We start from the raw sequence: 49,614 nt of genomic DNA on the forward strand, positions 1-49,614 counted from the left end.
GTCCCTGGTCTGTATGAAAAACAAACAAAACCTGTATTGCATCGACGGGATTGTAGATCTGCGTTGTACAAAAAATAGCATTAAAAAGGTTACATACATTCATTTTAATTATGTGGTTTAATTTATTAAAACTGCCAAATATATATTAAAAATAATGTACAGAATCTTTCCTGGTTATTGATAGTTAAATTGCAATAAATCATATTCTTTACCTTTTATTTCAGGCAGTGTTGTATTGCTCTTATTTAATCAAAAATACGTTATATATTTATTTATACAGCAAGTGGATGTTGGACTTTAATTCGAGGGATATATGCGAAGGAAAAAACGCATTGGTTTAATTATGCTGGTAGTTGGTGTGCTCGTTGGTGTCGGTGGTTTGTTGTTGTCACAACACGTTTTGCATAAAACATCAGAAACTGCTTTTTGCCTGTCGTGCCACTCGATGAGTAAACCGTTTGAGGAGTATCAGGGAACTGTCCACTTTTCTAATCAGAAAGGGATTCGCGCCGAGTGCGCCGATTGCCATATTCCAAAGTCAGGTGTGGATTATTTATTTGCTAAATTAAAAGCATCTAAAGATATTTATCATGAATTTGTTAGCGGAAAAATAGACAGCGACGATAAATTCGAAGCCCATCGCCAGGAAATGGCGGAAACGGTCTGGAAACAATTAAGAGAAACAGATTCAGCGACCTGCCGCAGTTGTCATACGTTCAATGCTATGGATATTGCATCACAAAGTGAATCGGCCCAAAAAATGCATACCAAAGCACAAAAAGATGGCGAAACATGTATTGATTGCCATAAAGGAATTGCCCATTTTCCGCCGGAAATAAAAATGGATGACAACGCGGTGCATGAACTGGAAGTTCAGGCTGCTACATCTGTCACCAATGGCGCACATATTTATCCTTTCAAACCCTCTCGTATAGGCGAGCTGGCTACCGCGAATCCTGGTACGGATCTCACGGTTGTTGATGCCAGCGGCAAACAGCCAATTGTCCAGTTGCAGGGTTATCAAATGCAGGGCAGCGAAAACACGCTCTATGTTGCACGTGGTCAGCGGCTGGCAATAGCTACGTTAAGTGATGCAGGTATCAAGGCTCTTACTGTCATCAGCGAATGGCAGGCTGATGAATACGGTAATCAATGGCGTGCGGCGTCATTGCAGGGTGAGCTTCTTGATCCCGCGTTAGCGGACCGTAAACCGTTGTGGCAATACGCAGGAAAACTTGATGATACCTACTGCGCCGGGTGCCATGCACCTATTGCCGCAGATCATTACACCGTTAATGCCTGGCCCTCCATCGCCAAAGGAATGGGGGCTCGTACCAGCATGAGCGACAACGAACTGGACATTTTGACGCGGTACTTCCAGTACAACGCCAAAGATATAACTGAGAAAAAGTGATCCTGGTTGATCAGGGAGGAATTTATGACATTAACACGACGCGAATTTATTAAGCATAGCGGTATTGCTGCGGGGGCGCTGGTAGTGACCTCTGCTACGCCGCTACCCGCATGGGCAGATGAAAACGGCGGTAAAATTCTGACAGCGGGGCGCTGGGGGGCGATGAACGTAGAGATGAAGGACGGAAAAATTGTGTCTTCCACCGGTGCGCTGGCAAAAACCATACCGAACTCTTTGCAGTCTACCGCGGCGGATCAGGTGCACACCACGGCGCGTATCCAGCATCCGATGGTCAGAAAAAGCTACCTTGAAAACCCGCTGAAACCGGTCAAAGGGCGTGGCGAAGATAGCTATGTTCAGGTGACCTGGGAACAAGCGTTAAAGCTGATTCATGAGCAGCACGATCGTATTCGTAAAGCCAACGGTCCATCGGCTATTTTTGCCGGTTCCTACGGCTGGCGTTCTTCAGGTGTACTGCATAAAGCACAAACGCTGATGCAGCGTTATATGAATCTGGCAGGTGGTTATTCCGGGCATAGTGGTGATTACTCTACCGGGGCCGCTCAGGTCATCATGCCGCACGTGGTGGGTTCCGTGGAGGTTTACGAACAGCAAACGTCCTGGCCATTAATTCTGGAAAATAGTCAGGTGGTGGTGTTGTGGGGAATGAACCCGCTTAATACCTTAAAAATTGCCTGGAGCAGTACCGATGAACAAGGGCTGGAATACTTCCATCAGCTGAAGAAATCGGGCAAACCGGTGATTGCCATCGACCCTATCCGTTCCGAAACAATAGAGTTCTTCGGCGATAACGCGACCTGGATCGCGCCGAATATGGGGACCGACGTAGCGCTGATGTTAGGCATCGCGCATACCCTGGTGACACAAAGCAAGCACGATAAAGCCTTCCTTGAAAAATACACCACCGGCTACCCGCAATTTGAAGAATATCTGACAGGCAAGAATGATAATACGCCGAAGAGTGCGGCCTGGGCGGCAGAAATTACGGGTGTCCCGGAAGCGCAGATTGTCAAACTGGCTGAACTGATGGCGGCGAATCGCACGATGCTGATGGCAGGCTGGGGGATCCAACGCCAGCAATACGGAGAACAGAAACACTGGATGCTGGTGACGCTGGCGGCAATGCTTGGGCAGATTGGTACGCCGGGCGGCGGTTTTGGTTTCTCATATCATTATTCCAACGGTGGTAACCCGACGCGTGTTGGCGGCGTGCTGCCGGAAATGTCTGCGGCAATTGCCGGACAGGCGAGTGAAGAAGCCGATGATGGCGGCATGATGGCAATTCCTGTTGCCCGTATTGTCGCTGCACTGGAAAATCCTGGCGGCAAATACCAACACAACGGTAAAGAGCAAACCTACCCGGATATTAAAATGATTTGGTGGGCCGGCGGCGGTAATTTCACCCATCACCAGGATACTAATCGCCTGATTAAAGCCTGGCAGAAACCGGAAATGATCGTCGTTTCTGAGTGTTACTGGACGGCAGCCGCCAAACATGCGGATATCGTATTACCGATCACCACATCGTTTGAGCGCAATGACCTGACGATGACCGGCGATTACAGTAACCAGCATATTGTGCCGATGAAGCAGGCAGTGCCTCCACAATTTGAAGCTCGCAATGATTTTGATGTGTTTGCCGACCTTGCGGAATTGCTGAAACCCGGTGGTAAAGAGATTTATACCGAAGGTAAAGATGAAATGGCGTGGCTGAAATTCTTTTATGATGCTGCCCAGAAAGGCGCCCGTGCGCAGCGTGTCAGTATGCCGGTGTTTGGGACCTTCTGGCAGCAAAATAAACTGCTTGAAATGCGCCGCAGCGAGAAGAACGATCAATATGTTCGCTACGGTGATTTCCGTGCCGATCCAGTGAAAAATGCGCTGGGTACGCCAAGCGGCAAAATTGAAATCTATTCAAAAACGCTGGAAAAATTTGGCTATAAGGATTGCCCGGCACACCCAACCTGGCTGGCTCCAGATGAATGGAAAGGCACCGCTGACGAGAAGCAATTGCAGCTTCTGACTGCTCATCCGGCTCACCGTTTACATAGCCAGCTTAACTATGCTGAGTTGCGTAAAAAATATGCCGTTGCCGATCGTGAACCCGTCACTATTCACACTGAAGATGCCGCGCGATTCGGTATTGCAAGTGGCGATCTGGTGCGTGTCTGGAACAAACGCGGGCAGATTTTGGCAGGGGCCGTGGTGACAGACGGTATCAAAAAAGGCGTGGTGTGCGTACATGAAGGCGCATGGCCTGATCTGGAAAATGGTTTGTGCAAAAATGGTTGTGCGAACGTATTAACGGCGGATATTCCCAGCTCACAACTGGCGAACGCGTGTGCCGGCAATACCTCGCTGGTGTATATCGAAAAATATACGGGCAGTGTGCCGAAGTTAACGGCATTTGATCAGCCTGCCATCCAGGCATAAGAAGCGAATAGCGCCCGGAAAGGGCGCTGAGGTTATGCAAACACAAAACTGCCAGATGCGCTATGCTTATCAGGCCTACATAGTTTCTGCAATATATTGAATTTGCGGGAATTCGTAGGCCGGATAAGGCATTCATGTCGCATTTGGCAGTAATACCTGACCTTTACGGCTTACGCGCAATTAACACCGCGCGTTTAGGCGCAGGATAACCTTCCACCGTTTTGCCCGGATCATGCGGATCGAGAAAATCGGCCAGTGATTCTGTTACCATCCATTCGGTGCGTCGCTGCTCTTCCGTAGTGGTAACGCTCACATCCGCAATGCGGATATCAACAAAACCGCACTTCTTCAGCCAGTTCTTTAGCGCCAGCGCCGACGGAATAAAATAGACATTACGCATCTGTGCATAACGATCGCCTGGCACCAGTACGGTGTTCTCATCGCCATCAATAACCAGCGTTTCCAGTACCAGTTCACCTTCATTCACCAGTTGATCTTTCAACTGCCAAAGGTGTTCCAGCGGTGAACGACGATGATAAAGCACGCCCATCGAAAATACGGTATCAAAGGCTTTCAGCGCTGGAAGCTGCTCAATCCCCAACGGTAATAAATGCGCGCGTTGATCATTACCCAGCAGTTTGCGTACCGCTTCGAACTGGCAGAGGAACAGTTGCGTAGGATCAATACCTACCGCCAGATGCGCTCCGGCGCCAATCATACGCCACATGTGATAACCGCTGCCGCAGCCAACATCCAGAATGGTGCGCCCGGTTAAATCAGAAAGGTGCGGCAGAACACGATCCCATTTCCAGTCAGAACGCCATTCGGTGTCAATGTTGACGCCATACAGCGAGAACGGCCCTTTACGCCACGGCATCAGGTTACGCATCAGGGTTTCAATGCGTTTAATCTGCCCGGCGCTCAGCGGCTCTTCGCTTTCAGCCGTCACGCTATGCAGTAAATCGAGACGATACGGTTTGATTTCAGGCAGAAATTCCACCGCATTGGACCACTGTTTAAACAGGCCGTGCTGCTGTTCACGCTGCCAGCTGGCAATCTGCGCGGGCAGGGTTTCCAGCCAGTGTGAAAGATGATTTTTGGCAATCAGAGAATAAAAGTTACCAAAGTCGATCATGCAGCGTCCTCTGCTTTTAATGCCACCAGCGAACCAAAGTTAAAGCACTGGAACCATAGCTCGCTATGTTCAAATCCGGCTTTATGTAAACGCGCTTTATGCGTTTCAACGGAATCGGTCAGCATCACGTTTTCTAACATACTGCGTTTCTGACTGATTTCCAGTTCGCTATAACCATTGGCACGTTTAAAGTCGTGATGCATGTTGAACAATAACTCACCGACTTTGGCATCTTCAAAACTGAATTTTTCTGAAAGCACCAGGGCTCCGCCAGGATTCAGCCCTTGATAAATTTTATCCAGTAATGCCTGGCGCTCGGAAGGTGCCAGGAATTGCAGGGTAAAATTCAGTACCACCATCGACGCGTTTTCAATGGCGATATTGCGAATATCACCTTCAATCACGTCAACTGGCGTTGGCGCTTTGTAAGCGTCAATATGACGACGGCAACGTTCAATCATCGCCGGGGAATTGTCGATGGCGATAATCTTGCAATTATCATGGTGAATGTTGCGACGCACCGAGAGCGTCGCCGCGCCCAAAGAACACCCTAAATCGTAAACCTGCGTACCAGGTTGAACGAAACGTTCAGCCAGCATGCCAATCATTGAAATAATATTGGAGTAGCCGGGGACGGAGCGCTGAATCATATCCGGGAAGACTTCGGCTACCCGTTCATCAAAGGTCCAGTCGCCCAGGCTGGCGATAGGGACAGAAAATAGCGTGTCGCGGTGAGACATAACGTAAAAATCCGGGAAAAAGAAAGTGGCGTATTGTGCGCTAACGCAGGGAGAAAACCAACTCCCAGGGCATGTACCAAAGATTTGCCAGCACCATCAGCAACAGCGCACACCAGGTGGCGCTCATGCCGGAACGCCGCCAGCGAAACAGACGATGATGAAAACCGTAATAGTGCATCAGACGACCAGCAAGCAAAATAATGCCGCAAATATGCACCATCCAGGTTTCGGCGCCATTCATTTCCATAAACAGCATCAACACAATCGCGATAGGAATATATTCTACCGCGTTGCCGTGAATGCGAATGGCGCTTTGCAGTTCGCTAAAACCGCCGTCGCCATAGGCAACGCGATATTGCATTCGCAGGCGAACAACATCAAAAGAGAACTTCATTAATAACAACGCACCTAAAACGGCATACAGCGCGCTTACCATACAAACTCCCTTTAAAACGGCCAATGGCACCTGTCTATGATAGGTGGCAAATTCAGAAAAGAGAAGATTGCTGTGGGATTGCCGGGACTGCTCCGATCACTGGAAGTATGGCGCGCAAGTCTTCCCACAGGGTATGTACCAGCTCTGGCGCCTGGGCGATATCCGGCGTATGCAGAAAAAGATACGGTGTTGTGCTCTGATGCCACTGGGCTAATTTCTGTAACCAGACCTGAAATAACTCCCGGCTTTGTGTCATATCATCGCTGCCAATAAAACGGATCAGCGGGTTTGTTGCCGTCAGGACCGCGTGCACCGGAACCTTTGGTTTTTTACGTTGGGCGTCGCGAATGGCTTCATTATGTGGACGTGCGGCATGAACCGGGCGGCTGTCCAGTATTACCCTATTAACGCCACGTTGATGCAAGCCGCGATTAAGCGTTTGTTCTTCTTCCCCTTTGGCAAAAAATAGCGGATGGCGAACTTCCACACCGTAGGTAAACTCGCCAGGCAGAGTATCGAGAAAATGCCAAAGCGCAGGCAGATCCCGTGGACCGAAGGTAGCGGGTAATTGCAGCCAGAATTGCCCAATGCGTGGTGCCAGCGGCGACATACGGGTGAAAAACTCTGTCACTAAATCGTCGCAATGACGTAATGCAGCCTGATGCGAAATAGTTGCCGGGAACTTAAAACAAAAACGGAAATCGTCGCTGGTTTGCTCACGCCAGCGCAGCACAACTTCCGCTTTCGGCAGTGCATACAGAGTAGTGTTGCCCTCTACGCAGTTAAAGTGGCGGGCGTACTCTTCCAGACTGGTGATCCCCAGACGTCCCCATTTAGGATGCGACCATTGCGGCAGACCGATGTAAATCATAACGCGTTGAGGATCTCTTCCACACTACGCACACGGGCAATGCGCGGATAGATATGCTTAATGCTGTTATTGTGCTGTTCGGCGCTGGCGGCGCTACAGGCATCTTCGGCTATCACCAGATTAAAACCTAACTCCCAGGCGTTGCGGGCAGTGGACTCGACGCCGATATTGGTGGATATGCCGCATAAGACGAGGGTGTCAATACCGCGGCGGCGTAATTGCAACTCCAGATCCGTACCGTAAAACGCTCCCCATTGGCGTTTTATTATTTCGATATCGCTGTCAGTCGCGCCCAATGCCGCGGGATGCCGCCACCAGTTTTCCGGCAACGCTCTGGCAGGCGAGGGCGCATCGACGGGTTGTTTTAATGCTTCGGCGTAATCGCCAGACCAGCCGACGCGCACCAGAAACACGGGTTGCCCGTTAGCCCGAAATTTAGCCGCCAGTTTTCCAGCTCGACTCACCACTTCCTCGGCAGTATGCGGACCACCAGCAAAAGGCAGGATGCCTTCCTGTAAATCGATTACCACTAACGCGGTGGTTTTGGCATTAAGTTCCAGCATGATGTCTCCAGATAAAACAAAATCGAGCCTCTCGCCTTAATGCGATTAGCCGGTGGCTGAGTGACAAATTTTGTTAATTTTTATGAGTTCGGGCAACACCTTTATAGCAAACAGGGGTAGAGTCTGATTCCGACCCTGATATAAAGTGGTAACGAGTCGTTCCAGAGAGGGTCAGACTCTTACGGTGCGGCAGAATTTCCAGTATAATAGCCGCCTTTTTTCATTCAGTTGTGACATACAGCTAACGCTGCGACTTAGGTCACCTGCGCAGCAGGGGACATCCGCCGGCAGCTAAGTTAAGGGATATCTCATGCGTACAGAATATTGTGGACAGCTTCGTTTGTCCCACGTGGGGCAGCAGGTGACTCTGTGTGGTTGGGTCAACCGTCGTCGTGATCTCGGTAGCCTGATCTTCATCGACATGCGCGACCGCGAAGGTATCGTGCAGGTATTTTTCGATCCGGATCGTGCGGACGCGTTAAAGCTGGCCTCTGAACTGCGTAATGAGTTCTGCATCCAGGTGATGGGCACCGTACGTGCGCGTGACGAAAAAAATATCAACCGCGATATGGCGACCGGCGAAATCGAAGTGCTGGCCTCCTCGTTGACCATCATCAACCGCGCAGACGTTCTGCCGCTTGACTCTAACCACGTCAACACCGAAGAAGCGCGTCTGAAATACCGCTATCTCGACCTGCGTCGCCCGGAAATGGCTCAGCGTCTGAAAACCCGCGCTAAAATCACCAGCCTGGTGCGCCGTTTTATGGACGACCACGGCTTCCTCGACATCGAAACTCCGATGCTGACCAAAGCTACGCCGGAAGGCGCGCGTGACTACCTGGTGCCTTCTCGTGTGCACAAAGGTAAATTCTACGCGCTGCCGCAATCCCCGCAGCTGTTCAAACAGCTGCTGATGATGTCTGGTTTTGACCGTTACTATCAGATCGTTAAATGCTTCCGCGACGAAGACCTGCGTGCCGACCGTCAGCCTGAATTTACTCAGATCGATGTGGAAACCTCTTTCATGACCGCGCCGCAGGTGCGTGAAGTGATGGAGGCACTGGTGCGTCATCTGTGGCTGGAAGTGAAGGGCGTGGATCTGGGTGATTTCCCGGTAATGACCTTTGCGGAAGCTGAACGTCGCTACGGCTCCGATAAACCGGACCTGCGCAACCCGATGGAACTGACTGACGTTGCCGATCTGCTGAAATCTGTTGAGTTTGCAGTATTTGCAGGTCCAGCGAACGATCCGAAAGGCCGCGTCGCGGCTCTGCGTGTTCCGGGCGGCGCGTCGCTGACCCGTAAGCAGATCGACGAATACGGTAACTTCGTTAAGATCTATGGTGCGAAAGGTTTGGCTTACATCAAAGTCAACGAACGTGCGAAAGGTCTGGAAGGTATCAACAGTCCGGTGGCTAAATTCCTTAATGCAGAAATCATCGACGCCATTCTGGATCGCACCGCCGCACAAGATGGCGATATGATTTTCTTCGGCGCAGACAACAAGAAAATTGTTGCCGATGCAATGGGTGCGCTGCGTCTGAAAGTGGGTAAAGACCTTGGTCTGATTGACGAAAGCAAGTGGGCGCCGCTGTGGGTTATCGACTTCCCAATGTTTGAAGACGACGGCGAAGGCGGTCTGACGGCAATGCACCATCCGTTCACTTCACCGAAAGACATGACGGCGGCAGAACTGAAAGCTGCACCGGAAAATGCGGTGGCTAACGCTTACGATATGGTCATCAATGGTTACGAAGTGGGCGGTGGTTCTGTGCGTATCCATAATGGTGATATGCAGCAGACGGTGTTTGGTATTCTGGGTATCAACGAAGAGGAACAGCGCGAGAAATTCGGCTTCCTGCTCGACGCCCTGAAATACGGTACTCCGCCGCACGCAGGTCTGGCATTCGGTCTTGACCGTCTGACTATGCTGCTGACCGGCACCGACAACATCCGTGATGTTATCGCCTTCCCGAAAACTACGGCAGCAGCGTGTCTGATGACTGAAGCACCGAGCTTTGCTAACCCGACTGCACTGGCTGAACTGGGCATTCAGGTTGTGAAGAAGGCTGAGAATAACTGATATGGCTAAAGTACACGAAATCATTCGCGTTGTATCAAGGCGGCAACTGAGTGAATTCCTATGAGCATAGACAACTATGTGAATGGGATGAGCGAAGATTGCCAGCGAAGAGGCGACGTGGAGGATAAAGTGTATAAGCGCCCCGTTTCGGTCTTAGTGGTTATCTATGCCCAGGATACGAAACGAGTGCTGATGCTACAGCGGCGTGATGATCCCAGCTTCTGGCAGTCGGTAACCGGCAGCGTGGAAGAGGGAGAGACCGCGCCGCAGGCTGCCATGCGCGAAGTAAAGGAAGAGGTCACCATTGATGTTGTCGCTGAACAACTGACCTTAATTGACTGCCAGCGCACGGTAGAGTTTGAGATCTTTTCACATTTACGTCATCGCTATGCGCCGGGCGTGACGCGTAATACGGAATCATGGTTCTGTATTGCGCTACCGCACGAGCGTCAGGTCGTATTTACCGAGCATCTGGCATACCAATGGCTTGATGCTCCCTCTGCGGCGGCACTCACCAAGTCCTGGAGCAACCGGCAGGCGATCGAACAGTTTGTAATTAACGCTGCCTGAACAGGCAGAGCTATTTTGGAGATATTTTTATGGCAGGTCATAGTAAATGGGCCAACACCAGACATCGTAAAGCTGCGCAGGATGCTAAGCGCGGTAAAATCTTCACTAAAATCATTCGTGAACTGGTGACGGCCGCTAAGCTGGGCGGTGGCGATCCAGATGCTAACCCGCGTCTGCGTGCAGCAATTGATAAAGCGTTGTCTAACAACATGACCCGTGACACCCTGAACCGCGCTATCGCACGTGGTGTAGGTGGTGATGATGGTGCGGACATGGAAACCATCATCTACGAAGGTTACGGTCCTGGCGGCACGGCAATCATGGTTGAATGTCTGTCTGATAACCGTAATCGTACTGTTGCTGAAGTGCGTCACGCATTCAGCAAATGTGGCGGCAACCTCGGTACTGACGGTTCCGTAGCCTATCTGTTCAGCAAAAAAGGTGTGATCTCCTTCGAGAAAGGCGATGAAGATACCATCATGGAAGCAGCGCTGGAAGCTGGGGCGGAAGACGTTGTGACCTATGATGACGGCGCAATCGACGTCTACACTGCATGGGAAGAGATGGGTAAAGTCCGCGATGCTCTGGAAGCTGCAGGCCTGAAAGCAGACAGTGCAGAAGTTTCCATGATCCCGTCGACCAAAGCGGATATGGATGCAGAAACCGCACCGAAACTGATGCGTCTGATCGACATGCTGGAAGATTGCGACGATGTTCAGGAAGTTTACCATAACGGTGAAATCTCTGATGAGGTTGCAGCGACCCTCTAATGAGGCCAGCTAAACAGCACAACGGAGACGCGTGATGGCTATAATTCTCGGCATTGACCCGGGTTCGCGCGTTACCGGCTATGGCGTGATCCGCCAGGTAGGCAGGCAACTGTCCTACCTGGGTAGCGGATGCATACGCACTAAAGTGGATGATTTACCGTCTCGTCTGAAACTTATTTATGCGGGCGTGACGGAAATCATCACCCAGTTTCAGCCCGATTATTTCGCAATCGAACAAGTCTTTATGGCGAAGAACGCTGACTCTGCCCTGAAATTAGGGCAGGCGCGCGGCGTGGCGATTGTTGCGGCGGTGAATCAGGAATTGCCGGTATTTGAATATGCTGCTCGCCAGGTGAAGCAAACGGTGGTGGGTATTGGTAGTGCTGAAAAAAGTCAGGTGCAACATATGGTGCGCACCTTGCTGAAACTTCCTGCTAACCCGCAGGCGGACGCCGCCGATGCGCTGGCGATTGCTATCACCCACTGCCATGTCAGCCAGAATGCGATGCAGATGAGCGAATCGCGGCTGAATCTGGCCAGAGGGCGACTGCGTTAAATTATACCGCCTCGGTCAGCTTTGGCTGAGGCGTTTCTACCCCTTCCATATAAATCAACGTCAGAGCGGGATGATGCCACAAGCTCGCGGGCGTAACCGTTTTACGTTCCCACGGAATTGAGCCTAAAAACCAGAACTTCCAGAAGGTGAGTTTTGCATTCGGATTGCTGTTTAACAGTTCTCCAAACGTCTCTATTTCGCCCACCGGAATACACAACGCTTCTTTATAAATATCAAACACAAATTTAGAGCAGAACTGGCGTGATGATTCGTACTTAAATCCAGTATGGTACAGTTTTCGCAGCCGGGAGGGGACCTGTTCAACAAGACGTTGTTTTTGCTGTTCTGTTAGCCCAACGCCTAATCGCTTTACAGCATAACGTTGATTAGAGGAACGTTTAATAAAACGGGACAGAGTGGTAATAGTGGAGAGCGGTACGCGACTTTCGGCAACGAGAAAATCTTCTCCATTATGACCGATAATGATACCAACGTGATTGCTCCAGCAATTTGATGCAGCAGAAATTTGGCCAAATAATGCAGCACCTATACATGTAAAGACAATATCGCCAATTTCATATTCAGCAGGATAATTGATATTCACTGTGTCAATCCATTATTAATGGGTGGTTTAGGGGGGATTTATCCCGGGGGAAAGTAACATCAGGGATAAAGATTAACAAGGCGTATTTTATATTTGCTGAATTAATATATTTTATATTTTTATTTTTCATGTGAATGAAATGGCCAATTCTGTTGACCATAATGTTAAGTGAGAACAGAATGAAAATAGAATTGTGAAATGTGCTGAAGGGATTCTTATGGTTGGCTGTCGGCGATTTATCAACAAGATAATGAGTATTATCTTAAAGCTGTCTGGTATTACTGAATGATATTACGGACGATACGGCGATGAAATGGCTTTGGCAAATTTATATTATTCTGTTTTTTCTTTTTATCCAGTTTATTATCGCTGGTTTCTCCTCCTGTTTTATCGATCTCACAGAGGCGAATACCGCCGCCTTGTTACTGGCTCCTGGAACCATTTCATTACTCTTTTTTTTGTTGCCATTTGAAAATCTACGTGGGCTATATCGGATATGTGCAGCGATTGCATCAGTGGCACTTACCGTTACGTTTAATTACTGGCATCTGGTAGAAGGTAATAAAGAACTGGTTCTTGTCGCGCAATTAGCCTTATTCATCGGATGTATGGCTTATGCCAGTGAAAGATATAAAAAAGGGCTGGTGCTGTCATCTTTGTTGTTGGCTGCGCTCTGTATAGCAGGTGTACTACGGCAAGTCTGGCTCGAAAGGCAGTTTTATCAGGTCAATATTTGTATTGTTAATAAAGCTGGAGGGTGTGGCGCCAGTAACCATTGTTTTCGTGATATTGAGCAAAGGCGTTGTGATACCAGCGAATACAGCAATGATTTATTTACTGGCGAAGAATATGTCAATGTCTGGTTTGACTATGTCAATGGTACTCCTCTGGTGAATGTTGCAGGACAGAATGATAAATTAGCCCAGTACATGCTATGTGGAAACACGTTACTTCCCGTTGGCCGGACTGGTGAAATAATATGCGAATCGCGGTGAATAATTTGGGTTTATCATCAATATCTCGCTGGATATCTATCCAGCATTTTTTTATCATACAACACTATCTTTAATTCGTTATCCTGGAGCGTCATGTGATAGGCAGACTCAGAGGCATTATTCTGGAAAAACAACCCCCGCTGGTGTTACTTGAAGTGGGCGGCGTAGGCTATGAAGTTCATATGCCGATGACCTGTTTTTACGAACTCCCGGAAGCGGGGCAAGAAGCGATTGTTTTCACTCACTTTGTGGTACGTGAAGACGCGCAACTGCTGTACGGTTTTAACAATAAACAAGAGCGCACGCTGTTTAAAGAGTTGATCAAAACTAACGGCGTTGGCCCAAAACTTGCTCTGGCGATTCTGTCTGGCATGTCAGCACAGCAATTTGTAAATGCCGTTGAGCGTGAAGAACCTGCGGCGCTGGTGAAGTTGCCTGGTATAGGTAAGAAAACCGCCGAACGCCTGATTGTTGAAATGAAAGATCGCTTTAAAGGCTTGCATGGCGATCTGTTTACACCTGCGACAGATCTGGTACTGACATCCCCGGCAAGTCCGGCAACTGAAGATGCCGAACAGGAAGCGGTTGCTGCGCTGGTGGCGCTGGGCTATAAACCACAAGAAGCCAGCCGCATGGTGAGCAAAATCGCTCGGCCTGATGCCAGCAGTGAAACATTAATTCGCGAAGCCCTGCGCGCCGCGTTATGAGGTAAAGGATGATTGAAGCAGACCGTCTGATTTCTGCCGGTACGACTTTGCCGGAAGATGTGGCAGATCGCGCCATTCGCCCCAAATTACTTGAAGAGTATGTTGGTCAGCCGCAGGTCCGCTCGCAGATGGAGATTTTCATCAAAGCGGCTAAACTGCGCGGGGATGCCCTCGATCATCTGTTGATATTTGGTCCGCCAGGGTTGGGGAAAACCACGCTTGCCAACATTGTCGCTAATGAAATGGGGGTTAATTTGCGCACAACGTCTGGCCCGGTTTTAGAAAAAGCGGGTGATCTGGCGGCAATGCTCACTAATCTTGAACCGCACGATGTGCTGTTTATCGATGAAATTCACCGTCTTTCGCCGGTCGTGGAAGAGGTGTTGTATCCGGCAATGGAAGACTACCAACTGGATATCATGATCGGTGAAGGGCCCGCGGCGCGTTCGATTAAAATCGATCTTCCACCGTTTACCCTTATTGGCGCGACCACTCGTGCTGGTTCGTTGACGTCGCCATTGCGCGATCGTTTCGGTATTGTGCAGCGTCTTGAGTTTTACCAGGTTCCCGATTTGCAATATATCGTTAGTCGTAGCGCGCGTTTTATGGGGCTTGAGATGAGTGACGATGGCGCGCTGGAAGTGGCGCGTCGGGCGCGTGGTACGCCACGTATCGCCAACCGCCTGTTGCGTCGCGTGCGCGATTTTGCCGAAGTGAAACACGATGGCACCATTTCAGCAGACGTCGCTGCCCAGGCGCTGGACATGCTGAATGTCGATGCCGAAGGTTTCGATTATATGGATCGTAAATTATTGCTGGCGGTGATCGATAAGTTTTTCGGCGGTCCGGTAGGACTGGATAACCTGGCGGCAGCCATTGGCGAAGAACGCGAAACCATTGAGGATGTGCTGGAACCTTATTTAATTCAGCAGGGCTTTTTGCAACGTACGCCGCGTGGGCGTATGGCAACAGCGCGAGCGTGGAACCATTTCGGCATCACGCCGCCAGAAATGCCGTAGGTCGGATAAGGCGCTTGCGCCGCATCCGACATTGGCAATGAGCCTGATGCGACGCTGTTCGCGTCCTGTCAGGCTTGCCAGAAGTAGCAAACCCGTAGGTCGGATAAGGCGTTTACGCCGCATCCGACAATTGTATTCAGGTACAAATTAACTGGCCTGTTTTTTCATCATACTGATGATAAACAGCAGCGCAGCGCACAGCACCACTGACGGACCTGCTGGCGTATCATAAAACGCGGAAAAAGTTAAACCGCCTGTTACGGCTACCATTCCCACTATAACGGCGGCGCCAGCCATCTGTTCTGGCGTGCGGGCGAAGCGACGTGCTGTGGCGGCTGGAATAATCAGCAGTGAAGTAATAATCAACGCGCCGACAAACTTCATCGCTACACCAATTGTCAACGCCGTTACCAGCATCAACAATAACTTAACACGCTGTAATTTCACGTCATCGACAAACGCCAGGTCAGGACTAATGGTCATCGACAGTAAATTACGCCATTGCCAGAACAGAATTGCCACGACAATAACAACGCCAATTGCGATGGATATAAGATCTTCCGGTGTTACAGCTAACAAATCACCAAACAGATATGCCATCAAATCAACGCGGATGTTAGACATCAGACTGACGACCACCAGACCCAGCGACAATGCGCTGTGCGCCATAATGCCCAGTAGGGTATCAATCGCAAGTTGTGGACGCTTTTCCAGCCACACCAGGCCGCCCGCCAGCAGTAGCGTAACAGCAATCACCGCATAGAATGGATTAATATTCAGCAATAAACCAAACGCGACGCCAAGTAACGACGCGTGAGCCAGCGTATCGCCAAAATATGACATACGACGCCAGACAACAAATGAACCCAGTGGACCTGCGGCACAGGCCAGCATGATCCCGGCTAACCAACCGGGAAATAATAATTCAATCATGAGCGATCATTTCCCCGACGTAGAATAATCCGACCCTGTAAATCGTGGCGGTGATTATGATGATGGCGGTAAATTCCCAGTTGCTCCGCACCGCGAGGGCCAAACATTGAAATAAATTCTGGATGCAGAGAAACCACTTCCGGGGTGCCAGAACAGCAGATGTGATGATTCAGGCAAAGTACTTCATCGGTTTTTGCCATCACCAGATGCAGATCGTGGGAAACCATTAAAACGCCACAATTCAGCTCACGGCGCAACTGGTCTATAAGATCATATAACGCGACCTGACCGTTTACGTCCACGCCCTGCGTGGGTTCATCCAGCACCAATAACTGCGGTTTATTTAACAATGCGCGAGCCAGCAGTACGCGCTGTGTTTCACCGCCTGAGAGTTTTTGCATTGGCGCATCAATCAGATGCCCGGCCTGTACCCGTTTCAGTGCAGGAAGGATATCTTCTTTATGCGTATCAGGGCGTAAGCGTAAAAAACGGTTTACAGTCAGTGGCAACGTGGTGTCGAGATACAATTTTTGCGGCACATAGCCGATGCGTAGTTTTCCGTAGCGCTTGATAACACCTTCATCAGGTGTCACCAGTCCGAGTACGACCCGCACCAGCGTAGACTTACCTGCGCCGTTCGGCCCAAGTAAGGTCAAAATTTTTCCAGGTTTTAATTCCAGCGACACATCAGAGAGGACGCGGCGTTGGCCAAATGAGACCGAGACGTTTTCCAGGGAAACCAGACTTGTCATGTTAATTTTAGTCTTGCAGTAGTCATGAAATGTTATAATATCACATTTCTCATATTCATTACGATGATTGGTCGCATTATGTTACATAAAAAAACGCTTCTTTTCGCTGCATTATCCGTCGCTCTCTGGGGCGGCGCAACACAGGCCGCAGATGCCGCCGTTGTCGCTTCGCTTAAGCCCATTGGTTTCATCGCTTCTGCTATTGCCAATGGGGTTACAGAAACCGAAGTATTGCTCCCCGATGGCGCTTCCGAACATGACTATTCACTACGTCCATCAGATGTAAAACGCTTACAGAACGCGGACTTAGTAGTCTGGGTTGGCCCAGAGATGGAGGCGTTCATGCAAAAACCAGTGAGTAAATTACCCGAGGTGAAACAGGTAACGATTGCGCAGCTGGAGAATGTAAAACCGCTACTGATGAAAAGTATTCACGACGATGATGATGATCACGATCATGGAGAAAAAAGTGACGAAGATCACCATCACGGCGATTTCAATATGCATCTCTGGCTTTCCCCAGAGATAGCGCGGGCTACAGCGGTTGCAATCCATGGAAAATTAGTAGAACTTATGCCGCAAAGTCGAGCCAAACTTGACGCCAACCTGAAGGATTTTGAGGCACAATTAACCTCAACCGAAAAACAGGTTGGTAACGAGCTCGCGCCGCTTAAGGGAAAGGGGTATTTCGTTTTTCACGATGCTTACGGCTACTTCGAAAAACAGTTCGGACTGACACCACTTGGTCATTTTACCGTTAACCCTGAGATTCAACCGGGCGCGCAGCGTTTACATGAAATAAGAACACAGTTGGTTGAGCAAAAAGCAACCTGCGTTTTTGCTGAGCCACAGTTCAGGCCCGCTGTCGTTGAAAGCGTCGCACGAGGGACATCCGTTCGTATGGGAACGTTGGATCCCCTTGGGACGAATATCAAACTGGGAAAAACGAGCTATTCAGAATTCCTGAACCAATTAGCCAACCAGTATGCGAGCTGCCTGAAAGGAGATTAATGAGGAAGTGATTACGTGCAACAGATAGCCCGCTCTGTCGCCCTGGCGTTTAATAATTTACCGCGACCACACCGCGTGATGTTGGGGTCGCTTACCGTTCTTACTTTGGCCGTCGCTGTCTGGCGGCCTTACGTTTATCACCGCGATGTCTCACCAATTGTCAAAACGATTGAGCTGGAACAGAACGAAATCCGTTCACTTTTACCTGAGGCCAGTGAGCCGATTGATCAGGCCGCACAAGAAGATGAAGCCATTCCTCAGGACGAACTGGACGATAAAATCGCCGGTGAAGCGGGTGTTCATGAATATGTCGTTTCCACAGGCGATACACTAAGCAGCATTCTCAATCAATATGGTATTGATATGGGGGATATCACCCAGTTAGCTGCTGCTGATAAAGATTTGCGTAACTTGAAAATTGGTCAACAACTTTCCTGGACATTAACCGCTGAGGGCGATTTACAACGTCTGACGTGGGAAGTCTCTCGCCGCGAAACTCGCACCTATGAGCGTACTGCCGCTAACGGTTTTAAGATGACCAGCGAAATGCAGCAAGGGGAGTGGGTTAACAATCTACTGAAAGGCACCGTTGGGGCGAGTTTTGTCGCCAGTGCCAAAAACGCCGGGCTAACCAGCGCTGAAGTGAGCGCGGTGATTAAAGCGATGCAGTGGCAGATGGACTTCCGCAAACTTAAAAAAGGCGATGAATTTGCGGTATTAATGTCACGCGAAATGCTGGATGGCAAACGCGAACAAAGTCAGTTGCTGGGCGTGCGTTTGCGCTCCGAAGGTAAAGATTACTACGCTATTCGCGCCGAAGATGGCAAATTCTATGATCGTAACGGTACTGGTCTGGCGAAGGGATTCTTGCGATTCCCGACGGCGAAACAGTTCCGCATCTCGTCTAATTTTAACCCTCGCCGCCAGAACCCGGTAACGGGGCGCGTCGCGCCGCACAGAGGTGTCGATTTTGCCATGCCGCAAGGGACGCCAGTGCTGTCGGTTGGTGACGGTGAAGTCGTTGTCGCTAAGCGCAGTGGAGCTGCGGGTTATTATGTTGCTATTCGTCATGGTCGCAGCTATACCACGCGTTATATGCACCTGCGTAAAATTTTAGTGAAACAGGGGCAGAAGGTGAAACGTGGCGATCGTATTGCGCTTTCGGGCAATACCGGGCGTTCAACCGGGCCGCATTTACATTATGAAGTATGGATTAACCAGCAGGCTGTGAACCCACTGACGGCGAAACTGCCGCGTACTGAAGGTCTGACCGGCTCCGATCGCCGCGAATTCCTTGCACAGGCCAAAGAGATTGTGCCACAGCTACGGTTTGATTAATTAACATCCATTCGCAGCCGGTACGCAGTCAGTACCGGCTTTTTTATTTGGTGCGGGGCAAGCTGCGCCGCTACACTATCAGCAGATTGATTTTGCCTTATCCGAAACTGGAAAAGCATGGAAACGAAAAAAAATAATAGCGAATACATTCCTGAGTTTGATAAATCCTTTCGCCATCCGCGTTACTGGGGCGCCTGGCTGGGCGTGGCGGCGATGGCTGGTATTGCCTTAACACCGCCGAAATTCCGCGATCCCATTCTGGCGCGACTGGGCCGTTTTGCTGGACGATTAGGTAAAAGCTCGCGCCGTCGTGCGTTGATTAATTTGTCGCTTTGTTTTCCAGAACGTAGCGAAGCTGAACGCGAAGCTATTGTTGATGAGATGTTTGCCACCGCGCCGCAGGCAATGGTGATGATGGCGGAGTTGGCGCTACGCGGGCCAGGGAAAATTCAGCCACGGGTAGACTGGCAGGGGCTGGAGATCATTGAAGAGATGCGACGCAACGACGAGAAAGTGATCTTTCTTGTTCCGCACGGTTGGGCAGTTGATATCCCCGCCATGCTGATGGCTTCGCAAGGGCAGAAAATGGCGGCGATGTTCCACAACCAGGGTAACCCGGTTTTTGATTATGTCTGGAACACGGTACGACGTCGTTTTGGTGGTCGTTTGCACGCGCGAAATGATGGTATTAAACCGTTCATCCAGTCGGTTCGTCAGGGATACTGGGGCTATTATTTACCGGATCAGGATCATGGCCCGGAACATAGTGAGTTTGTTGATTTCTTCGCTACTTACAAAGCAACGCTGCCTGCGATTGGTCGTTTGATGAAAGTGTGTCGTGCGCGTGTTGTCCCCTTATTTCCAATCTATGATGGGAAAACGCATCGCCTGACGATTCAGGTTCGCCCACCGATGGATGATCTGTTAGACGCGGATGATCATACAATTGCGCGGCGAATGAATGAAGAAGTCGAGATTTTTGTGGGACCACATCCAGAGCAATACACCTGGATTTTAAAATTGCTCAAGACTCGCAAGCCGGGCGAAATCCAGCCATATAAACGCAAAGATCTCTATCCCATCAAAAAATAGAAAGCCTCTCACGAGGAGAGGCTTTAATCTGATGACGGGCCCGATGCGCATGCTTATCTGGTCTACAAGTTAATTGTAATTTTTTGAATTATCACAATATTGTAGGCCAGACAAGGCGTTCATGCCACATCCGGCAACATACTTACTCTACCGTTAAAATACGCGTAGTGTTGGTAGAGCCCACCGTGCTCATTACGTCGCCCTGGGTGACAATGACCAGGTCACCCGACATCAGGTAACCTTTATCGCGCAGCACATTAACTGCCTCGTTGGCAGCCGCGACGCCTTCATTGGCGCTATCAAAGTAAACCGGGGTAACGCCACGATACAGCGCGGTCAGGTTCAGGGTACGCTCATGACGAGACATTGCGAAAATAGGTAGGCCAGAGCTAATACGAGAGGTCATCAGCGCGGTACGGCCGGATTCGGTCATGGTAATGATTGCGGTAACGCCTTTCAGATGGTTAGCCGCGTACATTGCCGACATCGCGATAGCTTCTTCCACATTGTCGAACTGAACGTCCAGACGGTGTTTTGAAACGTTGATGCTCGGGATCTTTTCGGCCCCCAGACAAACACGCGCCATTGCGGCAACCGTTTCTGACGGATACTGACCGGCAGCGGTTTCTGCAGACAACATCACAGCATCGGTACCATCCAGTACGGCGTTTGCCACGTCCATGACTTCTGCACGAGTCGGCATCGGGTTGGTGATCATCGACTCCATCATCTGAGTTGCCGTAATTACCGCACGGTTCAGCTGACGAGCGCGACGGATCAACGCTTTCTGAATGCCCACCAGTTCCGGGTCGCCAATTTCAACACCGAGGTCGCCACGCGCTACCATCACCACGTCAGAGGCGAGGATAATATCGTCCATCGCATCCTGACTGCAAACGGCTTCCGCACGTTCAACTTTGGCGACAATTTTCGCGTCGCAACCCGCCTCGCGAGCCAGACGGCGGGCATAGTTCAGATCTTCGCCGCAGCGCGGGAAGGAGACGGCCAGATAATCTACGCCAATCAGAGCGGCAGTCTTAATGTCTGCTTTGTCTTTTTCGGTCAGGGCTTCAGCCGACAGGCCGCCGCCAAGTTTGTTGATCCCTTTATTGTTGGAGAGCGGGCCGCCGACAGTAACTTCAGTGAACACTTGCATGCCCTTAACTTCCAGCACTTTCAACTGCACGCGACCATCGTCCAGCAGCAGAATATCGCCAGGTACAACGTCAGCAGGGAGACCTTTATAGTCGATACCGACTTTTTCTTTATCGCCTTCACCTTTACCCAGGTTGGCGTCCAACAGGAATTTATCCCCAATATTGAGGAAAACTTTACCTTCTTTAAAGGTTGATACACGAATCTTGGGCCCCTGAAGGTCACCGAGAATAGCCACATGACGCCCCAGTTTTGCGGCAATTTCACGAACTTTATCCGCGCGCATTTTGTGGTCTTCAGGCGAGCCATGAGAAAAATTCATTCGTACGACGTTTGCACCCGCGGCGATAACCTTCTCAAGGTTGTTATCGCGATCGGTAGCCGGGCCTAACGTGGTAACGATTTTGGTTCTGCGAAGCCTTCTGGACATGTAATACTCCGTTGACTGAAACACCCAGGTGTTGCTTGAACATGAAATTCGCATAAATTAAAACCATAATGGTTGTGAATTAGACACATGCGAATGTCGTATAAGAATAGAGCAGTGATAATCGATTTAGCGATCGTCACCGAGATTAAGTAACTGCTTATCAAAACGCGATTCTTTAAGAGCTTCCTTGACCCGCTTCAAGTTATCTCTGAATTTTGCACCGCGTCGCAAAGTAAATCCTGTTGCCAGCACATCTATCACGGTCAACTGCGCAAGTCGAGAGACCATGGGCATATAAATGTCAGTATCTTCCGGTACGTCGAGTGTAATTGCCAGTGTCGCTTCCTGGGCGAGAGGTGTTCCCGTGGAGGTGAGGGCGATTACCATAGCATCGTTTTCTCGCGCCAGCTGCGCCAGTTCGACAAGATTTTTAGTTCTTCCGGTGTGAGAAATCAGCACAACGACGTCTCCGTCGCTACAATTCATACAACTCATTCGTTGCAGCACGATATCGTCAGAGTAGATTACTGGAACATTGAAGCGAAAAAACTTATTCATCGCATCGTGGGCGACGGCGGCAGAAGAACCCAACCCGAAAAAGGCTATTTTCTTTGCCTGAGTGAGGAGATCGACAGCACGGTTGACGGCGGATTTGTCCAGCGAGTGGCGAACGTGATCGAGTGTCGCCATTGCCGACTCAAATATTTTCCCCGTGTATGATTCAACGCTGTCATCTTCATTGACGTTGCGATTAACATAGGGAGTGCCATTAGCCAGACTTTGTGCCAGATGCAATTTAAAATCAGGAAAACCGCGGGTGTCCATGCTGCGACAGAATCGGTTCACCGTCGGTTCGCTGACGTTGGCTTCCAGCGCCAGAGCAGCAATACTCGAATGGATCGCATTGTCTGGCGAAGCAAGAATGACCTCAGCAACTTTGCGTTCTGATTTGCTCAAATGTTCCAGTTGAGACTGGATTTTTTCCAGCATATTCATGATGTAAAGAGACTCACGGGTAATGATGATTTCCGCACTGAAAGAAATCGAAATGCAATTTTGTCTGATATTACGCCTGTGTGTTGCTTTAATGGCAAAAGCGGATAAAAAAGTTGTTATTTTTTTTTCATTACATGATCGATGTCAGATTTTTATCGAATGAGAAAATGACAAAAACGATGATTTTTTTATCAGTTTTATCGCGCTTCAGGGGCTTTTACGGTAATCGCACGGGTGGATAAGCGTTTACAGTTTTCGCAAGCTCGTAAAAGCAGTACAGTGCATTGTAAGAAAATTACAAGTATACCCAGGCTTAAGTACCGGGTTAGTTAATTTAAGGAGAATGACATGGCGGTAACGCAAACAGCCCAGGCCTGTGACCTGGTCATTTTCGGCGCGAAAGGCGACCTTGCGCGTCGTAAATTGCTGCCTTCCCTGTATCAACTGGAAAAAGCCGGTCAGCTCAATCCGGAAACCCGGATTATCGGCGTGGGTCGTGCTGACTGGGACAAAGCGGCATACACAAAAGTTGTCCGCGAGGCGCTCGAAACTTTCATGAAAGAAACCATTGATGAAGGTTTATGGGACACCCTGAGTGCGCGTCTGGATTTTTGTAATCTTGATGTCAACGATACTGCCGCATTCAGCCGCCTTGGCGCGCTGCTGGATCAAAAAAATCGTATTACGATTAACTATTTTGCCATGCCGCCGAGTACTTTTGGCGCGATCTGCAAAGGATTGGGCGAGGCAAAACTTAACGCCAAACCGGCGCGTGTGGTGATGGAAAAACCGCTGGGGACATCGCTGGCAACTTCCCGTGAAATCAACGATCAGGTGGGTGAATACTTCGAAGAGTGTCAGGTTTATCGTATCGACCACTATCTGGGGAAAGAGACGGTACTTAACCTGTTGGCACTGCGTTTTGCTAACTCCCTGTTTGTGAACAACTGGGACAATCGCACCATTGATCATGTTGAGATCACGGTAGCAGAAGAAGTCGGGATTGAAGGGCGCTGGGGCTATTTTGATAAAGCGGGACAAATGCGCGATATGGTCCAGAACCATCTGCTGCAAATTCTCTGCATGATTGCAATGTCTCCGCCGTCTGATCTGAGCGCCGATAATATCCGCGATGAAAAAGTGAAAGTGCTGAAGTCTCTGCGCCGAATTGACCGTTCCAATGTGCGCGAAAAAACGGTTCGCGGACAATACACCGCAGGTTTCGCTCAGGGCAAGAAAGTTCCGGGTTATCTGGAAGAAGAGGGCGCGAACAAAAGCAGTTGCACCGAAACTTTCGTGGCAATCCGCGTTGACATCGATAACTGGCGTTGGGCTGGCGTACCATTCTACCTGCGTACCGGTAAACGTCTGCCGACCAAATGCTCCGAGGTGGTGGTCTATTTCAAATCACCTGAGCTGAATCTGTTTAAAGAGTCCTGGCAGGATCTGCCGCAGAATAAACTGACTATCCGCCTGCAACCTGATGAAGGTGTGGATATCCAGGTACTGAATAAGGTTCCTGGCCTCGACCATAAGCACAATCTACAAACGACCAAGCTGGATCTGAGCTATTCGGAGACCTTCAATCAGACACATCTCGCCGATGCTTATGAACGGTTGCTGCTGGAAACGATGCGCGGCATTCAGGCGCTGTTTGTACGTCGCGACGAAGTGGAAGAAGCGTGGAAATGGGTGGACTCCATTACTGAAGCGTGGGCGATGGACAACGATGCGCCGAAACCATACCAGGCCGGGACCTGGGGACCGGTTGCTTCGGTGGCGATGATTACCCGTGATGGCCGTTCCTGGAATGAGTTTGAGTAATATCTCGACTCATCCTTAATGGTTATTTTACCGGTAACATGATCTTGCACAGATTGTAGAGCAATTTTTACACTTTTAAGCCTCGTGTGGATTCACCCGCGAGGCTTTTTTTATTACACTGACTGAAACGTTTCTGCCCTATGAGCTCCGGTTACAGGCGTTTCTTTCATAAATTCACTGACTGAAACGCGTTGTGAATCATCCTGCTCTGACAACTCAATTTCAGGAGCCTTTATGAATCCACAATTGTTACGCGTAACAAATCGAATTATTGAACGTTCGCGCGAGACTCGCTCTGCTTACCTCGCCCGGATAGAACAAGCGAAAACCTCGACCGTTCATCGTTCGCAGTTGGCATGCGGTAACCTGGCCCACGGTTTCGCCGCTTGCCAGCCAGAAGACAAAGCCTCCCTGAAAAGCATGTTGCGTAACAATATCGCCATCATCACCTCCTATAACGACATGCTCTCTGCTCATCAGCCTTATGAACATTATCCTGAGATCATTCGTAAAGCACTGCATGAAGCTAACGCAGTCGGTCAGGTCGCTGGTGGCGTACCAGCGATGTGCGATGGTGTAACTCAGGGGCAGGACGGAATGGAACTATCCCTGTTAAGCCGCGAAGTGATTGCGATGTCTGCGGCTGTGGGGCTGTCTCATAATATGTTTGATGGCGCGCTGTTCCTCGGCGTATGCGATAAGATAGTTCCCGGGTTGACGATGGCGGCACTGTCGTTCGGTCATTTACCTGCGGTATTTGTGCCATCAGGGCCAATGGCAAGCGGTCTGCCAAATAAAGAAAAAGTTCGTATTCGTCAGCTTTATGCAGAAGGGAAAGTGGATCGTATGGCGCTGCTGGAGTCAGAAGCGGCGTCTTACCATGCTCCGGGAACCTGTACTTTCTACGGCACCGCCAATACCAACCAAATGGTGGTTGAATTTATGGGGATGCAGTTGCCTGGCTCTTCATTTGTTCATCCTGACTCTCCATTGCGTGATGCATTAACTGCCGCTGCCGCGCGCCAGGTAACGCGTATGACCGGTAATGGCAACGAATGGATGCCAATCGGTAAGATGATCGATGAGAAAGTGGTGGTGAACGGTATTGTTGCGCTGCTGGCAACAGGTGGCTCCACTAACCACACGATGCATCTGGTGGCGATGGCGCGTGCTGCGGGTATCCAGATTAACTGGGATGATTTCTCCGATCTTTCTGATGTCGTTCCGCTGATGGCGCGTCTGTATCCAAACGGTCCAGCCGATATAAACCACTTCCAGGCTGCGGGTGGTGTGCCGGTGCTGGTGCGTGAACTGCTCAAGGCGGGTCTGTTGCATGAAGATGTCAACACGGTTGCGGGCTTTGGTCTCTCGCGTTACACCCTCGAACCGTGGCTGAATAATGGCAAACTGGACTGGCGCGAAGGCGCAGAAAAATCGCTTGATAGCAATGTGATTGCCTCTTTCGAACAGCCGTTTTCGCATCATGGCGGGACAAAAGTTTTAAGCGGCAACTTGGGTCGTGCTGTTATGAAAACCTCTGCTGTGCCGTTAGAAAATCAGATTATTGAGGCGCCTGCTGTCGTTTTTGAAAGCCAGCATGATGTTATGCCTGCTTTTGAAGCGGGGATGCTGGACCGTGATTGTGTCGTTGTTGTCCGTCATCAGGGACCAAAAGCGAACGGAATGCCAGAATTACATAAACTCATGCCGCCACTTGGTGTATTATTGGACCGGTGTTTCAAAATTGCGTTAGTTACCGATGGACGTCTCTCCGGGGCATCAGGTAAAGTGCCGTCAGCTATCCATGTAACACCAGAAGCCTACGATGGCGGACTGCTGGCGAAAGTACGCGATGGGGACATCATTCGTGTGAATGGACAGACAGGCGAACTGACGCTGTTGGTAGACGAAGCGGAACTGGCCGCTCGTGAACCGCACATCCCTGACCTGAGCGCGTCACGCGTGGGAACAGGACGTGAGTTATTCAGTGCCTTGCGCGAAAAACTGTCCGGTGCCGAACAGGGCGCAACCTGTATCACTTTTTAAGACGACAAAATTTGTAATCAGGCGAGAGAAAAACTCTGATGAAAAACTGGAAAACAAGTGCAGAATCAATCCTGACCACCGGCCCGGTTGTACCGGTTATCGTGGTAAAAAAACTGGAACACGCGGTGCCAATGGCAAAAGCGTTGGTTGCTGGTGGGGTGCGCGTTCTGGAAGTGACCCTGCGTACCGAGTGTGCCGTTGACGCTATCCGTGCTATCGCCAAAGAAGTGCCTGAAGCGATTGTTGGTGCCGGTACGGTGCTGAATCCGCAGCAACTGGCGGAAGTGACCGAAGCGGGTGCGCAGTTCGCCATTAGCCCGGGTCTGACCGAGCCACTGCTGAAAGCGGCGACCGAAGGCACTATTCCTCTGATTCCGGGCATCAGCACGGTGTCTGAATTGATGCTGGGTATGGACTACGGCCTGAAAGAGTTTAAATTCTTCCCGGCTGAAGCTAACGGCGGCGTGAAAGCCCTGCAGGCGATTGCAGGTCCGTTCTCCCAGGTTCGTTTCTGCCCGACGGGTGGTATTTCCCCGGCTAACTACCGTGATTACCTGGCGCTGAAAAGCGTACTGTGCATCGGTGGTTCCTGGCTGGTTCCGGCAGATGCGCTGGAAGCGGGCGATTACGACCGTATTACTAAGCTGGCGCGCGAAGCTGTAGAAGGCGCGAAGCTGTAAGAATCAAAATGCCCGATTGTTAATCGGGCATTTTTGTCGCGTTTTTTGCCGGGTTTAACCTTGTACTTTCACCTGTCCGGCGGCGAGCTTCGCACGTTCAATGGCCTCATCAACACTCTCTGCGGTCGCCAGCGCTACCCCCAGACGACGGCTGCCATCAATTTCCGGCTTACCAAATAAACGAATCTGCAAACCTGCGCCAACGGCATTCTGCACATTATCAAACGTGATGTTCTGGCTGGTCAGTTGCGGCAGGATAACGGCTGAAGCGGCCGGACCATACTGGCGAATAGCGCCAACCGGAAGACCGAGAAAAGCGCGTACGTGCAGGGCAAACTCCGAAAGATCCTGGGAAATTAACGTCACCATCCCGGTATCATGCGGGCGAGGGGAGACTTCGCTGAAAATCACCTCATCACCACAAACAAACAACTCGACGCCAAACAGACCATAACCGCCCAGCGCCAGTACCACTTTGCGGGCAATTTCCTGCGCGCGTTCCAGGGCCAGCGGACTCATTTGCTGTGGTTGCCATGATTCCCGGTAGTCGCCATCTTCCTGGCGATGGCCTACGGGGGCACAGAAATGGACTCCATCCGCGGCACTGACGGTCAGTAATGTAATTTCGAAGTCAAACTTAACCACGCCTTCAACAATCACGCGACCCGCTCCGGCGCGACCGCCTTGCTGGGCGTATTCCCATGCCTGGCTAAGCTGTTCGGCAGAGCGAATAAATGTCTGCCCCTTGCCAGAGGAACTCATCACCGGTTTAACAATGCAGGGATAGCCGATGTCGGCAACCGCCTCGCGGAAAAGGCTTTCGCTATCGGCAAAACGATAAGTTGAAGTGGGCAGTTGCAGCTCTTCTGCCGCCAGGCGACGGATCCCCTCGCGATTCATCGTTAATTTCGTTGCGCGAGCGCAGGGGACAATATTCAGTCCTTCCTCTTCAAGCTGGAGCAGCATATCGGTGGCAATAGCTTCGATCTCCGGCACGATATAATGCGGCTTTTCCTGTTCAACCACACGGCGCAATGCATCACCATCCAACATATTAATGACATGAGAACGATGTGCGACATGCATGGCTGGTGCGTCAGCATAGCGATCGACAGCAATTACCTCTATGCCAAGGCGCTGACACTCGATTGCCACTTCTTTACCCAATTCACCGGAGCCTAATAACATCACGCGAGTTGCTGCCGGACGCAGCGCAGTGCCTAATAACGTCATAACGAATATCCCCTGATTAATTCCGCGCGCAGTATAAACGAAAACGTTTGCGCATGTCTTTATTGCTAATGTTGATTTCCCAGTCAAAAAGAAATATACTGTATAAAATTACAGTTATTCTGAGAGGCTGCAAATGGCGGTTGAAGTTAAATATGTGGTCATTCGTGAGGGCGAAGAGAAGATGTCGTTTACCAGCAAAAAGGAAGCCGATGCTTATGACAAAATGCTCGATACAGCAGATCTTCTCGACACCTGGCTGACAAATTCCCCGGTGAAAATGGAAGACGAGCAACGAGAAGCCCTTTCACTATGGTTGGCTGAACAGAAAGATGTGTTGAGCACAATCCTGAAAACTGGCAAATTGCCGTCTCCGCAGGTGGTCGATACGGGCCCTGATGTGGAAGATGAAGCTCACGCAGCTTGAAGTCACTTGCGCTCCTGACAATTTGTACCATGCTTTCTCCTGAATCATTGTGCTATGGAGAAAAACATGAAAAAAAGAGGAGCGTTGTTGGGGCTGTTGTTGGCTTCCGCCTGTGCATCAGTTTTCGCTGCCAATAACGAAACCAGCAAGTCGGTTACTTTTCCCAAATGTGAAGGTCTGGATGCTGCCGGAATTGCGGCGAGTGTGAAACGTGACTACCAACAAAACCGCGTGGCGCGCTGGGTAGACGATCAAAAAATCGTTGGCCAGGTCGACCCGGTGGCTTGGGTCAGTTTGCAGGATATTCAGGGCAAAGAGGGCAAATGGTCAGTGCCGTTGACCGTGCGCGGTAAAAGTGCCGATATTCATTATCTGGTGAATGTGGACTGTAAAGTGGGAGTGGCGGAATATCAGCGCCGTTAATCACCGTCGACCCTGGTGAGCAGGGTCGCAATACTTATTGAACGGACAACTGTTCGAATCGCAACGCTGATGAAAAGTGTCCGTAATAAAGAAGAGGCGCTGGAAATCTATTTTCTGAGTTATGCTGCCACTAACGTTATTGTATTAAACAAACCAACGTAAACACCTGAGCAGGCGGATGATGTCAACCTGCGCTATTTCTATTTTCATGCCATAACGTGTCAATATCGATGCAATGACTATCCTGTTTCGCTTGCATCCCTGGTGAGTTTTGCCACCCTTATAAGATGTTTCAATCTGAAAGAACAATCACATGCCACCAAAAGCGACCCAAATTCCTCACGTCATGACACTTCATGGCGACACACGCATCGACAATTACTATTGGCTGCGGGATGACACGCGCTCGCAGCCGGAAGTGTTGGATTATCTGCAACAAGAAAATAGCTATGGTCACCAGGTGATGGCTTCACAGCAGGCTTTGCAGGATAGAATATTAAAAGAGATCATCGATCGTATACCGCAAAAAGAAATTTCTGCGCCTTACATTAAAAATGGCTATCGCTATCGGCATATTTATGAACCAGGCTGTGAATATGCCATCTATCAGCGTCAGTCGGCGTTTAGTGAAGAATGGGACGAATGGGAGACTTTGCTTGATGCAAACAAGCGGGCGGCGCACAGCGAATTTTATTCCATGGGTGGAATGTCGGTTACGCCCGATAACACCATTATGGCGCTGGCGGAAGATTTCCTCTCCCGACGCCAGTACGGCATCCGTTTTCGCAATCTTGAAACAGGTAATTGGTATCCAGAACTTCTTGATAATGTTGAACCCAGCTTTGTCTGGGCGAATGATTCCTGGACTTTTTACTATGTGCGCAAACATCCGGTGACGCTGCTGCCTTATCAGGTCTGGCGCCATTCCATAGGCACACCAACATCTCAAGATAAACTGATTTACGAAGAAAAAGACGAGACCTTTTATGTCAGCCTGCATAAAACGACTTCGAACCATTATGTGGTCATTCATCTCGCCAGCGCCACCACCAGCGAAGTTCGTCTGTTAGATGCAGAACTGGCTGATGCCGAGCCATTTGTCTTTTTACCGCGGCGCAAAGGCCATGAGTACAGTCTCGATCACTATCAACATCGGTTTTATTTGCGTTCCAACCGCAATGGTAAAAATTTTGGTTTATACCGTACTCGAATGCGTGATGAGCTGGAGTGGGAAGAGTTAATTCCACCGCGCGATAACATCATGCTGGAGGGCTTTACGCTGTTTACGGACTGGCTGGTTGTTGAAGAACGCCAGCGTGGCTTGACCAGTCTGCGACAGATCAATCGCAAAACGCGGGAAGTTATCGGCATTGCTTTTGACGATCCGGCCTATGTGACCTGGATAGCATATAACCCGGAACCAGAGACCTCGCGATTGCGTTACGGTTATTCGTCAATGACCACGCCAGATACTTTGTTTGAACTGGATATGGATACGGGGGAACGCCGGGTGCTGAAACAAATGGAAGTCCCCGGTTTCGAAGCGGCGAATTACCGTAGTGAACATCTGTGGATCACTTCTCGCGATGGCGTCGAAGTTCCGGTTTCGCTGGTTTATCATCGCAAGCATTTCCAGAAAGGACATAATCCACTGTTGGTGTACGGTTATGGATCTTACGGTGCAAGCATTGATGCTGATTTTAGTTACAGCCGCTTAAGTTTATTGGATCGTGGTTTTGTCTACGCCATTGTGCATGTTCGTGGTGGCGGTGAGCTGGGGCAACAGTGGTATGAAGACGGTAAATTTCTGAAAAAGAAAAATACCTTCAATGATTATCTTGATGCCTGCGACGCATTGTTAAAGCTGGGATATGGCTCTCCTTCACTCTGTTATGCGATGGGCGGTAGTGCAGGCGGGATGTTGATGGGCGTTGCGATTAATGAACGTCCTGAGCTATTCCACGGTGTGATCGCTCAGGTGCCATTTGTTGATGTTGTGACAACGATGCTTGATGAGTCGATCCCTCTTACGACTGGTGAGTTTGAAGAGTGGGGAAATCCACAGAATCCTCAGTATTATGAGTATATGAAAAGCTATAGTCCGTATGACAATGTCACGGCGCAGGCTTATCCGCACTTGCTGGTGACTACCGGTTTACATGATTCACAGGTACAATATTGGGAACCCGCCAAATGGGTGGCTAAGTTGCGCGAGCTAAAAACGGACGACCATCTGTTGTTGTTATGTACCGACCTGGATTCAGGGCATGGCGGTAAATCAGGACGCTTTAAATCTTACGAAGGCGTGGCGATGGAATATGCTTTCCTGATAGCCCTGGCGCAGGGGACATTGCCGGGCAAACCTGCCTAAGCATTCTCCAGATAATGTTTTAATGTTAAACGCAGTTCCGGGCTCATGCTATCAAGGTTGTTAAACAACCATCGCAGATAGCCCGGATCGCGCTCTGCAACTTCAGAAACCGCCTTACCGCGATACTTGCCAAATGTGAACGTTGTTAACAGTGACGGACGCCCGGTGATATCAGCCATTTGTTCTGCCGTCCAGCCGGATGTGTTCATAATATCGATAAGCAAGGCTGCTGTGATGTAACAGTCATACAGCGCGCGGTGGTGATGCAGCCCCGGCGGCGTCTGCACATTCAGCTTGCGCGTTTTATACAGCGCCATGTTGCTGTATTTAATTCCTGGCCACAAACGACGGGCCAGTTTCATGGTGCAGATCCATTCGCCAGGCATTTCAGGTAGTACACGGCGGTCAAAGCTGGCGTTATGCGCGACATACCATTCACTACCGTAATAGTGTGGGATCACGTCCTCAATCCACGGTTTGTCGGCGACCATGGATTCAGTAATACGATGAATTGCCATCGCTTGCGGAGTAATAGGGCGGTCAGGGCGAACCAGGTGACTCATCGGATTAACGATTTTCCCGTCAACAACATCAACGGAGGCAATCTCCACGATCCCCCCCTGTAAACCGCAGGTTTCTGTATCGATAATACGCAACATGGCAAAACTCCGGGCCGAAACGCTTAGCGTAATGGAATGATATCGCCTTGCCAACCCTGCTGTGTGCGCTGACCCACTAACAATAGCGAACCACGATCGGCGCGGACGATGAGCCGACCATGTTCGTCCCATAATGCGCTGTTACCGCGGGCATTAGCCATCAGAACAGCGATGGAGAATTGATGTGAGAAAAATTCTAAGCGACGGGTGGAAGCCAGAAGATCGGGTTCGCCTAAATGTTCAGCCAATGAGGCTTTACAAGGCTCATATTGTGCGGCTGCAACCTTCCAGTACGACATGATGACTTCCTTTTCATGGTGCCAGCAAATTATGGGGGCGGTTTAGAAAATGCTTATGATCTAGCAGCCATTAGCTTATGATCTAGCAGCCATTATGTAAAAAAGTGTAACTCAAAATAAGGTTTATTTAAGTTTGGGTTCGTAAGGTAAACGTGACAGATTCACAGAGGCGAGACGATGCGCAATGAGCCGTTCGCGAAACCAGCCGCGCAAGTGTTCAGGTTGCTCGCGTTCAACCGCTTCGGCTATCACCGGCATATTGTAACGCTCTTTAAATGCCACCCCGGCAGCAGCCAGATCGACATTAACTTTATCCATTTCAGTTTGATCCAGTTTAGCCAGATTCTTCAACATTCTATGTCTCCTCATCAATTGCGGGCAAAAGTTACTAACAGTCAGCCAGGATGGCAAGTCAGAATTGATGATCCTCGACTCAGACATTAGACAAGGTTATGCTCTGTAAAAAAGTTATTACAAAAAGGAATAGATAATATGGCTGCAACTGCACATTCTCTGGGCTACTCGTTGGCATTTCTTGTCGCTTCGCTGACCATTACTCCTTCCGCTTGGGCGCATGCGCATTTGACACATCAATACCCTGCGGCGAATGCGGAAGTTACTGCCGCCCCGCAGGCAATCAGCTTAAACTTTTCTGAAGGCATTGAATCTGGATTCAGCGGCGCCAAAATCACCGGTTCTCAGAATGAAAGCATCAATACACGACCTGCGAAACGGAATGAGCAGGATAAAAACCAACTAATTATTCCGCTTGCTGACCCTCTTAAACCCGGCACATATACCGTTAACTGGCATGTCGTCTCGGTAGACGGGCATAAGACCAAAGGGCAATACACCTTTAGCGTGAAATAACACATGTTGGCGTTTACCTGGATTGCGCTGCGATTTATCCATTTCATCTCTCTGATGCTGGTCTTTGGTTTCGCAATGTATGGCGCATGGCTGGCGCCGGTGACGATTCGTCGATTGCTGACGAAACGTTTTCTCCGCTTACAACAATATGCTGCAGTCTGGAGTTTGAGCAGTACCACTGCAATATTCGCTGTTCAGGGCGGAATGATGGGAACTGGATGGGCGGATGTTATTTCGCCAGACATCTGGCAGGCCTTGTTGCAAACGCAGTTTGGCGGAGTCTGGCTTTGGCAGATTGTTCTTGCCCTCGTTACGCTAACCGTTGCGTTCATGCAACCGGGGAATATGTCGCGTTTGTTGTTTATGCTGACTACCGCGCAATTTGTCCTGATGGCGGGAGTAGGGCATGCGACGTTAAATGAAGGACTAATTGCGAAAGTTCATCAGACTAATCATGCTGTACATTTGATCTGCGCGGCGGCATGGTTTGGGGGATTGTTGCCTGTCATCTGGTGTATGCGAATAGTTAAAGGGCGTTGGCGACATCAGGCCATTCACGCTCTGATGCGTTTTTCCTGGTGCGGGAATTTTGCTGTGATTGGCGTGTTGGTGAGTGGCGTGTTAAATGCCCTGTTCATCACTGGATTTTCGCCAACGCTTGCGACTTACTGGGGGCAACTTTTACTGCTTAAAGTCGTACTGGTGATAATTATGGTGGGCATCGCGCTGGCAAATCGTTATGTTCTGGTGCCGCGCATGGGGCAAGACGAATACCGTGCGGCTATCTGGTTTGTGTGGATGACTAAACTCGAATGGGCGATAGGTGCAGTGGTGTTGGTAATTATCAGTCTGCTCGCAACTCTCGAACCTTTTTGATGGATTACGAAAATGATGAAAAAAAGTATTCTGGCGTTTTTGTTGCTTACAATCTCCAGCGCGGCGTTGGCGGCACCTCAGGTGATTACCGTCAGTCGTTTTGAAATTGGCAAGGACAAATGGGCGTTTAATCGCGAAGAGGTGATGCTGACATGCCGACCGGGCAATGCTCTGTACGTCATTAACCCCAGCACTCTGGTACAGTATCCTTTGAATGATGCCGCACAAAAGGAGGTGGACAGTGGCAAAACTAACGCCCAGCCCATCTCGGTGATACAGATAGAAGATCCCAACAAACCAGGCGAAAAAATGAACCTGGAACCATTTATTGAACGAGCTAAAAAACTCTGTTAATTGCCTAAAATAGTCTTTTGATTTCCAATAAAAAACCGCCACAGTTCTTTCACCAGAACGGGCGGTTTTTAACATTTAAGACGATGGCCGACGCGCTTTTTACTGACCATTTTGTACGCAAACTGGAAAACCTGGCGTCGTCATCTATTCTTAAAGAGCAAGGCAACTAAGCCTGCATTAATGCCAACTTTTAGCGCACGGCTCTCTCCCAAGAGCCATTTCCCTGGACCGAAAACAGGAATCGTTTTCGGTCTCTTTTTATTAATATTAAAAATCAATGTATTACGGGTATCTCCCCGAAATTTACTTGAGTTTCTGTATTCGGTCTTTTTTGGTTATATCACAACCAAAATATATTTAACAATCCATTTACGTAAAAATCAGATCTGCACGTACGTTTTTCTCTCATCAGGATACATTTTGTTATTTCCTCTGATGTGTGATCAGGAAGTTTCTGAGCAAATCCTTTCCCATAAGCAGCTCCTTTATACAGTCGTCCTGCCTGGTGTCCGATCTCATGAAATGTCGGCGGTTTTTTTGCTGATTAAATCTGCTTTACGCCGGAATTTAATGACAGGTTTAACCTGATTCTGACTAATAACTTTGTGGAGCCTTGCTCCAGATATCACAGTGAACTTGCGTAATATTTCCAGTTAACTTCCTGATAACAGCCTTTCATTTGAGAAAACTAATATGACTGACATATTATATTTCTCTTCAATTCATTTAGTTAAACTCTGCTGGTAACATGAGTCAACGTCCCAAACACTACAGAGTTGCTCCTTAGTTCGAGGGGGGAATAATTGTTTAGCGGGAAACCGCGGGACAAGCTTCTGAGCATTGGCAATAAAGACGAGATAAAAAAGAGCGCGGCTGTAAGATTTAAGCCGCGGGACAAAGTCCGTGAAATATCACGAATTTCCTTTCCTCCCCCGCTCGGGAAGTGCAGGAAGTATATAAATTTGTTTTTCTTTTTTGAATAAAAAAATTAATCTGAATTTTGGGTAAGTCTTATTTCTCCGAGCCGAATTCCGTGTATATCAAATCGAACAACGCCATTCCAAAGGCATCTACAGGGACCTTTGATAGCACAGGCGCTGACGGTTTTTTTACCATTTACAGGAGAACAGCATGTCCAGATTCTTATCCTGTTCTGGTTCGGCTGTAGCGTCAGGTGGAGCGACAGCATTCGGGCTGTTCATCAGAACGGATTTCAGGATAGTGTGTGGTACATTTGCCGAAGCGTTATTTGTGGTCACGATGCCACGGGCGGTGTACTGTCGATCCTTGATTGCAGCAAAAACCGACTACGACAGTGTATCTGTGGATGCGCTGTGTGAGGTGATGGTGTCAGTGATACATAATCGAGTAGTGGCTGAAGCAAAAAAGGTTAGCTATCGTATGGTTCATTTTGCGGATTGTTTCATAAGGGCTGGTGAAGTAAGATCTTAGAACAGTCAAAATTTATACAGTATAATCATAGTATTGCAGCAAGGTGGGTTATAATTGGAAGAGCGTTTAGATATGAATACATCTCATGTAAGAGTTGTAACTCATATGTGTGGTTTTTTGGTCTGGCTCTATAGCCTTTCGATGCTGCCACCGATGCTTGTAGCATTGTTTTATAAAGAAAAAAGCCTGTTCGTTTTTTTTATAACATTCGTTATATTTTTTTGTATTGGTGGTGGTGCGTGGTATACAACTAAAAAATCGGGCATTCAATTACGTACCCGTGATGGGTTTATTGTAATTGTAATGTTCTGGATTTTATTCTCTATTATTAGTGCATTTCCATTGTGGATTGATTCTGAACTAAATTTAACGTTTGTTGATGCCTTGTTTGAAGGTGTTTCCGGGATAACTACAACTGGTGCAACTGTTATTGATGATGTTAGTTCTTTGCCACGAGCATATCTATACTATCGCGCGCAGTTAAATTTTATAGGTGGTCTGGGAGTTATTGTTCTGGCGGTTGCAGTTTTGCCATTATTAGGTATTGGCGGCGCAAAGCTTTATCAGTCAGAAATGCCGGGACCATTCAAAGATGACAAATTGACACCTCGTCTGGCTGATACATCGCGCACACTTTGGATAACATATTCGTTATTAGGTGTTGTTTGTATTATCTCTTATCGGCTGGCAGGAATGCCTTTGTTTGATGCTGTCTGTCATGGGTTATCAACGGTCTCTCTGGGCGGCTTTTCAACGCATAGCGAGAGTATTGGTTATTTTAATAATCATCTGATTGAACTGGTGGCTGGCTCTTTCTCTCTGTTATCAGCTTTTAACTTTACTCTATGGTATGTTGTTATAAGCCGGAAAACGCTAAGGCCCTTAATCAGGGATGTTGAACTCCATTTCTTTTTATTAGTTGCGACAGGAATAATTGCCATTACAGCATTTCAGGTCTGGCATATAGGTAAGTATGATTTATCTGAAAGTGTGATCCATTCATTTTTTCTGGCTAGCTCTATGTTAACGGATAATGGATTGGCCACGCAAGATTACTCAAGCTGGCCGGTGCATACGATAGTACTTCTGCTTTTATCTAGTTTTTTTGGCGGATGCATTGGGTCAACGTGTGGTGGGATTAAGTCACTGAGATTTCTAATACTGTTTAAACAAAGTAAACACGAATTAAATCAACTCTCTCATCCCAGAGCATTGTTGAGTGTCAGTGTGGGAGGGAAAATCGTCACAGAGCGTGTAATGCGTTCTGTATGGAGTTTCTTCTTTCTTTATACTTTATTTACAGTGTTTTTTATACTTATATTAAATGGTATGGGATATGATTTTCTGACATCTTTTGCGACAGTGGCGGCATGTATTAATAATATGGGATTAGGTTTCGGGGCTACAGCATCATCATTTGGAGTCCTTAATGATATTGCAAAATACTTAATGTGTATTGCCATGATTTTAGGACGTCTTGAAATTTACCCTGTCATTATATTGTTTTCAGGTTTTTTCTGGCGCTCTTGATATAGCGCGTGCTAATAATTATGTATTGCTTTTCTGTATTATTGCAGCTCTCCAGTGAAGCGCTGCAATAATACAAAGAATTGTGCAAACTGCGTAAAGGTGGAGCGAAGAATACAAAAAAATTCATCTAATTACGGAAATTGACAAAGATATTTTATTTATTCTGAATGAATCTGAAGGTAATGTTGCTGGGCCAGATCAGGTTGTGATTGATACATTTGATATTTAGTTTTTCTGTACGTATGCGGCGTATTGGCAATGTGGCCGCATACGGTTTTGTACATTCACTTAATAATTATATTGATAGGATATTAACTACTTAGCACAAAACTGCTTCTCTGAATGCCAATACTTTTACTATTACAGCGATTATTTGTTCATTAACTCCATTACTAAGACTTAGGCAGGATGTATCTTTTTCATGAACTTCGTTTAAATTTTTTAAAACGTGTCATTTTGTAGTAAATTTAAAATATTTCAGTGTTTTTTTTGTAATATTAAAAGATAATGTGGACTGCAAAATCTATTGTTTCTGTCGAGGTATTAAAATGCATAGATAAGTTATTTTTTTATTAGGTGTGTAGCGATATTTAATTTAGTTGTCTCTGGAGCGGTAACGATAAATGACTCTCCTGTTCTTAAAGATCATGATATATGTGGATACACTTTTCACCTTTATCAATAAGTTCACCAACAGAGGTTGCGACCCTTTAGTATCACTATATTTTCTTTTTTACTTATGATCTTTCTTGCCGTTTATTGTTCCTGTTGAGTGCAGTAACTTGCCTCTGAGAGTCAGAATCAAGCGCCTGGCTTATCGGGTTATTTATTTTTTTTGTTAATCTTTATGAAAAGTATTTTTGTTTTAGTGCAAAAATATTTATTAGAGATAATTTTAATTGTTAATGTGTTAATTTTTATGATGGATATCATATAATTTATTTTTTGTGCGTGTTGCGTGCAGGGATTAATATGTGTTAATGATGTTGTGTTTTTTATTCAGGAGAATCTCAACATGTTGCCGACTAATAATGGAGCTTCAAATCTTTATTCATGGATGTATGTATCCGGTAATGGTACTACGCCCGTTCCTGAGGCAGTGAGTGAACTTAACCATAATCATATCCTCACTCCAGAGCAGGAGGAAAAAGTGGCTGTTATGGTAACCGCATATTCCTGTGCAACAAATACCAGTGAGCGTGAAGATCTTTATCCTCCCATAAAAGATTTGGTTGATGCTTTAATGACGAAAAGAGCGGAGGTATTTGAAGTACAAAATGAAGGTACCGATAACGTTAAAGGTGCTCTTCGTGAAGGAAAGACAACTGATGACCGGGATCGTTATGTCCGGGATCTGTTATTCCTGTATACATTGAAAACAGGAATGGATGATGTGAGGGCAGAAAAAGGATTGGCGCCATGTAAAGTGGATGACCTGTTGAATCCTCATCACACGACAGAATTCGCTGGTGATCTAAAAGCACTCAAATGTCTGGTTGAAGGACGAAGCGACGATTATGCTCCTGGTGAGCCTGTTCAGGTGCCCGACCTTACTTACAACAAAGGTTCAATGCAATTTGGATAGTCTATAATCTTTAACACGCGCTCACTGTCTAATTTCAATTTTTTAGCATTTTCATTGAAATGAAATAACTTTCTGCACGGGAGTGAAAAGTTGATGAAACAGAGAGAGCGTGTCTATCAGAGAATTGATGGCAGTCAGTGGCGACATATTTGGCTGGTGGGGGATATTCATGGCTGTCTGACGCAACTGCGTACGAAATTATGGAACTACCGTTTTGAACCATGGCAAGACTTACTGATCTCGGTAGGTGATGTCATTGATCGTGGCCTGGAGAGTTTGCGTTGCCTGCAACTACTGGAGCAACGTTGGGTTAGAGCGGTAAGAGGTAATCATGAGCAGATGGCGATGGATGCGCTGGCATCACAACAGATGTCATTATGGTTCATGAATGGCGGCAACTGGTTTATCGGACTGGCTGATAAGCAACGGGAACAAGTGAAAATGATGCTGGTAAACTGCCAGCGTCTGCCGTGGATTATTGAACTGAACAGTAGCACGGGCAAACACGTTATTGCTCATGCTGATTACCCCAGCGATATTTATGAATAGCAAAAGGAAGTCGATCTACATCAAGTGTTGTGGAGCCGTTTGCGGTTGATTGAAGGTCAAAAGGGGCAGGGGATTACGGGCGCTGATCATTTCTGGTTCGGTCATACGCCATTACGCCATTACGCCATTACGCCATTACGCCATTACGCCATCGTGTAGATATCGGTAACTTGCATTATATCGATACTGGCGCTGTCTTCGGTGGGACGCTCACGCTGGAACAGCTCCAGTAATTAAAAATCACTGTGCTTTTGGGCCGGTCGCCAGAATCCATCAATAAAATCTTCAATGGGAAAACAGCCGCCGTGGCGGATTCGTTGATCGTTCATTGAGTAAAGGCACTGCAGCTCAGTGTTGTAGACATCCACAACAATGTCTTCACAACCCGCGTCCAGATAACAAACAAAAAGTACCAGCGCGAACATTTCATCCCCGAAGTGTGGTGCCGTACCGTTAAGTTTAGGAGAGGATTTTACTACGGGAAAATAATCAGGATAAATAACCCGTCATGCCGACGGGTTCTTTTTGGATCAGGCAAGACGCATAATCCAGGCATCAGATTTTTGATCGTAGCGGGTACGGTACAGGACAGAGTGTTCGCCGTTTAGCAGAGCCGGGATGCTGGTTTCGGCATCCCAGGCATCCAGTTGCATACATAAGTCGGGGTCAGATTTACAGGGAATAGTTAACGTTCGAGTGCCTGGCGATTCGCCGTGCAACTCACCGTCGTCGATTTCATAAGCGCCTATGCGCACACTGGTTTTCATCTTCGTGCTCTCCATTTAAGTGCCGATTGTGGTACGACCAGTTCGGCCGCACCATTTTTCAGCGTAGTCAAGGCAGTCAGATTCGCCAGTCAAAACGTGCGCTTTTTGTGCGTTGTCAGAGGTTGCCGGTAAACAGTTTTCCGTCACGCACCAGTTCTCGCGGGTAACTGTTCTTCAAGCGCGAGCCAATGCGTTTAGCTAAGCCGAGCGGTTGATGTTGAAAAGTGACTAACACATCATCTGATGTTGGTGCGGCTTGCGGGTAAACATCTCGTCCGCGATACCATTCTTCCGCTTCCTGTGCTGTCAGCTCGAACGCGTTAGCGTTGTCGGGCGATGCCAGCGCAATGACCGCTTCATGCTGCCAGCGATACCCTTTGTTATGCACCTCGGCAAGTTTTATTCCCGGACGGGAAAACCGAACTTTACCGATTAACACTTCGATGCCAACCGGGAATAACCAGACTTCTTTATCACGTTGCCAAAGGCGCAGATTGTTACCCCACTGTAAGCCAACGCTCTCTGCTGCCAGGCTGATTTGAGAGGCTTCGCGTGTCTTTAATGGGCTAAACGGAAAATTTCCGACTTTATATTTCGGTGTGGGTAAAGCCGGAATCGTCTGGGTTTTACGCAGCCGGGCAACGAAAAAGCCTTCGCAGTCGTAAATTTGTGGAAAAATGTGCAAAAAGCCTTCTTCGGTCAGCGCCTTGTCCGCACCAGAGAAAAGATCGCCAAGCGGTAAAAATTCTACTGCATCGGGGTAAGTCTCTTTCAGCCATAGACAAACGGCTTCGTTTTCTTCCCGGTTTAATGTGCAGGTTGAGTAAACCAGCGTACCGCCAGGGCGTAGCGCATGAAATGCGCTATCGATCAGTTCCCGCTGGGTCGCGGCGATTTCCAGATTGCTTTCCGGCGACCAGTTTTTCAGCGCATCGGGATCTTTACGTACCACGCCTTCACCGGAACAGGGGGCGTCCAGCAAAATAGCATCGAACATTTCTGGCAGTGCCGCACCAAACACGCGGCCATCAAAATGCGTTAACGCAACGTTACTAATGCCACAACGACTGATATTGGCGTGCAACACTTTTACCCGACTGGCAGAAAACTCATTGGCAAGGATCGCCCCTTCGTTATTCATCCGGGCGGCAATTTGCGTGGTTTTTGAACCGGGCGCGGCAGCGACATCCATCACCCGTTGCGGAGAATTATCGTCGGCAAACAGCGCAGCAACGGGCAACATTGAACTGGCTTCCTGAATATAAAACAGGCCGCTTAAATGTTCAGCGGTGCTACCCAGCGGCAATGCATCGTCATCGCTACGTTCAATCCAGAAACCTTCTTCACACCACGGAATCGGCGTTAATGTCCAGCCATAAGGCGCTGTTAATTGCAGGAAATCAGCCACGGAAATTTTCAGCGTATTAACGCGAATGCTACGACGCAACGGGCGCTGACAGGCAGCAAGAAAATCATCAAAAGAGAGCGTCGAAGGCAGCACTTCGCGCATTTGCGTCAGAAAGGCGTCTGGGAAATAAACGGCGTGTTGGGCCACAAGTATATACCACCGGCAAAAAAACAGGCGCGCAGTTTAGCATAAACACTCCGGCGCAAGCACGCCGGAGCTGTACGCATTATCGTGGTAGTGCAGTTCCCCACTCACGCCACTCTTTCGGTTCGCTTTCCAGTAACAGGAAGTGTTTGCCTTCCTGGGCTTTCGGCGCCAGCGGCGTGCCGGGCGGAGTCGCGAAAGCAATGCCGCCACGGATAAACTGGTTAAAGGTGCCTGTTTTCACCACGCCGCCCGTCAGACCAAAGTCCAGACTGTAACCCGATGCCAACCAGAAGACGGAATTGTTACGCACCAGGTGTTGGTAGCGTTTACTGATGCGCATCGCGATCATTACACGGTCTGACAGTGTCCCCAGTGTCATTCCGGTGACTGTGCCCACTTCCAGACCACGGAACAATACGGGCGTCCCAATGCCTAACGAACCGGCCTCCGGCGCTTCGACAATAATACTTAAGCCATCGAGGTAACGAGAATCGGTAATGGTGGTCTCTTGTAATTCAAAATCACGACGAGGATTACCACGCCCTGGTTCGACATTGATATACGGCTGGAGGAGGGTATCGAGATGCTCAACGCCTGCCGCCGAAATTTGCGGTGTGACTACCGAAAAGTGTGTACCACCACGGGCGAAGGTCTGGACATATTCCGGGTAAAGTACCGCTTTCGCCTGTACTTCATTGCGTTCGGTGATCAGATCCAGCGTCTGGATTTGCCCGATATCAATACCGAGATAGCGAATTGGCATGCCGACCGCCAGTTTCCCGGCATCAAAAGCATGGAGAGTGATCTGTCCGCCGACTGCGCGAGCGGCGGTTTCCGAAGCGTACAGAACACGCTTATCGCCTTTGCGTTGACTGGCACTCGCGCCGCTAAGGTTATCGAAGCTGATTGCGCCCTTTAATGCTCTGGAGAGAGGAGACGCCTGAACGGTCAGGCCACTGCCGTTAAGCTGAATTTTCGCCCCGCCTTCAGCCCAGAACACACTATTGTTGGTCAGGAGATTACGGTATTCAGGTTTGATATGCAGATCGATATCAAACGCATTGGCCCGTGGACGTACGGTGATCACTTCTCCGACTTCAAACTTACGGTACAGCACGACAGATCCCGCCTGTACGTCTGGTAGAGTTTCTGCGCTTAAACTGACCGTCGTGGTGGGTAAATCGCTAAGGCTGTTTTCCAGGGCTTTTTCCAGATTGGCATACAGCGGGTAGGTGGCTTTCATCTCACCTTTTTTGCCCGGCAAAATGCGGATACCGCCATTGATCCATTCCGAAGCGCTGGCACCGAGAAACTCCACGCCATCCAGTCCCACTTTTACGTCGACACGGCTGTTGACGACAAATTTGCTATCGCCTTTTACCAGTTCGCGATGCTGTGGTTCAATGGCAACGATAAAGGTGACGCCTTTGTCGGTGAGTTTACGATCAATAACCTGGCCTACCTGCACGCCATGTAGAATCAATGGTTGACCCGCGTCAATGCCATAACTTTCGGAGGCCGTCAGGGTAAGCGTCAGAGCATTCTGTTCATGCAACAACGCTTTTTCGCCAGGAATAACGACAAACTCTTTACGTGGTTCACCATCACCGGGCACCAGTTCGAACGTTTTTCCGGTCAGAAGGGCGCTAATATTGGCATCGCTGAGGGATAATTTCGGATTACGTAATTCTATGCGGGTATTTTCACGTAATAGCGCCACGACGCCGGGATCAACGGTCATTTCACCCGTTACTTTGCCGCCGGGATTTAAATCCAGTTTGGTGAGTTTCCCGACTTCCAGTCCCTGATACATTAACGGCGTGGTATCGACGCTCAATCCTGTGCCGCCTGGCAGATCCAGTTTAATAATTACGCCACGTTGACTGTGGGCTAAATCTTTATACAAACCAAAAGTATCATCTGGCGCCGCAGGTTTTGAGTCATCTGGTGAATCGAAAGCGATCGCGCCGTTAACCAGTGCTGCCAGGCTTTCCAGTTTCACTTTCGCGCCACTCAGACTGACATTGGCATCAACGCCGGAAACGTTCCAGAAACGGCTGCCTTTTTTCACCAGATCGGTGAATCGTCGTTCAATCAGTACATCGATTACCACCCCTTGTTTATTGGGATTGATGGTGTAGTCATACACGCGCCCGACCGGGATTTTACGGAAATAGACTAACGAACCGCTATTCAGCGAACCAAGATCGGGGGCTTGCAGATGGATCATCAGGTCGCCATTATCCAGCCGATATTTCGGTTGGGTATCGAGTGCGACAAAGTGATCCTGCTCTTTACCTCTACCTGGCATCATACCTATGTAGTTACCGCCGACCAGCGCGTCCAGCCCGGAAACACCTGCCAGCGAGGCCTTCGGCGTCACCAGCCAGAATTGTGTCTCTTCGCGTAGCGCATCTTTCATATCGGACTTGATGCTAACTTTTACTTCAATCTTACGTAGATCGTCGCTGAGGCGGACATCCTGCACTGTTCCAACCTCAACCCCCTGATAACGAACAGGCGTGCGGCCAGGGACAATACCGTCCGCTGACATAAAGTCGATGGTGACGGTATTACCCCGGTCCTGATAACTGCCCCAAATCAGCCAACCAGCAATCATTAGCGCGATGAATGGCAGCAGCCAGAAAGGTGAGATACGTCGTTTGGTTTTAATCTGCGCTTCAGTCGTCGAAGCGGGCGTTTCCTGACTCATGTGCATCCCAAAATAAGCGGCTGTCCAGCCATTCCACTGCAAGAATAGTCAAAATAACCGCTGCGCCGAAATAAAACGCAGCCGGTCCCATAGTAAAAGCGAGGATCTGATCGCGATTAATCAGCGACATGGTTAATGAAATAACAAATAGATCGAGCATTGACCAGCGGCCAATCCAGGTCACCAGTCGGAGTAATAACATTCTTGTACGCAGTCCTTGCTGACACTTGAAATGAAGGCTTAACAATAAAGTGAACATAACAATCACTTTGGTAAACGGCACCAGGATGCTGGCAATAAACACAATCCCGGCTACCGCAATATTGCTGTTCGCCAGCGACATAATCCCTGAAAGAATCGTGTCCTCCTGTCGTCCGCCGTTAAGATAAATAATGGAGATAGGCAGTAGATTGGCCGGTAATAACAAAATGACGGAGGCCAGCAGTGCGGCCCAGCATTTTTGCACACTGTGATGGCGACGTAAGCGTAACGGGATGTGGCAACGTGGGCAGCGACCACGTGGATCAGGATAACCCGTAAAGTGACAACCAAGGCAAACGCGTAATTTTTTGTCACAGTGAGAGGCTGATTGTTGTGGGTAAAAGCGCTCCCAAAGCTGCTCAACATTAAGATGTGACAATGTCACGGTCGTTAAAATTACTAATGCGATAAAAGAGAACAGACCGGTACCTGTCTGAATATGGGCATAATCCTGTACCTTTATAGACGCGACGGCAATACCAACCAGATAGATATCCAGCATTACCCACTCTTTCAGGCGTTCCAACATCAGTAGTACCGGGCGCAGATTCATGCCCAACCGGTTGCCGAACCATAAATAAGCGATGGAGGAAACCAGGACTAACGGCGCGCCGATCACACAAAAAAATACCATTGCGCCCGTTATCGCATCGCCCTGTCTGGTCATTTGCCAGATACCTTGCATTACATTGGCGTCGATACGAATACCTAATAGCCAGATATGTAATAGCGGTTCGCCCCAGGCAAACGGCATCAGCAATATCATAGTAAAAGCCATTGCCGCCAGTCGGGTTAGCGACCAGTCGCGACCATCACGGATTTTCGCCTGACAGCGCGGGCAATAGGCACTTTGGTATGAATTTATCGTGGGGAGGTTGAACAACATGTCACATTGCGGACACCGTTGATAATCACCACGCGCCAGTTCCTCGCCGATTGACCTCACTGTTATCTTTTTTGTTGGCGTAATTTGTGGGGTGTTAAGTGCCATGAAGAACCAGTTGCAATAAGAATTAGCATTAATCTTAACCCATGATGGGAATGATCTTGAGCATTAACGCATTTAATGCTTATTTTAATAGGCTGGCAGTTCCAGGTAAGACAACCAAGTGATTATATAATGAACAAAACAGAATTCTACGCGGATTTAAACCGTGACTTTAATGCGTTGATGACAGGAGAAACCAGCTTTCTGGCAACACTGGCGAATACCAGCGCGTTACTATACGAGCGTCTTGCCGACGTAAACTGGGCGGGATTTTACCTGCTTGAAGATGATACGTTGGTACTTGGACCGTTTCAGGGCAAAATTGCCTGCGTGCGGATCCCTGTCGGGCGTGGTGTGTGCGGCACTGCAGTTGCCCGTAATGAAGTACAGCGAATCGAGGATGTTCACGCCTTCGACGGGCATATTGCCTGCGATGCGGCGAGTAATTCTGAAATTGTCCTGCCATTGGCGGTGAAAAATCAGATTATTGGTGTTCTCGATATCGACAGTACGGTCTTCAGTCGCTTTACAGGCGAGGACGAGCAAGGCTTACGCCAGCTTGTGGCACAGCTTGAAAAGGTGCTTGCAACGACGGATTACAAAAAATTCTTTGCGAGCGTCGCAGGATAATCAACGGATAACGTAGCATTTACTGATGACGTCATTATAATGACGCCTGTTCATGCCTGCGCTTGTTGGCTACGTCCGTTGTAATCAGGAAATTTCATGGAAAATCAACCTAAGTTGAATAGCAGTAAAGAAGTAATCGCGTTTCTGGCCGAACGTTTTCCCCACTGTTTCAGTGCGGAAGGTGAAGCGCGTCCGCTGAAAATCGGTATTTTTCAGGATTTGGTCGATCGCGTTGCCGGGGAAATGAACCTGAGCAAAACGCAACTGCGATCCGCTTTACGTCTCTATACTTCGAGCTGGCGCTACCTGTATGGCGTAAAACCAGGCGCGACGCGTGTCGATCTTGACGGCAACCCATGCGGTGAGCTGGACGAGCAACACGTAGAACATGCTCGCAAGCAGCTTGAAGAAGCGAAAGCGCGCGTTCAGGCTCAACGTGCTGAACAGCAAGCGAAAAAACGCGAAGCTGCCATAGCTGCTGGAGAGAAAGAAGACGCACCACGCCGCGAACGCAAGCCACGTCCGACTACGCCACGCCGCAAAGAAGGCGCTGAGCGTAAACCACGTGCGCAAAAACCGGCAGAGAAAGCGCCAAAAACAGTAAAAGCACCTCGCGAAGAACAGCACACCCCAGTTTCTGACATTTCAGCTCTGACTGTTGGACAGGCTCTGAAGGTGAAAGCGGGTCAAAACGCGATGGATGCAACCGTATTAGAAATCACCAAAGACGGCGTCCGCGTCCAACTGAATTCGGGTATGTCTTTGATTGTGCGCGCAGAACACCTGGTGTTCTGAAACGGAGGCCGGGCCAGGCATGAACATGTTTTTTAGGCTTACCGCGTTAGCTGGCCTGCTTGCAATAGCAGGCCAGACCTTCGCAGTAGAAGATATTACGCGAGCTGATCAAATTCCTGTATTAAAGGAAGAGACGCAGCATGCGACGGTGAGTGAGCGCGTAACGTCGCGCTTTACCCGCTCCCATTATCGTCAGTTCGATCTCGATCAGGCATTTTCGGCCAAAATCTTTGACCGTTACCTGAATCTGCTTGATTACAGCCACAATGTGCTGCTGGCGAGCGATGTTGAACAGTTTGCCAAAAAGAAAACTGAGCTGGGTGACGAACTGCGTTCCGGCAAACTTGACGTTTTCTACGATCTTTATAACCTGGCGCAAAAGCGCCGTTTTGAACGTTACCAGTACGCGTTGTCAGTACTGGAAAAGCCGATGGATTTCACCGGCAACGACACCTATAACCTGGATCGCAGTAAAGCCCCCTGGCCGAAAAGCGAAGCTGAGTTGAATGCGCTGTGGGACAGTAAGGTTAAATTCGACGAGTTAAGCCTGAAGCTGGCGGGAAAAACGGATAAAGAAATCCGCGAGACCCTGACGCGTCGTTATAAATTCGCCATTCGTCGCCTGGCGCAGACCAACAGCGAAGATGTTTTCTCGCTGGCAATGACGGCGTTTGCTCGCGAAATCGATCCGCATACCAATTACCTTTCCCCGCGCAATACCGAACAATTCAATACTGAAATGAGTCTGTCGCTGGAAGGGATTGGCGCAGTGCTGCAAATGGATGATGACTACACCGTGATCAATTCGATGGTGGCAGGTGGTCCGGCAGCGAAGAGTAAAGCTATCAGCGTGGGCGACAGAATTGTCGGCGTTGGTCAAACGGGCAAGCCGATGGTTGATGTGATTGGCTGGCGTCTTGATGATGTCGTTGCCTTAATCAAAGGGCCGAAAGGCAGTAAAGTTCGTTTAGAAATTCTGCCCGCTGGTAAAGGCACTAAGACCCGCACGGTGACGTTGACGCGGGAACGTATTCGTCTTGAAGACCGCGCGGTTAAAATGTCTGTGAAAACCGTCGGTAAAGAAAAAGTCGGCGTGCTGGATATTCCTGGTTTCTACGTTGGCTTGACAGATGATGTCAAAGTTCAGTTACAGAAACTGGAAAAACAGAATGTCAGCAGCATCATTATCGATCTGCGGAGCAACGGTGGCGGAGCGCTGACGGAAGCAGTGTCGCTTTCTGGCCTGTTTATCCCATCTGGCCCGATTGTGCAGGTTCGCGATAATAACGGCAAAGTCCGTGAAGATAGCGATACCGATGGTCAGGTCTTCTATAAAGGCCCACTGGTGGTGCTGGTTGACCGTTTCAGTGCTTCGGCTTCGGAAATCTTTGCTGCAGCAATGCAGGATTACGGTCGTGCACTGATTGTGGGTGAGCCGACCTTCGGTAAGGGAACCGTACAGCAGTATCGTTCTCTGAATCGTATCTACGATCAGATGTTACGCCCGGAATGGCCAGCGCTGGGTTCTGTACAGTATACGATCCAGAAGTTCTATCGCGTTAACGGCGGCAGTACGCAACGCAAAGGCGTAACGCCAGATATCATCATGCCGACGGGTAATGAAGAGACGGAAACGGGTGAGAAATTTGAAGATAATGCGCTGCCGTGGGATAGCATTAACGCGGCAACCTATGTGAAATCAGGAGACTTAACGGTGTTTGAGCCGGAGTTACTGAAAGAACATAATGCGCGTATCGCGAAAGATCCTGAATTCCAGAACATCATGAAGGATATCGCACGTTTCAACGCCATGAAGGACAAGCGCAATATCGTCTCTCTGAACTACGCCGTGCGTGAAAAAGAGAATAACGAAGACGATGCGACACGTCTGGCGCGTTTGAACGATCGTTTTAAACGCGAGGGTAAACCGGAACTGAAGAAACTGGATGATCTACCGAAAGATTATCAGGAGCCGGATCCGTACCTGGATGAAACGGTAAATATCGCGCTCGATCTGGCGCGACTGGAAAAAGCCAGACCCGCGGAACAGCCCGCCCCCATCAAGTAACGTCAATCAGGCACAAGAAATTGTGCCTGATTTTTTGT

Annotated in this window: 45 protein-coding genes and 2 pseudogenes; 28 read left to right on the forward strand and 19 right to left on the reverse strand. The window is 48.9% G+C overall.

The features are described 5' to 3' along the window. Positions 1–313: 313 nt before the first annotated feature. Both EA14781_RS06155 and torZ read left to right on the forward strand, forming a co-directional pair. On the forward strand, positions 314–1,414 hold the full coding sequence (locus EA14781_RS06155; protein ID WP_001253146.1) for a NapC/NirT family cytochrome c: 1,101 nt from the start codon (positions 314–316) through the stop codon (positions 1,412–1,414). A 24-nt stretch (positions 1,415–1,438) separates the two neighbouring features. Beyond that, positions 1,439–3,868: a trimethylamine N-oxide reductase TorZ gene (torZ, locus tag EA14781_RS06160; RefSeq protein WP_000176857.1), complete on the forward strand. Its 2,430-nt coding sequence runs from the start codon at positions 1,439–1,441 to the stop codon at positions 3,866–3,868. 163 nt (positions 3,869–4,031) lie between these two features. Here the strand turns inward: torZ and cmoB are convergent, their stop codons facing one another. The 5 genes from cmoB to EA14781_RS06185 are packed head-to-tail and all read right to left on the reverse strand — an operon-like array spanning position 4,032 to position 7,613. Then, positions 4,032–5,003: a tRNA 5-methoxyuridine(34)/uridine 5-oxyacetic acid(34) synthase CmoB gene (gene cmoB, locus EA14781_RS06165; protein WP_000564757.1), complete on the reverse strand. Its 972-nt coding sequence runs from the start codon at positions 5,001–5,003 to the stop codon at positions 4,032–4,034. After that, positions 5,000–5,743 (reverse strand): carboxy-S-adenosyl-L-methionine synthase CmoA, encoded by a 744-nt coding sequence (gene cmoA, locus EA14781_RS06170; protein ID WP_000019623.1) that lies wholly within the window; start codon positions 5,741–5,743, stop codon positions 5,000–5,002. Before cmoA ends, cmoB begins: the two co-directional genes overlap by 4 nt. A 40-nt stretch (positions 5,744–5,783) precedes the next feature. Further along, positions 5,784–6,179: an MAPEG family protein gene (locus EA14781_RS06175; protein ID WP_002462319.1), complete on the reverse strand. Its 396-nt coding sequence runs from the start codon at positions 6,177–6,179 to the stop codon at positions 5,784–5,786. A 52-nt stretch (positions 6,180–6,231) separates the two neighbouring features. Next, positions 6,232–7,050, reverse strand: a complete 819-nt coding sequence (locus EA14781_RS06180; RefSeq protein WP_000639246.1) for a DUF72 domain-containing protein — start codon at positions 7,048–7,050, stop codon at positions 6,232–6,234. Further along, the gene (locus tag EA14781_RS06185) at positions 7,047–7,613 is read right to left on the reverse strand and encodes a hydrolase (RefSeq protein ID WP_000891645.1); all 567 of its coding nucleotides are present in this window, start codon (positions 7,611–7,613) and stop codon (positions 7,047–7,049) included. The genes EA14781_RS06180 and EA14781_RS06185 overlap by 4 nt, the downstream gene beginning before the upstream one ends. Positions 7,614–7,923: 310 nt before the next feature. On the opposite strand from EA14781_RS06185, the gene aspS reads away from it, so the two are divergent. The 4 genes from aspS to ruvC all read left to right on the forward strand — a co-directional run bounded on the left by aspS (position 7,924) and on the right by ruvC (position 11,592). After that, a complete protein-coding gene (gene aspS, locus EA14781_RS06190) occupies positions 7,924–9,696 on the forward strand; it encodes an aspartate--tRNA ligase (protein WP_001258623.1) in 1,773 nt (590 codons plus the stop codon). Positions 9,697–9,813: 117 nt separating this feature from the next. Next, positions 9,814–10,266: a dihydroneopterin triphosphate diphosphatase gene (gene nudB / locus EA14781_RS06195; RefSeq protein WP_010338146.1), complete on the forward strand. Its 453-nt coding sequence runs from the start codon at positions 9,814–9,816 to the stop codon at positions 10,264–10,266. Positions 10,267–10,295: 29 nt separating this feature from the next. Continuing rightward, the gene (locus tag EA14781_RS06200) at positions 10,296–11,036 is read left to right on the forward strand and encodes a YebC/PmpR family DNA-binding transcriptional regulator (RefSeq protein WP_000907237.1); all 741 of its coding nucleotides are present in this window, start codon (positions 10,296–10,298) and stop codon (positions 11,034–11,036) included. Positions 11,037–11,070: 34 nt separating this feature from the next. Further along, positions 11,071–11,592: a crossover junction endodeoxyribonuclease RuvC gene (gene ruvC, locus EA14781_RS06205; RefSeq protein ID WP_001295503.1), complete on the forward strand. Its 522-nt coding sequence runs from the start codon at positions 11,071–11,073 to the stop codon at positions 11,590–11,592. Between the two features lies 1 nt (position 11,593). Here the strand turns inward: ruvC and EA14781_RS06210 are convergent, their stop codons facing one another. Continuing rightward, positions 11,594–12,196 (reverse strand): YebB family permuted papain-like enzyme, encoded by a 603-nt coding sequence (locus EA14781_RS06210; protein ID WP_001024933.1) that lies wholly within the window; start codon positions 12,194–12,196, stop codon positions 11,594–11,596. Between the two features lie 308 nt (positions 12,197–12,504). Here EA14781_RS06210 and EA14781_RS06215 point away from each other — a divergent pair, with 308 nt between their 5' ends. The 3 genes from EA14781_RS06215 (at position 12,505) to ruvB (ending at position 14,917) form a co-directional block, all read left to right on the forward strand. After that, on the forward strand, positions 12,505–13,191 hold the full coding sequence (locus EA14781_RS06215; RefSeq protein ID WP_000871795.1) for a hypothetical protein: 687 nt from the start codon (positions 12,505–12,507) through the stop codon (positions 13,189–13,191). A gap of 95 nt (positions 13,192–13,286) precedes the next feature. Then, the gene (ruvA, locus tag EA14781_RS06220) at positions 13,287–13,898 is read left to right on the forward strand and encodes a Holliday junction branch migration protein RuvA (RefSeq protein ID WP_000580343.1); all 612 of its coding nucleotides are present in this window, start codon (positions 13,287–13,289) and stop codon (positions 13,896–13,898) included. Positions 13,899–13,906: 8 nt separating this feature from the next. Continuing rightward, entirely contained in the window at positions 13,907–14,917 is a 1,011-nt protein-coding gene (gene ruvB, locus EA14781_RS06225) for a Holliday junction branch migration DNA helicase RuvB (protein WP_000568524.1), read from the forward strand. Between the two features lie 147 nt (positions 14,918–15,064). On the opposite strand, the gene znuB is transcribed toward ruvB, so the two are convergent. Continuing rightward, positions 15,065–15,850 (reverse strand): zinc ABC transporter permease subunit ZnuB, encoded by a 786-nt coding sequence (gene znuB / locus EA14781_RS06230; RefSeq protein ID WP_000571486.1) that lies wholly within the window; start codon positions 15,848–15,850, stop codon positions 15,065–15,067. After that, entirely contained in the window at positions 15,847–16,602 is a 756-nt protein-coding gene (gene znuC / locus EA14781_RS06235; RefSeq protein ID WP_000203005.1) for a zinc ABC transporter ATP-binding protein ZnuC, read from the reverse strand. The genes znuB and znuC overlap by 4 nt, the downstream gene beginning before the upstream one ends. A gap of 78 nt (positions 16,603–16,680) precedes the next feature. Between znuC and znuA the strand changes: the two genes are divergently transcribed. The 3 genes from znuA (at position 16,681) to lpxM (ending at position 20,043) form a co-directional block, all read left to right on the forward strand. Then, entirely contained in the window at positions 16,681–17,613 is a 933-nt protein-coding gene (znuA, locus tag EA14781_RS06240) for a zinc ABC transporter substrate-binding protein ZnuA (RefSeq protein ID WP_024164814.1), read from the forward strand. A 15-nt stretch (positions 17,614–17,628) separates the two neighbouring features. Continuing rightward, positions 17,629–18,951 (forward strand): murein DD-endopeptidase MepM, encoded by a 1,323-nt coding sequence (gene mepM, locus EA14781_RS06245; protein WP_001184056.1) that lies wholly within the window; start codon positions 17,629–17,631, stop codon positions 18,949–18,951. Positions 18,952–19,068: 117 nt separating this feature from the next. Next, the gene (lpxM, locus tag EA14781_RS06250; RefSeq protein WP_002462315.1) at positions 19,069–20,043 is read left to right on the forward strand and encodes a lauroyl-Kdo(2)-lipid IV(A) myristoyltransferase; all 975 of its coding nucleotides are present in this window, start codon (positions 19,069–19,071) and stop codon (positions 20,041–20,043) included. 142 nt (positions 20,044–20,185) lie between these two features. Here the strand turns inward: lpxM and pyk are convergent, their stop codons facing one another. Beyond that, a complete protein-coding gene (pyk, locus tag EA14781_RS06255; protein ID WP_000091143.1) occupies positions 20,186–21,628 on the reverse strand; it encodes a pyruvate kinase in 1,443 nt (480 codons plus the stop codon). 126 nt (positions 21,629–21,754) lie between these two features. Next, complete coding sequence (gene hexR, locus EA14781_RS06260; RefSeq protein WP_001056700.1) at positions 21,755–22,624, reverse strand: DNA-binding transcriptional regulator HexR; 870 nt, start codon at positions 22,622–22,624, stop codon at positions 21,755–21,757. A 348-nt stretch (positions 22,625–22,972) separates the two neighbouring features. Here hexR and zwf point away from each other — a divergent pair, with 348 nt between their 5' ends. The 3 genes from zwf (at position 22,973) to kdgA (ending at position 27,174) form a co-directional block, all read left to right on the forward strand. Beyond that, positions 22,973–24,448, forward strand: a complete 1,476-nt coding sequence (gene zwf / locus EA14781_RS06270) for a glucose-6-phosphate dehydrogenase (RefSeq protein ID WP_000301734.1) — start codon at positions 22,973–22,975, stop codon at positions 24,446–24,448. A 234-nt stretch (positions 24,449–24,682) separates the two neighbouring features. After that, positions 24,683–26,494 carry a phosphogluconate dehydratase gene (edd, locus tag EA14781_RS06275; RefSeq protein ID WP_001069473.1) on the forward strand — a complete coding sequence of 604 codons (1,812 nt, stop codon included), beginning with the start codon at positions 24,683–24,685 and terminating at the stop codon, positions 26,492–26,494. 38 nt (positions 26,495–26,532) lie between these two features. Then, a complete protein-coding gene (kdgA, locus tag EA14781_RS06280; RefSeq protein WP_000800512.1) occupies positions 26,533–27,174 on the forward strand; it encodes a bifunctional 4-hydroxy-2-oxoglutarate aldolase/2-dehydro-3-deoxy-phosphogluconate aldolase in 642 nt (213 codons plus the stop codon). 54 nt (positions 27,175–27,228) lie between these two features. On the opposite strand, the gene purT is transcribed toward kdgA, so the two are convergent. Continuing rightward, complete coding sequence (gene purT / locus EA14781_RS06285; protein WP_000173441.1) at positions 27,229–28,407, reverse strand: formate-dependent phosphoribosylglycinamide formyltransferase; 1,179 nt, start codon at positions 28,405–28,407, stop codon at positions 27,229–27,231. Between the two features lie 133 nt (positions 28,408–28,540). Between purT and yebG the strand changes: the two genes are divergently transcribed. The 3 genes from yebG (at position 28,541) to ptrB (ending at position 31,625) form a co-directional block, all read left to right on the forward strand. Continuing rightward, positions 28,541–28,831 (forward strand): DNA damage-inducible protein YebG, encoded by a 291-nt coding sequence (yebG, locus tag EA14781_RS06290; protein WP_000257734.1) that lies wholly within the window; start codon positions 28,541–28,543, stop codon positions 28,829–28,831. A gap of 66 nt (positions 28,832–28,897) precedes the next feature. After that, on the forward strand, positions 28,898–29,254 hold the full coding sequence (gene yebF, locus EA14781_RS06295) for a protein YebF (RefSeq protein ID WP_002462313.1): 357 nt from the start codon (positions 28,898–28,900) through the stop codon (positions 29,252–29,254). Between the two features lie 313 nt (positions 29,255–29,567). Next, complete coding sequence (gene ptrB / locus EA14781_RS06300) at positions 29,568–31,625, forward strand: oligopeptidase B (protein ID WP_001134774.1); 2,058 nt, start codon at positions 29,568–29,570, stop codon at positions 31,623–31,625. Here ptrB and exoX read toward each other — a convergent pair. The 3 genes and pseudogenes from exoX to holE form a co-directional block, all read right to left on the reverse strand. Continuing rightward, on the reverse strand, positions 31,622–32,284 hold the full coding sequence (gene exoX / locus EA14781_RS06305; RefSeq protein ID WP_000944295.1) for an exodeoxyribonuclease X: 663 nt from the start codon (positions 32,282–32,284) through the stop codon (positions 31,622–31,624). The two genes, ptrB and exoX, sit on opposite strands and share 4 nt — an antisense overlap. A 23-nt stretch (positions 32,285–32,307) precedes the next feature. Continuing rightward, a pseudogene (gene yobB, locus EA14781_RS06310) lies at positions 32,308–32,520 on the reverse strand (carbon-nitrogen hydrolase family protein YobB); the annotation flags it as partial. A gap of 186 nt (positions 32,521–32,706) precedes the next feature. Beyond that, entirely contained in the window at positions 32,707–32,937 is a 231-nt protein-coding gene (gene holE, locus EA14781_RS06315) for a DNA polymerase III subunit theta (RefSeq protein WP_000916758.1), read from the reverse strand. A gap of 138 nt (positions 32,938–33,075) precedes the next feature. Between holE and yobA the strand changes: the two genes are divergently transcribed. The 7 genes and pseudogenes from yobA (at position 33,076) to pphA (ending at position 40,032) form a co-directional block, all read left to right on the forward strand. Continuing rightward, positions 33,076–33,453: a CopC domain-containing protein YobA gene (gene yobA / locus EA14781_RS06320; RefSeq protein ID WP_000741562.1), complete on the forward strand. Its 378-nt coding sequence runs from the start codon at positions 33,076–33,078 to the stop codon at positions 33,451–33,453. Between the two features lie 3 nt (positions 33,454–33,456). Beyond that, on the forward strand, positions 33,457–34,329 hold the full coding sequence (gene copD / locus EA14781_RS06325) for a copper homeostasis membrane protein CopD (RefSeq protein WP_000879264.1): 873 nt from the start codon (positions 33,457–33,459) through the stop codon (positions 34,327–34,329). A 12-nt stretch (positions 34,330–34,341) separates the two neighbouring features. After that, complete coding sequence (locus EA14781_RS06330) at positions 34,342–34,683, forward strand: YebY family protein (protein ID WP_000976464.1); 342 nt, start codon at positions 34,342–34,344, stop codon at positions 34,681–34,683. A gap of 1,131 nt (positions 34,684–35,814) precedes the next feature. Continuing rightward, positions 35,815–36,135, forward strand: a complete 321-nt coding sequence (locus EA14781_RS06340; RefSeq protein ID WP_000086028.1) for a hypothetical protein — start codon at positions 35,815–35,817, stop codon at positions 36,133–36,135. Positions 36,136–36,207: 72 nt separating this feature from the next. Next, on the forward strand, positions 36,208–37,665 hold the full coding sequence (gene trkG, locus EA14781_RS06345; protein WP_024164813.1) for a Trk system potassium transporter TrkG: 1,458 nt from the start codon (positions 36,208–36,210) through the stop codon (positions 37,663–37,665). Between the two features lie 1,015 nt (positions 37,666–38,680). After that, positions 38,681–39,250: an NleF caspase inhibitor gene (locus EA14781_RS06350; protein ID WP_000938092.1), complete on the forward strand. Its 570-nt coding sequence runs from the start codon at positions 38,681–38,683 to the stop codon at positions 39,248–39,250. Between the two features lie 93 nt (positions 39,251–39,343). Next, positions 39,344–40,032, forward strand: a pseudogene (pphA, locus tag EA14781_RS06355) (protein-serine/threonine phosphatase). Here the strand turns inward: pphA and EA14781_RS06365 are convergent. From EA14781_RS06365 to yebS, 5 genes are all read right to left on the reverse strand, one after another. Beyond that, positions 40,033–40,224, reverse strand: a complete 192-nt coding sequence (locus tag EA14781_RS06365; protein ID WP_000457832.1) for a YdfD/YebW family protein — start codon at positions 40,222–40,224, stop codon at positions 40,033–40,035. Between the two features lie 105 nt (positions 40,225–40,329). Then, positions 40,330–40,566: a DUF1480 family protein gene (locus EA14781_RS06370; RefSeq protein WP_002462308.1), complete on the reverse strand. Its 237-nt coding sequence runs from the start codon at positions 40,564–40,566 to the stop codon at positions 40,330–40,332. Positions 40,567–40,681: 115 nt separating this feature from the next. After that, positions 40,682–42,121 carry a 16S rRNA (cytosine(1407)-C(5))-methyltransferase RsmF gene (rsmF, locus tag EA14781_RS06375; RefSeq protein ID WP_000046972.1) on the reverse strand — a complete coding sequence of 480 codons (1,440 nt, stop codon included), beginning with the start codon at positions 42,119–42,121 and terminating at the stop codon, positions 40,682–40,684. A gap of 79 nt (positions 42,122–42,200) precedes the next feature. Continuing rightward, positions 42,201–44,834 carry a lipid-binding membrane homeostasis protein YebT gene (gene yebT / locus EA14781_RS06380; protein ID WP_000076948.1) on the reverse strand — a complete coding sequence of 878 codons (2,634 nt, stop codon included), beginning with the start codon at positions 44,832–44,834 and terminating at the stop codon, positions 42,201–42,203. Continuing rightward, complete coding sequence (yebS, locus tag EA14781_RS06385) at positions 44,803–46,086, reverse strand: membrane integrity lipid transport subunit YebS (RefSeq protein WP_001207285.1); 1,284 nt, start codon at positions 46,084–46,086, stop codon at positions 44,803–44,805. The genes yebT and yebS overlap by 32 nt, the downstream gene beginning before the upstream one ends. Before the next feature lie 129 nt (positions 46,087–46,215). Between yebS and msrC the strand changes: the two genes are divergently transcribed. The 3 genes from msrC (at position 46,216) to prc (ending at position 49,576) form a co-directional block, all read left to right on the forward strand. After that, positions 46,216–46,713 carry a free L-methionine (R)-S-oxide reductase MsrC gene (gene msrC / locus EA14781_RS06390; protein WP_001043893.1) on the forward strand — a complete coding sequence of 166 codons (498 nt, stop codon included), beginning with the start codon at positions 46,216–46,218 and terminating at the stop codon, positions 46,711–46,713. Between the two features lie 96 nt (positions 46,714–46,809). Beyond that, complete coding sequence (gene proQ / locus EA14781_RS06395; RefSeq protein ID WP_000431383.1) at positions 46,810–47,508, forward strand: RNA chaperone ProQ; 699 nt, start codon at positions 46,810–46,812, stop codon at positions 47,506–47,508. A 19-nt stretch (positions 47,509–47,527) separates the two neighbouring features. Next, positions 47,528–49,576, forward strand: a complete 2,049-nt coding sequence (gene prc, locus EA14781_RS06400) for a carboxy terminal-processing peptidase (RefSeq protein ID WP_001055803.1) — start codon at positions 47,528–47,530, stop codon at positions 49,574–49,576. The last annotated feature ends 38 nt before the right edge of the window (positions 49,577–49,614 follow it).

The sequence above is a fragment of the Escherichia albertii NBRC 107761 = DSM 17582 genome (genome assembly GCF_000759775.1).
In the GTDB taxonomy this organism is placed as follows: Bacteria; Pseudomonadota; Gammaproteobacteria; order Enterobacterales; family Enterobacteriaceae; genus Escherichia; species Escherichia albertii.

What these genes read in the sequence shown, in the direction of transcription:
- ruvC (WP_001295503.1), top strand. Translation starts at nt 11,071, where the DNA reads ATGGCTATAATTCTCGGCATTGACCCGGGTTCGCGCGTTACCGGCTAT.
- EA14781_RS06155 (WP_001253146.1), top strand. Translation starts at nt 314, where the DNA reads ATGCGAAGGAAAAAACGCATTGGTTTAATTATGCTGGTAGTTGGTGTG.
- pyk (WP_000091143.1), bottom strand. Translation starts at nt 21,628, where the DNA reads ATGTCCAGAAGGCTTCGCAGAACCAAAATCGTTACCACGTTAGGCCCG.
- znuA (WP_024164814.1), top strand. Translation starts at nt 16,681, where the DNA reads ATGTTACATAAAAAAACGCTTCTTTTCGCTGCATTATCCGTCGCTCTC.
- znuC (WP_000203005.1), bottom strand. Translation starts at nt 16,602, where the DNA reads ATGACAAGTCTGGTTTCCCTGGAAAACGTCTCGGTCTCATTTGGCCAA.
- EA14781_RS06350 (WP_000938092.1), top strand. Translation starts at nt 38,681, where the DNA reads ATGTTGCCGACTAATAATGGAGCTTCAAATCTTTATTCATGGATGTAT.
- exoX (WP_000944295.1), bottom strand. Translation starts at nt 32,284, where the DNA reads ATGTTGCGTATTATCGATACAGAAACCTGCGGTTTACAGGGGGGGATC.
- znuB (WP_000571486.1), bottom strand. Translation starts at nt 15,850, where the DNA reads ATGATTGAATTATTATTTCCCGGTTGGTTAGCCGGGATCATGCTGGCC.
- trkG (WP_024164813.1), top strand. Translation starts at nt 36,208, where the DNA reads ATGAATACATCTCATGTAAGAGTTGTAACTCATATGTGTGGTTTTTTG.
- cmoB (WP_000564757.1), bottom strand. Translation starts at nt 5,003, where the DNA reads ATGATCGACTTTGGTAACTTTTATTCTCTGATTGCCAAAAATCATCTT.
- cmoA (WP_000019623.1), bottom strand. Translation starts at nt 5,743, where the DNA reads ATGTCTCACCGCGACACGCTATTTTCTGTCCCTATCGCCAGCCTGGGC.
- zwf (WP_000301734.1), top strand. Translation starts at nt 22,973, where the DNA reads ATGGCGGTAACGCAAACAGCCCAGGCCTGTGACCTGGTCATTTTCGGC.
- edd (WP_001069473.1), top strand. Translation starts at nt 24,683, where the DNA reads ATGAATCCACAATTGTTACGCGTAACAAATCGAATTATTGAACGTTCG.
- yebS (WP_001207285.1), bottom strand. Translation starts at nt 46,086, where the DNA reads ATGGCACTTAACACCCCACAAATTACGCCAACAAAAAAGATAACAGTG.
- proQ (WP_000431383.1), top strand. Translation starts at nt 46,810, where the DNA reads ATGGAAAATCAACCTAAGTTGAATAGCAGTAAAGAAGTAATCGCGTTT.
- EA14781_RS06340 (WP_000086028.1), top strand. Translation starts at nt 35,815, where the DNA reads ATGTCCAGATTCTTATCCTGTTCTGGTTCGGCTGTAGCGTCAGGTGGA.
- ruvB (WP_000568524.1), top strand. Translation starts at nt 13,907, where the DNA reads ATGATTGAAGCAGACCGTCTGATTTCTGCCGGTACGACTTTGCCGGAA.
- torZ (WP_000176857.1), top strand. Translation starts at nt 1,439, where the DNA reads ATGACATTAACACGACGCGAATTTATTAAGCATAGCGGTATTGCTGCG.
- EA14781_RS06370 (WP_002462308.1), bottom strand. Translation starts at nt 40,566, where the DNA reads ATGAAAACCAGTGTGCGCATAGGCGCTTATGAAATCGACGACGGTGAG.
- yebT (WP_000076948.1), bottom strand. Translation starts at nt 44,834, where the DNA reads ATGAGTCAGGAAACGCCCGCTTCGACGACTGAAGCGCAGATTAAAACC.
- msrC (WP_001043893.1), top strand. Translation starts at nt 46,216, where the DNA reads ATGAACAAAACAGAATTCTACGCGGATTTAAACCGTGACTTTAATGCG.
- purT (WP_000173441.1), bottom strand. Translation starts at nt 28,407, where the DNA reads ATGACGTTATTAGGCACTGCGCTGCGTCCGGCAGCAACTCGCGTGATG.
- EA14781_RS06215 (WP_000871795.1), top strand. Translation starts at nt 12,505, where the DNA reads ATGAAATGGCTTTGGCAAATTTATATTATTCTGTTTTTTCTTTTTATC.
- hexR (WP_001056700.1), bottom strand. Translation starts at nt 22,624, where the DNA reads ATGAATATGCTGGAAAAAATCCAGTCTCAACTGGAACATTTGAGCAAA.
- copD (WP_000879264.1), top strand. Translation starts at nt 33,457, where the DNA reads ATGTTGGCGTTTACCTGGATTGCGCTGCGATTTATCCATTTCATCTCT.
- kdgA (WP_000800512.1), top strand. Translation starts at nt 26,533, where the DNA reads ATGAAAAACTGGAAAACAAGTGCAGAATCAATCCTGACCACCGGCCCG.
- holE (WP_000916758.1), bottom strand. Translation starts at nt 32,937, where the DNA reads ATGTTGAAGAATCTGGCTAAACTGGATCAAACTGAAATGGATAAAGTT.
- ptrB (WP_001134774.1), top strand. Translation starts at nt 29,568, where the DNA reads ATGCCACCAAAAGCGACCCAAATTCCTCACGTCATGACACTTCATGGC.
- EA14781_RS06330 (WP_000976464.1), top strand. Translation starts at nt 34,342, where the DNA reads ATGATGAAAAAAAGTATTCTGGCGTTTTTGTTGCTTACAATCTCCAGC.
- EA14781_RS06365 (WP_000457832.1), bottom strand. Translation starts at nt 40,224, where the DNA reads ATGTTCGCGCTGGTACTTTTTGTTTGTTATCTGGACGCGGGTTGTGAA.
- EA14781_RS06180 (WP_000639246.1), bottom strand. Translation starts at nt 7,050, where the DNA reads ATGATTTACATCGGTCTGCCGCAATGGTCGCATCCTAAATGGGGACGT.
- EA14781_RS06200 (WP_000907237.1), top strand. Translation starts at nt 10,296, where the DNA reads ATGGCAGGTCATAGTAAATGGGCCAACACCAGACATCGTAAAGCTGCG.
- lpxM (WP_002462315.1), top strand. Translation starts at nt 19,069, where the DNA reads ATGGAAACGAAAAAAAATAATAGCGAATACATTCCTGAGTTTGATAAA.
- EA14781_RS06185 (WP_000891645.1), bottom strand. Translation starts at nt 7,613, where the DNA reads ATGCTGGAACTTAATGCCAAAACCACCGCGTTAGTGGTAATCGATTTA.
- yobA (WP_000741562.1), top strand. Translation starts at nt 33,076, where the DNA reads ATGGCTGCAACTGCACATTCTCTGGGCTACTCGTTGGCATTTCTTGTC.
- prc (WP_001055803.1), top strand. Translation starts at nt 47,528, where the DNA reads ATGAACATGTTTTTTAGGCTTACCGCGTTAGCTGGCCTGCTTGCAATA.
- yebG (WP_000257734.1), top strand. Translation starts at nt 28,541, where the DNA reads ATGGCGGTTGAAGTTAAATATGTGGTCATTCGTGAGGGCGAAGAGAAG.
- yebF (WP_002462313.1), top strand. Translation starts at nt 28,898, where the DNA reads ATGAAAAAAAGAGGAGCGTTGTTGGGGCTGTTGTTGGCTTCCGCCTGT.
- aspS (WP_001258623.1), top strand. Translation starts at nt 7,924, where the DNA reads ATGCGTACAGAATATTGTGGACAGCTTCGTTTGTCCCACGTGGGGCAG.
- EA14781_RS06175 (WP_002462319.1), bottom strand. Translation starts at nt 6,179, where the DNA reads ATGGTAAGCGCGCTGTATGCCGTTTTAGGTGCGTTGTTATTAATGAAG.